Annotated in this window: 53 protein-coding genes (1 of these 53 only partly in view); 36 read left to right on the forward strand and 17 right to left on the reverse strand. The window is 46.0% G+C overall.

From position 1 onward, the window contains the following. From ACXAC1_RS10605 to ACXAC1_RS10620, 4 genes are all read left to right on the forward strand, one after another. Positions 1–538: the 3' portion of a mechanosensitive ion channel family protein gene (locus ACXAC1_RS10605; RefSeq protein WP_475061449.1), read on the forward strand. It extends 290 nt beyond the left edge of the window; 538 of the gene's 828 nt are visible here — the last part of the coding sequence; the start codon falls outside the window, past its left edge; it ends in the stop codon at positions 536–538. A 101-nt stretch (positions 539–639) separates the two neighbouring features. After that, positions 640–1,146 carry a transcription elongation factor GreB gene (gene greB / locus ACXAC1_RS10610; protein ID WP_475061450.1) on the forward strand — a complete coding sequence of 169 codons (507 nt, stop codon included), beginning with the start codon at positions 640–642 and terminating at the stop codon, positions 1,144–1,146. A gap of 1 nt (position 1,147) precedes the next feature. Further along, positions 1,148–2,008 (forward strand): DUF72 domain-containing protein, encoded by an 861-nt coding sequence (locus ACXAC1_RS10615; protein ID WP_475061451.1) that lies wholly within the window; start codon positions 1,148–1,150, stop codon positions 2,006–2,008. Positions 2,009–2,042: 34 nt separating this feature from the next. Continuing rightward, complete coding sequence (locus tag ACXAC1_RS10620; RefSeq protein WP_475061452.1) at positions 2,043–2,351, forward strand: YqfO family protein; 309 nt, start codon at positions 2,043–2,045, stop codon at positions 2,349–2,351. Here the strand turns inward: ACXAC1_RS10620 and ACXAC1_RS10625 are convergent. From ACXAC1_RS10625 to ACXAC1_RS10635, 3 genes are all read right to left on the reverse strand, one after another. Further along, positions 2,338–2,877, reverse strand: a complete 540-nt coding sequence (locus ACXAC1_RS10625; RefSeq protein WP_475061453.1) for an NUDIX hydrolase — start codon at positions 2,875–2,877, stop codon at positions 2,338–2,340. The two genes, ACXAC1_RS10620 and ACXAC1_RS10625, sit on opposite strands and share 14 nt — an antisense overlap. Positions 2,878–2,888: 11 nt before the next feature. Further along, entirely contained in the window at positions 2,889–4,145 is a 1,257-nt protein-coding gene (locus ACXAC1_RS10630; RefSeq protein ID WP_475061454.1) for an HlyC/CorC family transporter, read from the reverse strand. A gap of 71 nt (positions 4,146–4,216) precedes the next feature. Continuing rightward, positions 4,217–4,984: a cytochrome C assembly family protein gene (locus ACXAC1_RS10635; protein WP_133564981.1), complete on the reverse strand. Its 768-nt coding sequence runs from the start codon at positions 4,982–4,984 to the stop codon at positions 4,217–4,219. A 128-nt stretch (positions 4,985–5,112) separates the two neighbouring features. Between ACXAC1_RS10635 and ffh the strand changes: the two genes are divergently transcribed. The 10 genes from ffh to ACXAC1_RS10685 all read left to right on the forward strand — a co-directional run bounded on the left by ffh (position 5,113) and on the right by ACXAC1_RS10685 (position 14,320). After that, positions 5,113–6,492 (forward strand): signal recognition particle protein, encoded by a 1,380-nt coding sequence (ffh, locus tag ACXAC1_RS10640; protein ID WP_475061455.1) that lies wholly within the window; start codon positions 5,113–5,115, stop codon positions 6,490–6,492. Between the two features lie 152 nt (positions 6,493–6,644). Then, a complete protein-coding gene (rpsP, locus tag ACXAC1_RS10645; RefSeq protein WP_133564978.1) occupies positions 6,645–6,893 on the forward strand; it encodes a 30S ribosomal protein S16 in 249 nt (82 codons plus the stop codon). A 15-nt stretch (positions 6,894–6,908) separates the two neighbouring features. Next, complete coding sequence (gene rimM / locus ACXAC1_RS10650) at positions 6,909–7,454, forward strand: ribosome maturation factor RimM (RefSeq protein ID WP_475061456.1); 546 nt, start codon at positions 6,909–6,911, stop codon at positions 7,452–7,454. A 20-nt stretch (positions 7,455–7,474) separates the two neighbouring features. Next, on the forward strand, positions 7,475–8,227 hold the full coding sequence (gene trmD / locus ACXAC1_RS10655; protein WP_228191565.1) for a tRNA (guanosine(37)-N1)-methyltransferase TrmD: 753 nt from the start codon (positions 7,475–7,477) through the stop codon (positions 8,225–8,227). A 70-nt stretch (positions 8,228–8,297) separates the two neighbouring features. After that, complete coding sequence (gene rplS / locus ACXAC1_RS10660; protein WP_475061457.1) at positions 8,298–8,660, forward strand: 50S ribosomal protein L19; 363 nt, start codon at positions 8,298–8,300, stop codon at positions 8,658–8,660. Between the two features lie 104 nt (positions 8,661–8,764). Continuing rightward, on the forward strand, positions 8,765–9,472 hold the full coding sequence (locus ACXAC1_RS10665) for a thioredoxin fold domain-containing protein (protein ID WP_475061458.1): 708 nt from the start codon (positions 8,765–8,767) through the stop codon (positions 9,470–9,472). A 153-nt stretch (positions 9,473–9,625) separates the two neighbouring features. Beyond that, entirely contained in the window at positions 9,626–10,927 is a 1,302-nt protein-coding gene (locus ACXAC1_RS10670; RefSeq protein WP_475061459.1) for a homoserine dehydrogenase, read from the forward strand. A gap of 12 nt (positions 10,928–10,939) precedes the next feature. After that, positions 10,940–12,325 (forward strand): threonine synthase, encoded by a 1,386-nt coding sequence (gene thrC / locus ACXAC1_RS10675; protein WP_475061460.1) that lies wholly within the window; start codon positions 10,940–10,942, stop codon positions 12,323–12,325. Between the two features lie 98 nt (positions 12,326–12,423). Continuing rightward, positions 12,424–13,134: a 16S rRNA (uracil(1498)-N(3))-methyltransferase gene (locus tag ACXAC1_RS10680; RefSeq protein ID WP_475061461.1), complete on the forward strand. Its 711-nt coding sequence runs from the start codon at positions 12,424–12,426 to the stop codon at positions 13,132–13,134. A gap of 73 nt (positions 13,135–13,207) precedes the next feature. Beyond that, positions 13,208–14,320 (forward strand): GGDEF domain-containing protein, encoded by a 1,113-nt coding sequence (locus ACXAC1_RS10685; protein WP_475061462.1) that lies wholly within the window; start codon positions 13,208–13,210, stop codon positions 14,318–14,320. Positions 14,321–14,358: 38 nt separating this feature from the next. On the opposite strand, the gene ACXAC1_RS10690 is transcribed toward ACXAC1_RS10685, so the two are convergent. After that, a complete protein-coding gene (locus tag ACXAC1_RS10690) occupies positions 14,359–15,591 on the reverse strand; it encodes a sugar MFS transporter (RefSeq protein WP_475061463.1) in 1,233 nt (410 codons plus the stop codon). A 336-nt stretch (positions 15,592–15,927) separates the two neighbouring features. On the opposite strand from ACXAC1_RS10690, the gene recJ reads away from it, so the two are divergent. The 8 genes from recJ (at position 15,928) to ACXAC1_RS10730 (ending at position 25,859) form a co-directional block, all read left to right on the forward strand. Continuing rightward, entirely contained in the window at positions 15,928–17,658 is a 1,731-nt protein-coding gene (gene recJ / locus ACXAC1_RS10695; RefSeq protein WP_475061464.1) for a single-stranded-DNA-specific exonuclease RecJ, read from the forward strand. A gap of 112 nt (positions 17,659–17,770) precedes the next feature. After that, positions 17,771–18,613: a bifunctional methylenetetrahydrofolate dehydrogenase/methenyltetrahydrofolate cyclohydrolase FolD gene (gene folD, locus ACXAC1_RS10700; RefSeq protein ID WP_133564958.1), complete on the forward strand. Its 843-nt coding sequence runs from the start codon at positions 17,771–17,773 to the stop codon at positions 18,611–18,613. 99 nt (positions 18,614–18,712) lie between these two features. Continuing rightward, the gene (locus ACXAC1_RS10705; RefSeq protein WP_133564956.1) at positions 18,713–19,303 is read left to right on the forward strand and encodes a UPF0149 family protein; all 591 of its coding nucleotides are present in this window, start codon (positions 18,713–18,715) and stop codon (positions 19,301–19,303) included. 30 nt (positions 19,304–19,333) lie between these two features. Then, positions 19,334–20,641, forward strand: coding sequence for an aminopeptidase P N-terminal domain-containing protein (locus ACXAC1_RS10710; protein WP_475061465.1), 1,308 nt, complete (start codon positions 19,334–19,336; stop codon positions 20,639–20,641). Between the two features lie 24 nt (positions 20,642–20,665). Further along, positions 20,666–21,865 carry a UbiH/UbiF/VisC/COQ6 family ubiquinone biosynthesis hydroxylase gene (locus ACXAC1_RS10715; protein WP_475061466.1) on the forward strand — a complete coding sequence of 400 codons (1,200 nt, stop codon included), beginning with the start codon at positions 20,666–20,668 and terminating at the stop codon, positions 21,863–21,865. 137 nt (positions 21,866–22,002) lie between these two features. After that, positions 22,003–23,073, forward strand: coding sequence for an extracellular solute-binding protein (locus ACXAC1_RS10720; protein WP_475061467.1), 1,071 nt, complete (start codon positions 22,003–22,005; stop codon positions 23,071–23,073). A gap of 27 nt (positions 23,074–23,100) precedes the next feature. Beyond that, entirely contained in the window at positions 23,101–24,762 is a 1,662-nt protein-coding gene (locus ACXAC1_RS10725; protein ID WP_475061468.1) for an ABC transporter permease, read from the forward strand. A 17-nt stretch (positions 24,763–24,779) separates the two neighbouring features. After that, a complete protein-coding gene (locus ACXAC1_RS10730; RefSeq protein ID WP_475061469.1) occupies positions 24,780–25,859 on the forward strand; it encodes an ABC transporter ATP-binding protein in 1,080 nt (359 codons plus the stop codon). Between the two features lie 62 nt (positions 25,860–25,921). Here the strand turns inward: ACXAC1_RS10730 and ACXAC1_RS10735 are convergent, their stop codons facing one another. After that, positions 25,922–26,788 (reverse strand): HDOD domain-containing protein, encoded by an 867-nt coding sequence (locus tag ACXAC1_RS10735; RefSeq protein WP_475061470.1) that lies wholly within the window; start codon positions 26,786–26,788, stop codon positions 25,922–25,924. Between the two features lie 114 nt (positions 26,789–26,902). Here ACXAC1_RS10735 and ACXAC1_RS10740 point away from each other — a divergent pair, with 114 nt between their 5' ends. Continuing rightward, complete coding sequence (locus tag ACXAC1_RS10740) at positions 26,903–28,099, forward strand: class I SAM-dependent rRNA methyltransferase (RefSeq protein WP_475061471.1); 1,197 nt, start codon at positions 26,903–26,905, stop codon at positions 28,097–28,099. Between the two features lie 32 nt (positions 28,100–28,131). Here ACXAC1_RS10740 and ACXAC1_RS10745 read toward each other — a convergent pair whose 3' ends face one another. The 5 genes from ACXAC1_RS10745 to ACXAC1_RS10765 form a co-directional block, all read right to left on the reverse strand. Then, positions 28,132–28,725, reverse strand: coding sequence for a Crp/Fnr family transcriptional regulator (locus tag ACXAC1_RS10745; protein ID WP_475061472.1), 594 nt, complete (start codon positions 28,723–28,725; stop codon positions 28,132–28,134). Beyond that, complete coding sequence (locus ACXAC1_RS10750) at positions 28,718–29,623, reverse strand: DMT family transporter (protein ID WP_475061473.1); 906 nt, start codon at positions 29,621–29,623, stop codon at positions 28,718–28,720. The genes ACXAC1_RS10745 and ACXAC1_RS10750 overlap by 8 nt, the downstream gene beginning before the upstream one ends. A gap of 11 nt (positions 29,624–29,634) precedes the next feature. Beyond that, positions 29,635–30,453, reverse strand: a complete 819-nt coding sequence (locus tag ACXAC1_RS10755; protein ID WP_475061474.1) for an arylamine N-acetyltransferase family protein — start codon at positions 30,451–30,453, stop codon at positions 29,635–29,637. 13 nt (positions 30,454–30,466) lie between these two features. Next, positions 30,467–31,087 carry an NAD(P)H-dependent oxidoreductase gene (locus ACXAC1_RS10760; RefSeq protein WP_475061475.1) on the reverse strand — a complete coding sequence of 207 codons (621 nt, stop codon included), beginning with the start codon at positions 31,085–31,087 and terminating at the stop codon, positions 30,467–30,469. A 259-nt stretch (positions 31,088–31,346) separates the two neighbouring features. Next, the gene (locus tag ACXAC1_RS10765; RefSeq protein ID WP_475061476.1) at positions 31,347–32,012 is read right to left on the reverse strand and encodes a histidinol-phosphatase; all 666 of its coding nucleotides are present in this window, start codon (positions 32,010–32,012) and stop codon (positions 31,347–31,349) included. Between the two features lie 134 nt (positions 32,013–32,146). Here ACXAC1_RS10765 and ACXAC1_RS10770 point away from each other — a divergent pair, with 134 nt between their 5' ends. The 3 genes from ACXAC1_RS10770 to lgt are packed head-to-tail and all read left to right on the forward strand — an operon-like array spanning position 32,147 to position 35,787. Continuing rightward, positions 32,147–32,647: an RNA pyrophosphohydrolase gene (locus ACXAC1_RS10770; protein WP_133564939.1), complete on the forward strand. Its 501-nt coding sequence runs from the start codon at positions 32,147–32,149 to the stop codon at positions 32,645–32,647. A 31-nt stretch (positions 32,648–32,678) separates the two neighbouring features. After that, positions 32,679–34,967: a phosphoenolpyruvate--protein phosphotransferase gene (gene ptsP, locus ACXAC1_RS10775; RefSeq protein ID WP_475061477.1), complete on the forward strand. Its 2,289-nt coding sequence runs from the start codon at positions 32,679–32,681 to the stop codon at positions 34,965–34,967. A gap of 22 nt (positions 34,968–34,989) precedes the next feature. After that, the gene (lgt, locus tag ACXAC1_RS10780) at positions 34,990–35,787 is read left to right on the forward strand and encodes a prolipoprotein diacylglyceryl transferase (protein WP_133564935.1); all 798 of its coding nucleotides are present in this window, start codon (positions 34,990–34,992) and stop codon (positions 35,785–35,787) included. A 75-nt stretch (positions 35,788–35,862) separates the two neighbouring features. On the opposite strand, the gene ACXAC1_RS10785 is transcribed toward lgt, so the two are convergent. Beyond that, entirely contained in the window at positions 35,863–36,714 is an 852-nt protein-coding gene (locus ACXAC1_RS10785) for a thymidylate synthase (protein ID WP_475061478.1), read from the reverse strand. A 74-nt stretch (positions 36,715–36,788) separates the two neighbouring features. Here ACXAC1_RS10785 and folA point away from each other — a divergent pair, with 74 nt between their 5' ends. Together folA and ACXAC1_RS10795 are read left to right on the forward strand one after the other, a co-directional pair. Further along, on the forward strand, positions 36,789–37,289 hold the full coding sequence (folA, locus tag ACXAC1_RS10790) for a type 3 dihydrofolate reductase (RefSeq protein ID WP_475061479.1): 501 nt from the start codon (positions 36,789–36,791) through the stop codon (positions 37,287–37,289). Positions 37,290–37,292: 3 nt separating this feature from the next. Then, a complete protein-coding gene (locus ACXAC1_RS10795) occupies positions 37,293–37,712 on the forward strand; it encodes a secondary thiamine-phosphate synthase enzyme YjbQ (protein ID WP_475061480.1) in 420 nt (139 codons plus the stop codon). Between the two features lie 62 nt (positions 37,713–37,774). On the opposite strand, the gene ACXAC1_RS10800 is transcribed toward ACXAC1_RS10795, so the two are convergent. The 3 genes from ACXAC1_RS10800 to ilvD all read right to left on the reverse strand — a co-directional run bounded on the left by ACXAC1_RS10800 (position 37,775) and on the right by ilvD (position 41,801). Then, positions 37,775–38,998 (reverse strand): PAS domain-containing protein, encoded by a 1,224-nt coding sequence (locus ACXAC1_RS10800; RefSeq protein ID WP_475061481.1) that lies wholly within the window; start codon positions 38,996–38,998, stop codon positions 37,775–37,777. A gap of 40 nt (positions 38,999–39,038) precedes the next feature. Beyond that, complete coding sequence (locus tag ACXAC1_RS10805) at positions 39,039–39,881, reverse strand: 23S rRNA (adenine(2030)-N(6))-methyltransferase RlmJ (RefSeq protein WP_133564923.1); 843 nt, start codon at positions 39,879–39,881, stop codon at positions 39,039–39,041. A 75-nt stretch (positions 39,882–39,956) separates the two neighbouring features. After that, positions 39,957–41,801, reverse strand: coding sequence for a dihydroxy-acid dehydratase (gene ilvD / locus ACXAC1_RS10810; protein WP_475061482.1), 1,845 nt, complete (start codon positions 41,799–41,801; stop codon positions 39,957–39,959). Positions 41,802–41,957: 156 nt separating this feature from the next. Between ilvD and ACXAC1_RS10815 the strand changes: the two genes are divergently transcribed. Continuing rightward, positions 41,958–43,160, forward strand: coding sequence for an EAL and HDOD domain-containing protein (locus ACXAC1_RS10815; RefSeq protein WP_475061483.1), 1,203 nt, complete (start codon positions 41,958–41,960; stop codon positions 43,158–43,160). 734 nt (positions 43,161–43,894) lie between these two features. On the opposite strand, the gene fdxA is transcribed toward ACXAC1_RS10815, so the two are convergent. Both fdxA and mutS read right to left on the reverse strand, forming a co-directional pair. Continuing rightward, the gene (gene fdxA, locus ACXAC1_RS10820; RefSeq protein WP_133564916.1) at positions 43,895–44,218 is read right to left on the reverse strand and encodes a ferredoxin FdxA; all 324 of its coding nucleotides are present in this window, start codon (positions 44,216–44,218) and stop codon (positions 43,895–43,897) included. A gap of 116 nt (positions 44,219–44,334) precedes the next feature. Beyond that, on the reverse strand, positions 44,335–46,992 hold the full coding sequence (gene mutS, locus ACXAC1_RS10825; protein ID WP_475061484.1) for a DNA mismatch repair protein MutS: 2,658 nt from the start codon (positions 46,990–46,992) through the stop codon (positions 44,335–44,337). Between the two features lie 77 nt (positions 46,993–47,069). Between mutS and ACXAC1_RS10830 the strand changes: the two genes are divergently transcribed. From ACXAC1_RS10830 to ACXAC1_RS10840, 3 genes are all read left to right on the forward strand, one after another. Beyond that, the gene (locus ACXAC1_RS10830; protein ID WP_475061485.1) at positions 47,070–47,558 is read left to right on the forward strand and encodes a CinA family protein; all 489 of its coding nucleotides are present in this window, start codon (positions 47,070–47,072) and stop codon (positions 47,556–47,558) included. Positions 47,559–47,659: 101 nt separating this feature from the next. Beyond that, positions 47,660–48,721, forward strand: a complete 1,062-nt coding sequence (recA, locus tag ACXAC1_RS10835; protein ID WP_475061486.1) for a recombinase RecA — start codon at positions 47,660–47,662, stop codon at positions 48,719–48,721. 160 nt (positions 48,722–48,881) lie between these two features. Further along, positions 48,882–50,429: a hypothetical protein gene (locus tag ACXAC1_RS10840; RefSeq protein WP_475061487.1), complete on the forward strand. Its 1,548-nt coding sequence runs from the start codon at positions 48,882–48,884 to the stop codon at positions 50,427–50,429. A gap of 34 nt (positions 50,430–50,463) precedes the next feature. Here the strand turns inward: ACXAC1_RS10840 and ACXAC1_RS10845 are convergent, their stop codons facing one another. Then, the gene (locus ACXAC1_RS10845; RefSeq protein ID WP_475061488.1) at positions 50,464–50,919 is read right to left on the reverse strand and encodes a regulatory protein RecX; all 456 of its coding nucleotides are present in this window, start codon (positions 50,917–50,919) and stop codon (positions 50,464–50,466) included. A gap of 180 nt (positions 50,920–51,099) precedes the next feature. Here ACXAC1_RS10845 and ACXAC1_RS10850 point away from each other — a divergent pair, with 180 nt between their 5' ends. The 4 genes from ACXAC1_RS10850 to ACXAC1_RS10865 all read left to right on the forward strand — a co-directional run bounded on the left by ACXAC1_RS10850 (position 51,100) and on the right by ACXAC1_RS10865 (position 57,581). Beyond that, entirely contained in the window at positions 51,100–52,356 is a 1,257-nt protein-coding gene (locus ACXAC1_RS10850) for a D-amino acid dehydrogenase (RefSeq protein WP_475061489.1), read from the forward strand. Positions 52,357–52,365: 9 nt separating this feature from the next. Beyond that, complete coding sequence (alr, locus tag ACXAC1_RS10855) at positions 52,366–53,457, forward strand: alanine racemase (RefSeq protein ID WP_475061490.1); 1,092 nt, start codon at positions 52,366–52,368, stop codon at positions 53,455–53,457. 215 nt (positions 53,458–53,672) lie between these two features. Then, on the forward strand, positions 53,673–56,291 hold the full coding sequence (gene alaS / locus ACXAC1_RS10860) for an alanine--tRNA ligase (protein ID WP_475061491.1): 2,619 nt from the start codon (positions 53,673–53,675) through the stop codon (positions 56,289–56,291). 48 nt (positions 56,292–56,339) lie between these two features. Then, a complete protein-coding gene (locus tag ACXAC1_RS10865) occupies positions 56,340–57,581 on the forward strand; it encodes an aspartate kinase (protein WP_475061492.1) in 1,242 nt (413 codons plus the stop codon). The last annotated feature ends 90 nt before the right edge of the window (positions 57,582–57,671 follow it).

Genomic DNA, 57,671 nt, shown 5'->3' on the forward strand with positions numbered 1-57,671 from the left:
CGGTTTAGCGGTCGGTTTGGCTCTACAGGGGTCTTTATCAAATTTTGCATCGGGTGTTCTAATCATTTTGCTGCGTCCTTTCCGTTCTGGAGATTTTGTCGAAGCCGGTGGTCAAATGGGTACAGTAAACCGCATCGAGTTATTCCACACGCACATGAAAACGCCTGATAATCGAGTTATTATCGTGCCAAACTCGGATGTCATGAATAGCTCAATTGTGAACTACTCTCGTGAGTCGACACGCCGCTTGGATTTGGTTGTTGGTATTAGCTACGATTCTGATATTAAAAAGGCTAGAGACCTTCTGAATGAAATTCTTGCTGCGGATGAGAGAGTTTTAAAAGATCCTGAGCCTGTGATTTGGGTTTCAGAATTAGCGGATAGCTCTGTTAATTTTGCGGTACGACCATGGGTAAACGCTGGTGATTATTGGGCTTTACGCTCAGATCTATTGGAAAAGGTTAAGTACACATTTGATGCCAACGGTATTGGCATTCCTTTCCCGCAAATGGATGTCCACCTATCAAAAGAAGATTAATTCTTTTCTTCGTTTAAAATGGCGCTACGAGCTTTCGTAGCGCCATTTTCGTTTATAGAGCGTATAAAGATTTATTAGTTAGAAGATTGTAGAGAAAATTTATGAGTAGATACCGTCCGCCGGGCGCACCAAAAGGGGCCTACATCACAAAAGAAGGCGCAGACAAACTTTTGGCTGAACTCAAGTATCTTTGGAAAGAGAAGCGGCCTGAAGTGACGCAAAGTGTGAGTGATGCAGCGAAGCTTGGCGACCGCTCAGAGAACGCAGAATACATTTACGGCAAGAAGCAGCTGCGTGAGATTGACCGTCGTGTACGTTACCTTGAGAAGCGTTTAGATCAATGCACGGTTGTTGACCGGCTACCACTAGATCGCTCAATTGTGTTTTTTGGTGCTTGGGTCACTCTAGAAGATGAAGAGGGTAATCAAGAGCGCTTTCGTATTGTTGGTCCGGACGAAATCGATCATAACGAAGACTACATCAGTATGGACTCCCCAGTAGCTAAATCTTTGCTAAAGCGCCGAGAAGGAGACGAAGTGCTATTGCGCCGTGCAGGCGGTGAAAAGGCGTATTTTATTGAACTGATAGAGTACGTGGAGCCATTATAGCGTGATTCGTTTTGGTATGGCTCAATGGCAGCACCCTGCATGGGTGGATTATTTGTACCCGCGTTCAGAGGTGACGGGGGCCAGATTAGGGCATTACGCGAAATACTTTAACAGTGTTGAAGTAGGTAGCACGTTTTATACGGATGTGGCGCCTGAGCAGATTGAGCGCTGGGCATCTCAAGTTGATGATGATTTTCGCTTTGTGTTTAAAGTGCCGCGACATATCTCGCATCAGTTTGAAGAGGTGGGGGAAGCGGATTGTTATAAGGCTTGGGCGGAGTTTCAGGCGTTACTGAGGCCGATAGAGCATTTGTTAGGCCCCACTATGTTGCAGTTTCCTGCGGTAGTTGAGCCACGACATTTGCCGATTATCTCTAATCTTTGTCAAAGCTGGACACTGACTACACCTTTAAGTGTGGAGGTGCGTAGTTTGGCGTTTTTTGATAAGGCTGAAAACGAAAGCGCGTTATTGCGTCTGTTAGCAAACGCCCAGTGCGACAAAGTCGTAATGGATTCGCGACCTGTGTTTTCAACAGACGCTTATTGTGACAGCCTGATTGATGCTCAGCGTAAAAAGCCTAGAGTACCTTGTCACGCTATCGCGACGGCCATGCATCCTGTGGTGCGATTTATTGGTCACCCTGATTTAGAGCGTAATCATATTTGGCTTGATCAATGGGTGGCTAAGCTTTCCCAATGGTTAGAAGAGGGGTGTGAGCCCACGGTGTTTGTGCATTCTTCTGACAACATAGCGGCACCAACATTGGCTAGCTGGCTAGATGAAAAGCTACTGGCCTCGTTGGCAGGTTATTCGTCACAGGTCGCTTTGCCTGTTCAGAGTGAGCAAATGGGGCTACTTTAGGGGAGTGGGTTACAAGTGATAGAAAGGGGTCGTGATGTATTCATTGGTGTTTTACGTGCCAGAAACGCACTTAGAAATCGTTAAAGAGGCGGTGTTTGCCGCTGGTGCAGGCAAGGTAGGTGATTATGAAGCTTGTTGTTGGCAAGTAAAAGGGCGAGGGCAGTTTCGGCCATCTGATATGGCTAATCCTTTTATTGGTCAGTCTGGTCTGTTAGAAGCGGTAGATGAATATCGCGTGGAGATGGTATTGCTGAAGGAATTCAAAGATGCGGTGGTTAGCGCACTGAAACTAAGCCACCCCTACGAAGAAGTGGCTTATCATTTAATTGCTATTGAGAGTTAACGAGGATTTTATCTTCGTGGAAGCCATACTGGCCAGTTTTATGATCTTCTAGGAAATATTCAAGCGTTTTGGTGACACTGCTGAAAGCAAGTTCTTCCCAAGGGATATTATCCAGTTCGAACAGCTCCACCTCAGAGCTTTCAGATGTGGGGTGGAAGTCCGCTTGCGCAAGCTCCGCTAAGTAATACAGGTGAACCTGGTTAACATGCGGAATACTGATCATAGAGAAAGGTTGCTTGGCAATGGCTTGCGAGCCACTTTCTTCAAGGGTCTCACGCAAGGCGCCTTCTAATGCTGTTTCACCGTTCTCCATAAAGCCTGCAGGAAGAGTCCAGTAGCCTAGGCGCGGCTCAATACTGCGCTTACAGAGTAAGATTTTGCCCTCAAAAAGTGGGATCGTGCCAGTGATCATTCTGGGGTTGTCGTAATCAATGAATTCACAGCTAGGGCATACAGGGCGTTCGCGGTTATCTCCAGCGGGGATTTCCATGTTCACCTGATGACCACATTTCGGGCAAAATCTCATAATGTCACCTGTTAGCGTTTGTGTTCTAAGCGCGCGAATTTAACCACTTTATCTTCGATCTCTTGAATCTCAATCATGTAATTATCGACCCAAAGGCTGATCGGGTGCTCCGGAATAAACTCTAATGTCTCAATAATAAGGCCATTAAGTGTTTTAGGGCCATCAGTTGGTAGGTGCCAGCCTAGCGCTTTATTTATATCTCGAATGTGTGTGGAGCCTTCGATGCGGAAAGAACCATCATCTAGTAGTGTGATTTCTTCCTCTTCATCTTCTTGTGGCGGTGTGAATTCGCCCACAATTTCTTCTAAGATGTCTTCGAGGGCTGCTATACCTTGAACATCGCCATATTCATCCACAACGATCCCCATTTGTTGGTGATCCTTTTGGAAGTTCAACAACACTGTATTGATAGAAGTGCTTTCTGGAATGAAGTATGGTTCCAGTGTCGCTTTTAAAAGAGCAGCTTTGGATGGGTTCTCTTCACGTAGGAATTGCGCTGCATGACGAGCATGAAGAATACCAATGACCTTATTGATCTCGCCATTGTAAACTGGCATACGAGTGTGTCGAGAGTCGCAAATTTGTTGAATGATCTCTTCAATCGAATCTTCGATATCGATACCGATGACTTCGTTGCGTGGCACCATAATGTCTTCAACAGAGACCTTCTCTAAGTCCAGAATAGACAGTAGCATCTCTTGGTGAGCAGCAGGGATTAAACCGCTTGCTTCGTTCACCACTGTGCGCAGCTCTTCTGAGCCAAGTTTGTCGTTGTTGCCGTGACTGCTTTTTACGCCAAGAATACGGAGCAAACCGTTTGACATGGTGTTCACAATAACAACAAGCGGGTAAAGGACTTTAAGTAGTACCGTCAGAGCCCATGACGCTGGAAACGCAATCCTTTCTGGATGAATAGTTGCCATGGTTTTCGGAGTGACTTCAGCAAAGATTAGTACGATCAGTGTTAATGCTGCTGTAGCAATCGCAACACCTGCGTCGCCCCAGATTCGAACTGCGATGATTGTGGCAATGGCTGACGCTAAAATGTTAACAAAGTTGTTACCAATCAGAATGACGCCGATGAGACGGTCAGGACGTTCTAATAACTTGCTGGCTTTTTTTGCCGAGCGGTGTCCGCTTTTAACAAGATGCTTGAGTCGATATTTGTTAATCGACAGCATACTTGTTTCGGAGCTGGAAAAGAATGCAGATAAAATGATTAGAAAAAACAGTATTCCGCCTAGAATACTTAAGGGAACTTCGTTCAAAAAAATTATGCCTCAATTATAGAATCTGATCGGATTATTAGGTTTGCTGCAAGCCCTGTCAAATATCCTGATCATTTATTGATAATTTCGACCGCTATTTGTGTACCAAAGTAGCCAATCATAAGCAGAACAAAGCCGCTCAATGTCAGTTTGACTGCCAGCTGGCCACGCCATCCTAAATACAACCTGCCACCTAACAGACCTGCAAATACGAACCACGACGCAATGGTAAAAACGGTCTTGTGTACAAGATGTTGCGCAAACATGTCTTCAATGAAGTAAAAGCCTGTGGCGATCGTGATGCTTAATAAGACAAACGCCGCCCAAATAAATTCAAACATTAATCGCTCTAGTACCTGTAATGGGGGAACCCGTAACAGTTGCTTCAGACGATGATGCTTGAGTTGGTACTCTTGGATAGCAAGTAAAATGCCGACGCCACAGGCCGCGGTGAATAAGCTGTAAGCGACTGAGGCGATCAAAATATGCAGGGAGGTCCCAAGAGATGAACTATGGAGTTGTTGTAAGTTCCAAGGTTCAATAGCATTTAAAGCAATGATAATTGAGGCGAGAGGAAAAGCGATCGACAACAGCAAAGAGAGATCCTTATCTCGATTGCTAAACCACAACAGCAAGTTACCGATCAAAGCGATCAAAAGGCCAATGGTTAAGAAGTCGAAACCGTCTTTGCTGCCAAGTAACTGAATCAGGGCCATGGTATGCACAACAATTGTGATGGCGCCCAATGTTTGAGTAGTACGAACGCCAGGGCGCAAATAATAAGTGCCCCCAGCCGTTAGCGATAGAATACAAGCGAGCCAAAGTGAAAGATGTGTCATGTATAAGCCGATCCACTGGTTAAAACTATAGGGTGACGATCAAATCTTCGTTATAATAAAGTCAATTTCACATTGGATAAACTGAATAAAGTGGTTTTTTCCATCTAGAGCAATTTTTTGAGGGCAACATGTTTGACAATTTATCAGAACGCTTAACGTCATCCTTAGACCGAATCCGTGGTCGCGCCAAACTCACCGAAGACAATATTAAAGATGTATTGCGTGAAGTGCGCATGGCGTTGTTGGAAGCTGACGTCGCGTTGCCCGTGGTAAAAGACTTTATTAATGCGGTGAAAGAGCGTGCTGTTGGTACCGAAGTAACTCGCAGCTTAAGTCCTGGTCAGGTTTTCCTAAAGATCGTTAAGCAAGAGCTCGAAGCGGTCATGGGGCAGGCTAACGATGAATTAAATCTTCGCGCCACACCTCCAGCGATTATCTTACTTGCTGGTCTACAAGGTGCAGGTAAAACCACCTCTGCTGGTAAACTGGCAAAATTCTTAAAAGAGCGTCAGAAGAAATCAGTAGCGGTGGTCAGTGCGGACGTCTACCGTCCTGCTGCGATTAAACAGTTAGAAACACTTGCTAATGATATCGGTGTGGATTTCATTCCAAGTGATATTTCTCAGAAGCCGATTGATATTGCCAATAATGCTATCGATGTGGCGAGAAAGGCCCACAAAGATGTATTGATCGTCGATACGGCAGGTCGTTTGGCGATAGACGAAGACATGATGGCGGAGATTAAAGCCCTGCACGGTGCTATTAATCCGGTAGAAACGCTGTTTGTCGTGGATGCTATGACTGGTCAAGATGCTGCTAATACAGCTAAAGCATTCGGTGATGTCCTACCATTAACGGGTGTGATCTTAACCAAGACCGACGGTGATGCCCGTGGTGGTGCGGCGTTATCTGTGCGTCATATCACTGGTAAACCCATCAAGTTCTTGGGTGTTGGTGAAAAGACCGATGCTCTGGAGCCATTCCACCCTGATCGTTTAGCGTCTCGAATTCTTGGCATGGGCGACATGCTGTCTTTGATTGAGCAGGCTGAGCAGAAGATCGATAAGGATAAAGCTGAAAAATTAGCTGGCAAGCTGAAAAAAGGTAAAGGCTTCGATCTAGAAGACTTCCGCGAGCAGCTACAGCAGATGAAAAACATGGGCGGTATGACGTCTATGCTAGATAAGTTGCCTGGTATGGGGCAGCTAGGTGATATCCAAGATAAAGTGAACGATAAAATGTTCGTGCAAATGGAAGCGTTGATTAACTCTATGACGCCTGCAGAGCGCCGCAACCCTGATGTGATCAATGGCTCACGTAAAAAGCGTATTTCTGCCGGGGCAGGTCTGCAGATTCAAGACCTAAATCGTCTGCTCAAGCAGCACAAACAAATGCAGAAGATGATGAAAAAGTTCAGTTCCAAAGGTGGCATGAAGAAAATGATGCGTGGCCTAGGGGGCATGATGCCAGGTGGTTTACCTGGTGGTGGGAATTTCCCGAAATTCTAAAACACCGATATAGAATGAAAAAATGTTTAAAGGGCGATCAATTCGCCCTTTTGTTTTGGTGTCGAATCGACTAGAATATGCCGCCTTCTTGTAGTAGGTCTCATAAAGAGCCTAACAAGAGGTGTTTCGTTAAGCAATAAGGAACCAATCATATGGTAACTATTCGTCTTTCTCGTGGTGGCTCTAAGAAGCGCCCATTCTATCACTTGAACGTGGCTGACAGCCGCCGTGCTCGTGATGGTCGTTTTATCGAACGTGTAGGGTTCTTCAACCCAGTTGCACGTGGTCAAGAAGAACGTCTACGTGTTGACCTAGACCGTGTTAATCACTGGGTAGGCCAAGGCGCTCAGCTTTCTGACCGTGTTGCTCAGCTTGTTAAAGAAGCTGGCAAAAACGCTTAATACTGAGGTAATGCTATGTCTACTGTAAAACAGGCGAAAGCTCCTGAGCAGGCGCTTGTAGTTGGACGCATTACATCAGTTTATGGTGTTAAAGGGTGGGTGAAGTTATATTCGCACACCGATCCAATGGTTGGGATCTTTGATTACAAGCATTGGTGGCTGAAAACTCCTAGTGGGTGGAAAGTCGTTGAACTAAGCCAAGGTCGCACCCAAGGGCGCGGATTGGTAGCAGCAATTAAAGGGTATAATGATCGCGATCTTGTAAAAGAGATTTGCGGAATGGATATCTATATTGATGCAAAGGATCTTCCTAAGCTTGAGGACGGTGAATTTTACTGGTCTCAACTAGAAGGTCTAAAGGTGATTACCAACGAGGGTGTTCTTCTAGGTAAAGTCTCGCAACTGATGGAAACCGGTGCAAACGATGTATTGGTGGTACGAGGTTGTGAAGGCAGTTACGATCGTGAAGAGCGTTTGATTCCCTATGTGCCAGATCAGTTTGTTCTAAACATTGATTTAGATAAACAGGAAATGGTTGTGGATTGGGATCCAGACTTCTAATAGATCGAACGAGGCCTAGGGTGCGAATCGGTGTAGTAACGCTGTTTCCAGAGATGTTTCAAGCCATTACTCAGCATGGTGTAACGGGCAGAGCAGTAAAATCTGGCATAGTGGAAGTGGATTTTTTTAATCCGAGAAGCTTTGCGCACGACAAACACAAAACGGTCGATGACCGTCCTTATGGTGGTGGCCCTGGGATGCTGATGAAAGTTCAGCCCCTAAAAGATGCAATTGAGGACGCTAAACAATGGGTTCCCAATGCAAAAGTTATTTATCTATCCCCTCAGGGGCGCACGCTCACACAGGAAGGCGTGCAACAGCTTGCTAAAGAAGCAGAATTTATTCTGGTAGCAGGCCGTTATGAAGGCGTTGATGAGCGTTTGATTCAATCTCAGGTTGATGAAGAATGGTCAATTGGCGACTTTGTCCTAAGTGGTGGAGAGTTACCGGCTATGGTGCTGATGGACTCTGTCTTTCGCATGGTGCCGGGAGTGCTTGGTAAACAAGCCTCTGCAGACGAAGATTCGTTTGCCGATGGATTACTTGATTGCCCTCACTATACTCGCCCCGAGGTACTTGAAGGTGAACCTGTACCACCTGTACTACTTAGCGGCAACCATGAGGCGATACGGCGCTGGCGATTAAAGCAAAAGCTCGGAAGAACTTGGCAACGTCGGCCTGACCTCCTGCAAGACCTTGAGTTGGACAAGGAACAGCAAGAGTTGTTAAAAGAGTTTATTCGTGAAACTGAAGTTTCAACCTCGGCAGAGTAAGAATCACGAGCTTATCAGAACGTTAAACCTTCGCGCTGATAAGAAACCATATTCATTAGGAGTCACATCCATGAGCAATAAAACTAAACTGATTCAACAGCTTGAATCAGAGCAAATGACAAAAGAGATCCCAGCCTTCGGTCCTGGTGATACAGTTGTTGTTCAAGTAAAAGTTAAAGAAGGTACTCGTGAGCGTCTACAGGCTTACGAAGGTGTTGTAATTGCAAAACGCAACCGTGGCCTAAACTCTGCTTTCACTGTACGTAAAATCTCTAGTGGTGTAGGCGTTGAGCGTGCATTCCAAACTTACAGCCCACTAGTTGACAGCATTGAAGTGAAACGTCGCGGTGACGTACGTCAAGCGAAAATCTACTTCCTACGTGAGCGTTCAGGTAAATCTGCACGTATCAAAGAGAAACTGGCTAAGCGTTAATTTCTCCGTAGAATTAAAAAAAGGCGACTTAGGTCGCCTTTTTTTATGGAACTTCATCAGCTTATGATGGCCTAATAGGCGAACTACGATATTCAGAGGTCAGTATGGAACGGGTAATCAAACAAGCTGCAGTTGCCGCTTTAACACTGTTCAGTGTCATGCAAGCAAGTGCGGGTGAACAAGAAGTCAAAGTCGCTATAGCCAACGCCCTACCGCAGTATTCAATCGAATCTGTTGAGCAGCATGTGGGCAGTGGGTTGTATATTGTGACATTGAATAACGGCCCCATTCTTCATGTGACGCCAGATGGGCGGTATTTTGTCGCGGGTGACATGTACCAAGTTCAAGAAAAACAGCTGATTAATGAAACAGAACAGAAGAAGCTGGCGAAGATTGAACAGTTGCCTGAGTCTGAAATGGTTGTGTTCAAGGCGAAAGATGAAAAAGCTCATATTTCCGTGTTCACCGACGTCGATTGCGGTTATTGCCGTATGCTACATAAAGAGATTGAAGATCTTAATGGGCGTGGTATCACGGTACGATACTTAGCTTATCCACGTGCTGGGATCGGTTCAGAAGCTTACAACACCATGGTTAATATCTGGTGCTCTGATGACCCGAAAAAGTGGATGACTGAGGCAAAGCTTGGTCGTGAGGTGCCAGAAAATAAGTGTACTAATCCTATTGCCAGTCAGTATCGCCTTGGCAATGCTGTAGGGGTTCGAGGGACGCCAAGTATTATTTTAGATAATGGCAAATTCATCCCAGGTTACTTGCCAGCAGATGAATTGGCAAAAGAACTAAACCTATAGCGTTATAGCCAAAGAATCTACCAAACAATAGGGTAGTTCAGTCTTTTCTACGTTGGGTTTATCCGCTTCTGACGGTATAATCATTGATCTAAAATCGCTAGGTATCAGCGAATATCAATATTATTAAAAAACCGTCAGTTGTGGGGTATCGTTTTGAAACCGGTAAAAGTCGGAATTTGTGGTCTTGGAACAGTGGGTTCCGGTACATTTAACATTCTGCAGGACAATGCAGAAGAAATTACGCGACGTGTAGGTCGAAGTATTGTTGTAGAACAAATTGGCGCGCGTCGTGACAATCCTACCTGTGATACCACTGATATTGATATTACCCGCGATATTTTTGATGTGGCCAACAATCCAGAAGTCGACATCATCGTTGAGTTAATCGGTGGCACTAGCGTGGCTAGAGAGCTTGTGTTAACTGCCATCGAAAATGGTAAGCATGTTGTCACCGCCAACAAAGCATTGATTGCCGAGCACGGAAATGAAATTTTCGAAAAAGCTCAGGCGAAAGGTGTCATGGTAGCTTTTGAAGCCGCTGTTGCAGGTGGCATTCCTATCATCAAAACCCTTCGTGAAGGTTTGTCTTCAAATAAGATTGAATGGTTGGCAGGTATTATCAATGGCACTGGCAACTTCATCATGACTGAGATGACCGACAAAGGGCGTGCATTTGATGATGTACTAAAAGAAGCGCAAGCGCTTGGTTATGCTGAAGCTGACCCTACATTCGATGTCGAAGGTATTGATGCGGCACATAAACTAACGATTCTGGCATCGATTGCTTACGGTATCCCGCTTCAGTTTGAGAAAACTTACACTGAAGGCATTAGCCGTATTACAGCGGAAGACGTATCGTTTGCTCAGGAAATGGGCTATGCCATCAAACATCTTGGTATTGCTCGTCGCACCAAGGCAGGCGTTGAACTTCGTGTTCACCCAACATTGATTTCTAAGAAAGCTCTACTAGCCAATGTAAACGGCGTGATGAATGCGGTGATGGTGAAGGGTGACGCAGTAGGTCCTACTTTGACTTACGGTGCGGGTGCTGGTGCATTGCCAACTGGTTCTTCTGTTGTCGCTGATATTATCGATGTAGCACGTACCTTGACTGCTGATCCAACGAATCGTGTGCCACACTTGGCATTCCAAGCGGACCAATTGTCTGATGAAGCAATATTGCCGATGGAAGAAATCGAATGTGGCTTTTTCCTAAACATGACGATTCAAGATCGTGCTGGCGTACTCGCGAACATTACCCAAATCCTGTCAACAAACGGCATCAGCATTGAGTCTGTGATTCAGCGCGAGCGTGAAGGCAGTGATCTAGTACCGCTTGTTGTCATGACTCATGACGTGAAAGAACGCAATATGAATGCTGCCATTGCAGCAATCGAAGCTTTGCCAGATGTTGCAGGCTCTGTTCAGCGCATCCGTGTAGAAAATCTGGCGTAAGAGGATAAATTGATGAAATACATTTCAACTCGTGGCCAAGCTCCAGCATTAAGCTTTGGCGATGTTTTGCTTGCAGGTTTGGCGAGCGATGGCGGTCTATACGTTCCAGAGCAGCTACCAAAGTACTCTACTGAAGAGATCGCATCTTGGGCGTCTTTGAGCTACCAAGAGCTTGCATTTAAAGTAATGTGGCCATTCGTAGAAGGCGAAATTCCTGCTGAAGAATTCAAACGCATGATTGATGAAGCTTACGCAGGTTTCAATCACTCAGCGGTTGCGCCAATGGTGCAAACGGACAACAACGAATGGGTACTGGAATTATTCCGTGGGCCAACGTTGGCGTTTAAAGACTTCGCTTTGCAATTGCTAGGTCGTTTGATGGACTACGTACTAGGTCAACGTGGCGAGAAGCTAGTGATTCTAGGCGCGACGTCTGGTGACACCGGCTCTGCTGCTATCGAAGGTTGCCGTCACTCAGAGCACCTAGATATCTTCATTTTGCACCCTTACCAGCGCGTATCTGAAGTACAGCGTCGTCAGATGACGACAGTGATTGATGACAACGTTTTCAACATCGCTGTAAAAGGTAACTTCGACGACTGTCAGGGCATGGTGAAATCAAGCTTCGCTGATCAATCATTCCTAAAAGGTGCGAAACTGGGCGCAGTAAACTCAATCAACTGGGCGCGTATCATGGCTCAGATCGTTTACTACTTCTCTTCAGCGCTGGCAGTGGGTGGCCCTCATCGTAAAGTATCTTTTTCTGTACCAACAGGTAACTTTGGTGACATCTTTGCTGGTTACTTGGCGAAGCAAATGGGTCTACCAATTGATCAGCTTGTTGTGGCGACAAACCAAAACGATATCCTACACCGTACCATTGCGACAAACGATATGAGCCGTCAGGCCCTAAACGTAACGCTTTCTCCAAGTATGGATATCATGGTTTCAAGTAACTTTGAGCGTCTGTTGTTTGATGCCCATAGTCGTGACAGCGCTGAATTAGCCGATCTAATGGCGCGCTTTAACGCTGGTGATGTGACGCTGAATGATGAAGCTTGGAAGTATGTAAAAGAGAACTTCGACAGTTACAAAGTAGACGATGCTCGTACTTGTGAAGTGATTGCTGAAGTCTTCAGCTCGACTCAATACCTACTTGATCCACACACTGCGATTGGCCTAGAAGCGGCGCGTCAGTGCTGGAAAGATAAGTCTGTACCAATGATTACATTGGCGACAGCACACCCTGTAAAATTCCCTGAAGCAGTGGAAAAAGCGGGTTGTCAGTCTCCGAGTCTTCCAGAGCATATGAAAGATCTATTTGAGCGCGAAGAAGCGTACGAAGTGATCGATAACGACCTTGCTGCCGTGCAAGGTTTCGTTGCAGAGCGCATTTAAGCCTCCCTTGAGCAAGCAGATCGCTTCTGCTTGCTCGATCTCTTCCTCTTTTACTAACTTTTCCTTTACTACCTCGCTTACTAACAGAGTTTTAAGCCATGAATCTTATTTTGCTTGCTCCTGAACAGGCGCTCTCGGAACAACAATACAAACTGAGTGATCGTCAGATTGAACACATTGCCAAAGTGTTGAAAAAAGGCCATGGCGATAAGCTTCGAGTTGGGGTATTGAATGGTTTGATTGGGGATGCAGTGCTGGACAAGTCTGAATGGCTAGTGACTATCGAAACGCTGGAAAATGAGCCGCCAAAACCCTTGCCAATGGAGCTAGTATTGGCACTGCCTCGCCCTAATATGCTCAAGCGAACCTTGATGAATATTACCGCCATGGGGGTTAAAAAAATCCACTTGTTACACTCAGCAAAAGTAGAGAAAAGCTACTGGCAAAGCCCTGTTTTAAAAGAAAACTCTATTTATGATTACCTTGTTGAAGGTCTAGAACAGGCTAGAGATACGGTGTTGCCTGAGGTGCATCAGCACACACGTTTTCGCCCTTTTGTTGAAGACGTTTTACCCGATTTGCTGGTGGAGCGCATGGGGCTGGTTGCACACCCATATCAAGCAGAACCCTGCCCCGTCGATCTAGTGCAGCCTAGTGTTTTGGCGATTGGGCCAGAAGGTGGTTGGAATGAGTTCGAAATGCAAAAGTGGTCTGATGCTGGCATGCAATCTGTGCATCTTGGCGACCGGATTCTAAAAGTAGAGACGGCTGTACCAGTTTTACTGTCGCGAATTTATCCTGCAAAGTAACATTTAAGGCTATTCAACCTTTACGTTTTTAAGCTATCGTCTAGAGTAGATGGGTAGGTAGGTTTAGCTGGGTATGCAGAATAGTAAACGACAAGAACTTTATGACCGGGTAAAGCGATGGTTGTTGTTAACAGTGGATGCTGGTGATATCGCTAACTCTCTTAGTAATCGCTCTAGACGAATTTTCATCATAAACTTATTCTGCCTAGTTGGGGTATTATTTACGGCGCCTTTGGGAATTATGTCGCTTTTGCGAGGGCATTATGTCATGGGGATCAGCCTACTTTGTATCGCCATGCTCTATCTTTCTAACCACCTTTACCTACGTAAAACTCGCAATTACCTTTTTTCTGCCAATGTTATTTTATACCCCTTATATAGCCTTATTTTACTTTTGGTTTACAGCGGGGGGATCAACGGAACAGGCCACGTTTGGGTTTACTGTATCCCGCCTGTTTCCTTGTTTCTTCATGGCCTAAAACGAGGTTTGTTAGAGGTTCTAGTGTTTTTGATCGCGTTAGTGCTGATTCTGTACTTACCTAATGCGCCATTCGAAAGGTATGATTATCACCCAGACCTCAAATCACGTATTGTTTACTCATTTGTTTTGATCGCGTTTTTATCTGTCATCTATGAGTATATTTCTTCTCGATTTAATCACTCTCTGAGCGAACTATCAAAACAGTTAGAACTGGCTGCGACCACTGACCCTCTTACTAATCTTCTCAATAGAAGGGGGGTTATGCAGCATTTTAGTGAGCGAGACTGGCACTCTCCCGCCATGCTATTGCTGGATATTGATCACTTTAAAAGAATCAATGACCAGTACGGGCATGATCATGGGGATGCGTATTTGAGACTTTTTGCCAAGACAATAGAAACTCACTTGGCTGATTATCACTGCTTGATCTCACGCTGGGGAGGAGAAGAGTTTGTTGTTATCTTAGAGTCTGAAGTTGAAAAAATGCGTGTGGCAGAAGGCTTGAGAGAAGAAGTTTCGAAACTAACCATGCCGATTGCAAATGATGAAGTTTGTACGACGGTGAGCATTGGGGTGACAGTATTAAAAGTAGGTGAAACTATTAGTCGTGCTTTTAATCGATCTGATAATGCGCTATACGAAGCAAAGCTTGCTGGTCGCAACCAGGTAATGTTTGAAAAAGCAGGTGATGAGACAGCCACATAAGTTGAAAACTTAAGTTGGTTATCTCATCACTTGAAGTGCTATTTTCCTTTAACTTTAGAGCCTATAAGTCCGTAGTAAGCAATGTATAGGTAACATACAAGTGGTAATACAAATGACACCTGTAGACCAATACTATCCGCTAGGCCGCCTTGCATAACTGGTACAATGGCACCGCCAACGATAGCAAGACATAGTAAGCCTGAACCACGGCTAGTATTAACGCCTAGGCCTTTAAGTGCCAAGCTAAAGATGGTTGGGAACATGATTGAGTTACATAGACCAACCAGTAGAATTGAGTACATAGCGACAGAGCCTTCGCTCGCAATCGATAGGGCAATCAGAGCGGCAGATGCAACACTGTTGAATGCTAATAGCTTACCTGCAGCGATTTTTTGCATCAGGATGGCACCAGCAAAGCGGCCAACCATGGCGCCACCCCAGTAGTAAGCAATGTAGTGTGCTGCTTCAGATTCCGGCATGCCTGCGATGCTTTCAAGACCGAAGTAGTTAACTAAGAAGCTACCAATTGATACTTCAGCACCGACATACATAAAGATGGCTACAGCACCTAATACTAGGTGGCGGAACTCCATCAAGCTGCTTTGTTCAGTTCCAACTTGAGTTTCTTCTTCCAAGTTTGGAGTCGGCAGTGAAATGCGTGTAAAAATCAGCGCTAATGCGATCAGAGCAATCGCTAGGCCGAAGTAAGGCACGATAACGCTTTCTGCTTCTTGTGCTTTCGTTGCAAATTCTGCTGTCGCAGAGAAAATCAAAATACTACCGATGATGGGAGCAACGGTTGTACCAAGAGAGTTGAAAGCTTGTGTCATTGTTAGACGGCTAGATGCGGTTTCTTCTGGTCCCATAATCGTAACCAATGGGTTCGCTGCAACTTGAAGAATCGTAATGCCCGATGCAAGAACGAAAAGGGCAGTTAGGAATACCCAATATACTTGAACCTTGGCAGCACCAATGAAGAGTAAACAGCCGGCCGCAGCAATCATGAGTCCTATCCCTAGACCACGTTGGAAGCCCACTTTTTTAACGAGATTACCCGCAGGAACAGAGACTAGAAAGTATGCTCCAAAGAAACAAAACTGAATCAACATTGCTTGTGTGTAATTCAATGAAAAGACAGATTTCAAATGTGGGATGAGAATGTCATTTAGTGAGGTGATAAAGCCCCACATGAAAAATAACGATGTCAGTGCAACCAGTGCAAAACGCTGTCCTGAGGTATTTTGACCCAGGGATGAGGTTTGACCGCTCATAAAACCAACCTTTTTAATATTTAAGAAATGGGATAGTTAGGTGGGCGTGGATAATAACTGAGCTTGTTTTGCTTGAAAGGTAAAAATGCACGATAGTGACGCTAATTCCACTAATCGTGCAAACTTATCGAGCTTATGTAACGGATCCTTGCGGTGCGTTACAGTGCCTTATTTTCTCTAATTTAAAACCTAAACAATAGTTAAGTCTGTGGCTGAATGAAGAACGCGAGTGACGTCATCATTATTCGAGTTATGTGCTTTAGTCCTGCTAAGACATTTATGTTAACCTCTAAAAATCCCATCTATTTAATTTTCTTTTATAAATAAGAAGACTGCATGCGCATCCTAACTCGTTCACTTGATGGCTCATTGGAGAACCGCTTCCCTAGCCATTTTCCGAAAACATTGTCCCGTATTTATCAAGCCAGAGGTGTGTTAGGGCCTGAGGAACTGGAATATAAACTGGCGAGTTTGGCTCATCCTAAGCAGTTTTTTGATATCAATAATGCCGCGACTATTTTGGCGGACGCGATTGAACATGAAAAACGCATAGTCATTGTTGGTGACTTTGATGCAGATGGTGCCACCTCTACCACTCTGGGTATTCTTGCATTGACTGCAATGGGGGCGGTGGAGCCACAGTACATCGTTCCAAACCGGTTTGAATATGGCTATGGCTTAACGCCTGAAATCGTCACACTCGTGCAAGAACAAGAAGCGGATGTATTGGTCACGGTCGACAATGGTATTGCCAGTATCGATGGTGTGGCCGCGGCAAAAGCAGCTGGTATGCAAGTAATTGTGACAGACCATCACTTACCAGGGGATGTACTGCCCAATGCGGATGCCATTGTGAATCCCAACCATCCTGACTGCCAATTCCCGAGTAAATCGTTAGCAGGCGTTGGTGTGATTTTCTATGTGATGTCTGCTCTTAGGGCTCAGCTCACACAGCGTGGCTGGTTCGAAAGAGCGCATATTCCCCGTCCAAATATGTCTGAATACCTTGATATCGTAGCCCTTGGAACGGTGGCTGATGTCGTGCCACTGGATGCAAACAATCGTATTCTGGTTCAACAAGGATTGGCGCGCATTCAAGCTGGTAAAGCACGCCCAGGGATTCTTGCCTTATTAGAGCTAGGGGGGCGAGAGGCAAGCCGAGTAAAAGCAACCGATTTAGGTTTTGTCGTGGGGCCACGCTTGAATGCGGCAGGGCGTTTAGATGATATGTCGATTGGTATTGAGTGCCTACTGAGTGAGCAAGCGTTTTTAGCTCGCTCTTACGCAGAGCAATTAGATCAACTGAATCGAGAGCGCAAAGCCATTGAATCAGACATGAAACAGCAAGCCGAAAAATCCTTGGCCTCTATTGAGGAAGTATCGGATTTACCTTACGGCATGTGTTTTTACCAAGAAGACTGGCATCAAGGGGTCATTGGTATTCTTGCTTCACGCATGAAAGAAAAGTGTCACCGCCCAGTTATTGCCTTTGCTAAAGCGGATGACGATACTTTAAAAGGTTCAGCCAGATCGATACCTGGTGTGCACATTCGTGATGCCTTGGATTTATTGGCCAAGCGACACCCTGAATTGTTGTCGAAATTTGGCGGTCATGCGATGGCGGCGGGTATGTCGATCAAAGCGGAGCATTATGAAACCTTCACTAAGGCGTTTGATCAGATTATCGAAGAGTGGGTAACGCCAGAGCAGCTTGAGGCTACCGTCTATACCGATGGTGAGCTTGCCCCAGAAGATTTTAGCTTAGAGTTTGCAGAGCAACTTCGGGTGGCGGGGCCATGGGGGCAAGCTTTTCCTGAGCCGTGTTTTGATGGCACGTTTGAGGTATTACAGCAAAGAATTGTAGGCGAGAAGCATCTAAAACTGACATTACGTGAGCCTAACAGCGGCATGTTAATTGATGGTATTCATTTCTTTTGTGATTTGTCAGTCTGGCCTAATCAGGCGCAACGGGCACGTTTGGTTTACAAATTAGACATCAATGAGTTCAGAGGGCAGCGCAATTTACAATTGATGGTGGATCATATCTTACCAATGGGCGACGAATGACGAATATTTCCTGAGGTATTTACGTCGATAGGGGCGGCAGGACGAGGATTATAGGATATAATCTGCGTCCCCCATTTAAACCACAGACTTTTTATTTTGCAGGAGTTCATTCATGGCTGCACTGGTTCTTGACGGCAAACAATGCGCGAAAGAAACCGAAGAGCGTTTGGCAAAGCAAGTTGCTGAACTAAAAGAGCGTACCGGCGGTACCCCAATTCTAGCGACGATCCTAGTAGGCGCGGATCCAGCTTCAGCGACATACGTTAAAATGAAAGGCAATGCTTGCCGCCGCGTAGGAATGGACTCACTTGCGATTGAGCTTCCTGAGACAACTACCACAGAAGAGTTGCTAGCGAAGATCGAAGAGTTGAACGCCAATTCAGACGTTCACGGCATTCTATTGCAACATCCTGTACCTGCTCAGATTGATGAGCGTGCATGTTTTGATGCCATTGCTGCGCACAAAGACGTAGATGGCGTGACTTGTTTAGGTTTTGGTCGCATGGCGATGCAAGAGCCAGCTTATGGCGCTGCGACACCAGCAGGTATCATGCGTTTGCTTGAGGCGTACAACATTGATCTTGCTGGTAAGCATGTAGTGGTTGTTGGCCGTAGCCCTATTTTGGGTAAACCAATGGCAATGATGATGCTAAATGCCAACGCGACCGTCACAATCTGTCACTCCCGCACTCAAAACCTACCTGAGTTCGTAAAACAAGCCGATGTAATTGTTGGTGCTGTTGGTAAGCCAGAGCTTATCAAAGCAGAGTGGATTAAAGATGGCGCGGTTGTTGTCGATGCTGGCTACCACCCAGGTGGTGTTGGTGACATTGAACTTGCACCTCTTTATGATCGTGCTGCTGCGATCACACCAGTGCCAGGTGGTGTGGGTCCAATGACGATTAACACCCTGATCCTGCAAACACTTGAGTCTGGCCTGAAACAAATAGGCTAGACTTGTACCTAAGTAAGTATGACTTATATTAGGTCGATCCATTCAGAGCCGTACCCTAGGGTACGGCTTTATTATTTATTCGAAAAATAAGGTTTTACTATGTCCACAGACATGCTTTTAGATGCATTGGATTTCGATCTTATTGCCGATGTATTCGTAACCGAGTCGATTTCCGCGTCCCCCGCAGAGCTACATGGTCAACTTTGCGGTTACCTTGCATCAGGCGTTGGTTTGCCATTAGAAGATTGGCTGACGATGGTTGCAGAGTTCTGCGATATTGATGGTTGGAAAGAAGAGGCGAGTCGTGCAGCCATTGTTGAGCTGTACCAATCGACCATCGCCCTGTATCAAAATGGTGAATATGCGTTGGTGCCTTGCATGAGCGATGATGATGCGCCACTAAGCGAACGTGGTACTACTTTGTCGCAATGGGCTCATGGATTTCTAGCTGGCTACGGTTTGTCCGGTCACAAGCCAAATCTATCTGATGACGCGAAACAGGTGTTACAGGACTTTGCCAACATTTCTGCCATGCAAGCCGACATGCAAGACTTAGAAGAGAATAATGACAATGAGACAGACTTAACCGAATTGGTTGAGTACGTGCGTCTCTCTGCCATGATGTTGTATTCTGAGCACCATTCCGTTTCAAATGATAACGATGCTGGTCAAGCACCATTGTTCCACTAATCCTTTAGTGTGACGTAAAAGGAGTAAGCAATGAATTTATCGAAAGCCATTTATCGTGAACGCAGACAGCGTTTAATGAGTCAACTAGGCTCTGACAATACCGTAGCGGTCATCCGCTCAGGTGAACTGGTGACACGCAATAACGATTGCGATTATGAGTTTCGACCACATTCTAGCTTCTTTTACTTAACTGGCTATCAAGAGCCAAGTGCTGTGCTGTTTATTTTGCCTTCTGGTGAGAGCCACATGGCTGTGCTACCGAAAGATCCAGAACGCGAGCAATGGGATGGCTTTCGCCATGGCATTACAGGGGCGATGCAGACATTTGGACTGGATCAAGCAGCTGAACTGGATGAGCTGGATGATCTTGCTTTGGAATTGTTAGATGGCGCCGATCACATTGCACTATTGATCGACGACGAGCAATTACGTGATCAAGCATTGAATTGGCGCGACCAGCTGGCGGCTCGAGCGCGTCAGGGGGCTGTAGCACCAAAAGGCCTCATTGATATGAGTGATGCCGTGCACGAAATGCGCTTGATCAAAGATCTTGGTGAGATCGAAATTATGGAGCGTGCTGCGCAAATCAGTGTTGAAGCTCATACCCAAGCGATGAAATCAGTCCGACCAGGGATGATGGAATATCAACTGGAAGCAGAGCTGAATTATGTGTTCATGAAACAAGGTGCGCGAGTGCCGGCCTACAACAACATCGTTGCATCGGGTAAAAATGCCTGCGTTTTGCATTACATCAAAAATGACGAAAAGATCGAAGACGGTGATTTGATCTTGATTGATGCGGGTGGTGAATTAGGTTGCTATGCGTCGGATATTACGCGAACGTTTCCTGCCAACGGTAAATTCAGTGAACCGCAGGCGCAACTTTATCAAGTGGTATTGGATGCATACTACGCAGGTCTTGAGCAAATGGTGGTCGGAGCGCCTTATGACGCGTTCCACAATGCGGCGGTTAAAGTATTGACTGAAGGACTTGTGGCGCTTGGACTGCTAAATGGCTCTGTCGATGAACTGATTGAGAGCAAGGCGTATCGCGACTTTTACATGCACAATACTGGCCATTGGTTGGGGCTAGATGTTCATGACTGCGGTCGCTATAAGCTAAATGGTGAAGCGCGACCTCTTGAGGCTGGCATGGTGGTGACGTTAGAGCCTGGCTTGTATGTGAATCCAGATAATGAAAATGTGGATGCGAAATGGCGCGGCATCGGTATTCGTATTGAGGATGACATCCTCATCCAAGAAAACGGCCCATTCGTATTGACCCACGGACTGCCGAAAGAAATTCATGAGATTGAAGCCTTGATGGCTGCGAAGTAACTTATATTTGGGGATTGGATCTGAATGGCCAGAGAATACGATGTAATCATTGTGGGTGCCGGTATGGTCGGCGCATTGACCGCTGTCTTGACGGCTCAGAAAGGGTTAACGGTTGCGTTAATCGACAAACACTCTGGTCGCTATCCTTTGTCTACACCACCTGCTTATGATGCTCGTGTTAGCGCGATTTCAGCTTTATCACAAACGCTTTTAGAACAAGCAGGGGCTTGGCAGCGCATTGCTAAAGAGCGTTTGGCACCCTATCAGCGTATGGCGGTTTGGGATGGCCTTGGGGATGGTTATGTGGATTTCGACGTACGTTATCAACAGACTGCCTCATTAGGCCAGCTTGTGGAAAACGCTGCCCTGTGTGATGCCCTCATGAAGAGTGTTCATGATACCCGCGGCATTGATCTGTACTTTGACGATGCCGTTGCTTCACATCAGGAGCAAGAAAGTGGCGTTGAAGTGGTATTGGCATCAGATCGATCGCTTCGTGGGGCTGTGTTGATTGCTGCTGATGGAGCGAACTCAAGTCTACGTCAGCAAAACAATGTGGATACCGTTGAATGGGATTATGGCCATCATGCAATCGTTACTACTGTAGAGATCGATGCCGCCCATGAGAACACTGCTTGGCAAGCATTTGGTGAGGAAGGGATTTTGGCATTTTTGCCGATGCCGAGTGTGGCTGACAAGCATTATGTTTCCATTGTCTGGTCGGTTTCTCCTGCCGATGCTGAGCAATTGATGGCGCTTGAAGAAGACGCTTTTTGTCGTCGTCTTACTTACGCTATCAATCGACGTTTTACCGCGTTGTCACTAACCGTACCGCGTATGGCTATTCCTTTGCGTCAGCGCCATGCAAAACACTATGTTCAACAAGGTTTTGTCTTGATTGGTGATGCAGCCCATACAATTCACCCGTTAGCGGGGCAGGGGGCGAACCTTGGCTTTGCCGATGTCAGTGCATTGGTGCCAATTTTAGTAAAAGCCCATCAGCGTGGCGAAATGCTAGGTAGTCTAAAAATTCTGCGTCGTTACCAAAGGGCGCGTATGCTGGATAACATCGCCATGTCCGCGTCCATGGAGGCGTTTAAGCGGGTTTTCACGACACAACAGCCTGCCGTAGTTCAGCTGCGCAACTTAGGTTTAAAGTTGTGCCATAAATCTCCTTCGATTAAGCGAAAGCTTGTGGCTCATGCCGCGGGCTTGAACCAATAATCGAAGGCACTTTGTAAATGGAAAAGCATCAACTCAACTCAAACTATGTAAACAAAAACAGTTTTCATTTATAGTATCTTTCTAAGATAAGCTGTTATTAGCTATAAGATTAAGCTTGGTTTTTTAAGGTTGTCACGATGAATGCATTAGCGGATTTCTCGCGCGCGTCAACGCGCTCATTGCTCAAAAAGAGTGTTACCCTCATGGCTTTGGCTGGCGCAACGATCGCTTCCTCTGTGTCCTATGCTGCAGGCGAAGTGAATGTTTACTCTGCGCGTAAAGAAGCGTTGATCGCTCCCGCCCTTGATGCCTTCTCAAAAGCACACGATGTAACGGTAAACTTGGTTACGGGTGATGCGGATGCATTGTTGCGACGTCTTCAAGTAGAAGGTGACGCAAGCCCTGCCGATGTATTCATCACGGTAGATGCAGGCCGTTTATACCGAGCGAAAGATGCTGGCGTACTGCAGTCTTTTGAAACGGACGTATTAAACGACGTCGTGCCAGATAATCTTCATGATCGCGACGGCTACTGGTATGGTTTGTCTCAACGTGCACGTGTCATTTTTTACAACCCGATAAAAGTGGATGCTGCAGAGCTTTCTACTTATGAAGCGCTCGCAGACGCTAAATGGAAAGGCCGTATTTGTACTCGTTCTTCCTCAAACATCTATAACCAGTCTTTGGTCGCATCCATGATCGAGGCGGATGGCGCTGAGGAGACACAAGCTTGGCTTAACGGCTTTGTTGGCAACTTAGCTCGCCCACCATTTGGTGGTGATACTGATTTGCTTAAAGCGGTTGCAGCCGGTGTTTGTGATATTACACTTGCGAACACATACTACTTTGGTCGTCTAGGGCAAAGTGAAAATGCCAAAGATCGCGAAGTCTACAATAAAGTGGCTTTGTTTTGGCCAAACCAAGCAGAAGGTGAGCGTGGTGCTCACGTCAATGTCAGTGGTATTGGTTTAACCGTTTCGGCGACTAACATTGATAATGCTAAGCTTTTAGTTGAATACTTAACTAATCATGAAAGCCAAGTCTGGTACGCTGATGTTAATAACGAGTACCCAGTGGTAGAAGGCGTTGCGCCACCAAAAAGCTTGCAACCATTTGGTGAGTTCAAAGCGGATTCCATGTCATTAAGTGTATTGGGTGATAATAACCGCCAAGCCGTTGAAATGATGGACGCTGCTGGTTGGAAATAATTACAAAATAAAAGGGTACATCTGTCCATGTCGACTCTGACCCATACCCACCCTACCTCGCGCCAGCGAAGTAGGGTATCTCTGTTAAAAGTCTCTGCCATTCTCATTGCACTCGTGTTGGCGGTGCCTGTTTTGATCATCGCTATCAATATCTTTTTAGGTGGTAGTGATGTTTGGCAGCATCTCTACAATACGCTGCTGTTTGACTATGTCTCTAACTCATTTTTGCTGATGCTGGGCGTGACCTTTGGCACATTAGTGATGGGGGTTCCGGCAGCATGGTTGACCAGTGTTTGTGAGTTCCGTGGTCGAAGCTTGTTCTCTTGGGCGTTACTATTGCCACTGGCCATGCCAGCCTACATTATTGCCTATACCTATACGGGCTTATTTGACTTTGCGGGACCGGTGCAAACGTTTATTCGCGACACCACAGGGCTTGGCTACGGAGAGTATTGGTTCTTTGAAATGCGCTCGCTTGGCGGTGCGATCACTATGCTGTCGTTAGTGTTGTACCCTTACGTGTATTTAATGAGTCGCGCTGCTTTTCTAGAGCAGTCTGCTAACACCTTAGAAGTCTGTCGTACATTGGGTTATTCAGCGCCTCAAGCCTTTATTCGCTTAGCACTGCCGATGGCTCGTCCAGCGATTGTAGCTGGGGTGACACTAGCGATGATGGAGACATTAGCGGATTACGGTACGGTGCAGTACTTTGGTGTGACCACTTTCACCACGGGCATTATGCGTACCTTCTATGGATTTGGTGATCTCGCCGCTGCGTCGCAGCTAGCTGGTATTTTGCTGCTATTTGTCGCTGTTCTGATTTTTACAGAACGCTATTCTCGAAGAAAAATCTCTTATCATGCCTCTGGATTGAGGAAAGCAAGCCAGCGTAAGGTCGAGTTGCGTGGACGTTATGGTCTAGCAGCCTGGTTAGCGTGTGCTATCCCTGTAATTGCTGGGTTTGTTATACCCGCTGGTGTGCTGTTGTTCTGGGCTCTATTCGAAGCAGAAACCGTTGGCTGGGACTTCATTCAATTATCTTGGAACTCTTTTTATCTGGCCGCCTTAGCGGCTCTAATTACTGTATCCTTAGCGTTGGTCCTTGCCTATGCAGGACGTTTGCACCCCACTAAGGGCGTACAAACCGCCATTGTGACATCGGGGATGGGGTACGCCTTGCCGGGCACCATCATTGCAATTGGCGTTATTGTGCCCCTAGCGTGGATTGATCATCGTATTATTGATTGGGTGAAATACGCCTTTGATCAAAAAATTGGCTTGTTCTTTTCTGGGACGATCATTGCTTTATTATTAGCCTACACTGTCCGTTTTATGGCTGTATCGCTCGGTTCGGTACAAAGCGGTTTAGGTAAGGTTAAACCAAGCATGGACATGGCGGGGCGTTCATTGGGATGCTCACCTGCAGAAGTACTGCGTCGTATACATGTTCCACTGCTGAAAAGCTCGGTACTCACAGCACTATTGATAGTGTTTGTTGATGTACTAAAAGAACTACCAGCAACACTGATTTTGCGCCCGTTTAACTTTAATACCTTGGCCGTACGGGCATTTGAATTAGCGTCTGATGAGAGATTAGTCGATGCGGCGCCGGCATCATTAATGATTGTTGCAGTGGGGTTAATCCCCGTGATTCTGCTCAGTCGTTCTATTTCATCCAGTGCTCACTAAGTTTATTGGGGATTCACATGACCGCCATGCCACCGAATAAAATGTTAAAAGAACTGAAGTTGAACCATATTGTGGTGGGCTATCAAGGAACGCCTGTGGTTCAAGACGCCAACTTCAGAATCGTAGAAGGCGAGATTGGTTGCCTGTTGGGCCCAAGTGGCTGTGGTAAGTCAACGTTACTTAGGGCGATCGCTGGATTTGAGCCGCTCATGGCTGGCGATATATCGTTGGACAATGACGTGATTTCTTCGGCTGAAACAACCGTGAGTCCTGAGAAACGAAGCATCGGTATGGTGTTTCAAGATATTGCTCTGTTTCCTCATTTATCCATCGGCGAGAACATTGCTTTTGGCTTAAAGCATTGGACAAAACAAGAAGCCAATGCCCGCATTGATTATTTGCTTGAGCTAGTTGGTTTGGCTGGTTATAGGGACCGCTACCCAGATTCATTGTCAGGTGGGCAGCAGCAACGGGTTGCGCTGGCTCGTGCTATCGCGCCTAAGCCTAAGTTATTACTGATGGATGAACCTTTTTCTGGCTTAGATGCAAAATTAAGGGAAGAGCTGGTACCGGATATTCGAGCGATTTTGCTGCATGAAAAAGTCAGCGCGATTCTGGTCACCCATGATCAGGCAGAAGCCTTTGCGATGGCAGATCGTGTGGCGATTATGGAAGCGGGCAAGATTCTACAGGTAGGGACGCCTTACGAGATCTATCACGAACCGGTTTCGCGTTTTGTCGCTATGTTCATTGGTCAAGGTGACTTCTTGCCAGCAGTGGTTTGTGGTGTGAATTGTGTGCACTCTGACCTTGGTGAAATTCACGGTGATATGGACCATGGCTTCCAGTCGGGTGAAAAAGTAGATTTGCTTGTTCGGCCTGATGACATTCTTCACGACGATGATAGCGAGTTCAAAGGCTTAATCGTAAGCAAGTGGTTCCGTGGTTCTTATTTCTTATATCGTGTAAAACTGCCTTCTGGAAAAGTGACTTACTGTTTTGCTTCATCCCATCACAACCATTCCATCGGTCAAGAAATCGGCCTAACGGTAAACTTGGATCACCTGGTGATGTTTCCTATTGAAGCTAAGGCTTAGTGCAGAATGCTAAAAACAAAGAAGAGCGCCGTGGCGCTCTTCTTTGTTTTATTGGGTGGGCATCACATGTTACCAATGCCTTGCTCGCGGCAGGTATCGACAATGCCTTCAAAGTCGTACTCAGTGAGTTCAAGATGCTCTAATGCGTAATGCTTAATTTGCGCCCACTCATAATCTTCGCTGGCTTTACCAAGGAATTCGTAGGTAGCGCTTATGTGCTCTGCCATCTTCAAAATGGACATAAAAGTCAGGTATTTGCTGTCCCCTGCAATGCGCTCGTTGAATAGTTTTAATGGTCGGTGATGATGAGCAATAACGTAACAACAAGCTTTAGGTAATGCCCATGATTTTGCTAAGTAATAACCTACAACCGAATGGTTGGTCCGAAAGGCTTTATTTTCGACATCGGTTAGCTCAAAAGTGTTTGATTGGTAGCCTTGTTCTAATACATCTTTATAGCCTTCAAATCGGCTCATCATGAGTGGAATACCTGCGTTATGGAATAGTCCAAGTGCGTAGCATTCATCTTGATATTTGAAGCCAATTTGATTTGCGATGCTGGAACATACCGCAGCGACATCCATCGCGTTGTCCCAAAAATTGTGCATCGTTTCAATTGCCCCATCTGTAAGCTCGCTTTTCACTGCTAGGCCGTTGACGATATTTGCAATGGCATTTGTACCGAGCATCATAACAGCTTGTTGTATAGAAGAGATTTTTCTTGGAAGGCCATAGTAGGCAGAGTTGACGAATTTCAATACTGCGGCAGAGAGCCCTACATCTTGTGCAATTATTTGGGCAATCCGCCTCATATCGGGTTCCGGCATTGCCTGTTCCATATGTAAATCGACCATTACTTGTGGTTGAGGTGGGATTGATATTCCCTGAAGAACTCGCTTGAGTTGTTCGTCGTTTAAGCCGGTGGACATCTTAACCTCTGTCGGTCTCATGACAATCGTTGTGATTATAAATTTACATTGTCAAAGTAGAAATCAAATACTGAACACTTATAATAACGTTTTTCTATAACCTTGGTGAGTACTTTGAGTGTAATTCGGTTAAAAGGTCAGGCAGATAGAAGGCTACGTGCCGGCCATCAGTGGATTTATAGCAATGAAGTGAATACAGATGCGACGCCTTTAAAGCAATTTAATGCGGGAGATCAAGTCATTGTCGAAACGGCTCATGGAAAGCCATTAGGCGTTGCCATGATCAATCCTAATACGCTGATCTGTGGTCGCTTGATTAGCCGAAGCACTGAGACAGTTTTAAATAAATCCACTATTGTTCACCGCTTAAAGATCGCATTGTCTTTACGTGACAGTGTTTACCCTGAGCCATATTATCGTTTGGTGTTTGGTGATTCTGACGGGCTATCTGGATTAGTAGTAGACCGTTTTGCCGATATCCTAGTCGTGCAGATTTCTACTGCGGGCATTGAGCGCGTTAAGAATGAAGTGATCGAAGCGTTACAAGAAGTTGTTAAGCCAAGTGCGATCCTGATGAAAAATGATGGCAAGATGCGTAACGTAGAAGGACTCGACACCTATGTGGAAGAAGTCTTCGGTCATGTGCCTGAAGTGGTTTATCTAAAAGAAAACGATGTCTTGTTCCAAGCACCCGTCTGGGACGGTCAGAAAACCGGCTGGTTCTACGATCACCGCGAAAACCGCAAAACCATGCAGACTTTCTGTTCTGGTAAGAAAGTACTCGACGTATTTTCTTATGTAGGCGGTTGGGGCGTACAAGCCGCAGCGGCCGGTGCGACGGAGGTCACTTTCATTGATGCCTCTGAAGCCGCACTTGACCATGTCGATGCAAACTTGGCGTTGAATCAATACGAAGGTGAGTCCAATCTTATGCAGGGCGATGCATTTGAAGCGATGAACGCTCTGATTGAAGAGAAGCAGCGCTTTGATGTCGTTGTTATGGACCCACCTGCGTTTATTGCTCGTCGTAAAGACATTAAAGCAGGGGAAGGTGCGTATCACCGTGCTAACCAGCTAGCCATGCGTCTTGTTGCAAAAGGCGGGATCTTGGTATCAGGTTCTTGCTCAATGCACCTTGAGACGGGCCGTTTACACGATATCGTACGCAGCAATAGCCGTCAGCTAGAGCGTTTTTCACAGCTGATTTACCGCGGTACGCAAGCGCCAGATCATCCTGTTCACCCAGCGATCCCTGAGACTGAGTACCTAAAAGCACTGTTCTACCGAGTGCACAATAATATGGGTCTGTAAGCTCCTAAAAACGCAGCCACGGCTGCGTTTTTTTATTCTCCGTCGTTCTTTAATTGCGCGCGAATACGGCTTAAAGCAATGGGTGTAATACCAATATAAGAGGCAATCTGCTGCTTTGGGAGTGTTTCCATTAACTCGGAGAAATCACGGCAAAAGTCCAAATAACGTTGTGTAGCTGAATGCTTAACCATCGCATGTTCTTTTTGTTCTTTGCTAATGAAAATGCTTTCCAAAAAGCGTACGTAAGCTTGAGTAAAAGCCAAATCCTGACTCATTTGCTGATAAAATGATTGCCATTGAAAAGATAAAGCCACACTGGTTGTTAAGGCCTCGATGCTAAATAAAGCTGGCCGAGCTAGGGTCAGTGCTTGGGTTGAGCCAACCAGTCTGGGCGCCTTAGATAACGTTTGCGTGTATTCTTTACCACTTTCAGACAGGCTGTAGTAACGTACTAAGCCGCTACCAAGAAAGAACATCCTATCACTGAGCTCACCTTGTTTGAGTAAACACTCGCCTTTATTCAGAACATGCACCTTCGGTGTGATCTGGCACTTCTCCCAATCTATACCTGTTTGATATTGATCAAAGAAGTGCCTTAGCTGTTGCATTAAAAACTGTTTATCCATTAGACGATTCCATTTGAAGGTTTTGACGACTATCAATCATAAAGAGAGCGACTAAGACCATACCGGAACCGATAAGAAAGCCATAGGACAGAATCTCGGTGGGATGTTGAAGGGTTTGATATAAAGCCACCCATATTGGCACGGTATAGCTAAAGGCCAGTAAGCGGGAAGCCCCACCAAACCTAATAATCACTTGCTGTAAAACAAACGTGAGCAAGGTGGTAAACAAGGTTAAATAAACTATGATCCACCAAAACTCGGGCGCGTGCCAAGCAACATTGGAGAGCTCTCCCCACATAAGTGTGATTGGAATAAGCCAAACGCAGCCAAAAAACATGATCCGAAAGGCACCAATAAAGGCGACAATATCTCTTCCCCAGCGCTGAACGCAAACGACGTGCAAAGCCAGCAATGTACAAGCAATAAAATAAATGCCATCGCCTAGATGCCAATTCAGCGTCCCTTCTCGCGTAAAGACTAGGACACAAGTGGCGCCTGTCGAGCCCACAACATAGCCCAACCAATGCCGCCTGGAGGTTCGTTTACCAAAAGCCGACATGAGAATGGCCCCAAGCAGTGGTACCAAGGTATACATCACAGAGGTATTCAACGACGTTGTGGTCTTCAGTGCGCTAAATAGTCCAATAAAAAAGCCCACTAACGCACCGCTGATCAACAGATACTTTGCGCTTAAAGAGGCTGATCTAAGTACGTTACTAAGAGTATGTTCCGGTTGTTTGGGGAGCCAATAATAAATGGGCGTCATCAGCATCAAGGCCATGAGGAAGCGTAACCCTGTGGCCGCGAGTGGTGAAGCATAGGGCGTTACGTAAGCGGAGACTATGAATGATGAAGCCATCAGCCATGCCCAAACTATCGCAGCAAAAATCGATTGCAAACTGCACCTCCTTACACTACCGAATGTTCGATTTTAGGCACAATGTGATGCTCAAATAGAAACTCACAGACCTCTTGTTCGACTTGTAACTGAAACAGGTTTGTCAGAATCTCAAACAGTGCTTTGGATGACTCAATAAGTTCGATATTCGTACTTGAAGTGGAGCTGTATTTTAGGCGTTGATTGGCAATGGATATGGCGCTGGCAGATGTTTTCTTGCTGACGACTAAATTATTTTTGAACACAGCGTTTGGGTGTTTATGGGAGTAGAAGTGTCCCAACTCACAATCCGCATCGCTGTATTGGGCTAAATCGAAGCGATATAGCAAAAAAGGTCCATCTTCATTGCATTGCCAAAGCTCGTATTCATTATGATCGTTTTTCTGAATTTGATAGTGTTCAAACCCTGCTTGCTGCGGCAGAGGGTTATCCAAGCTTATTGGAATTATCGGACATGCTGCGCCGAATCCTACATCAGCTAAATAACGTTGGTTGTTTAGTTCCACTAAGGTAATACGGTGGGTTCTAGGCACTGGCCGTTCATTATTATTGATGACTCGAGCTAGCAACAATCGGACATTGAATCCCCAATGAGACAAGGCTTCATAGGCAAGTTTATTCTGCTCAAAGCAATAACCACCCATACCACGAAGCACCACTTTATTAAAAACGGCTGATAAATCGAGGGGTATATCTTGGCATAGAAGAACGGCTAAATTATTAAATGTGAAGCGCTCTATGTGTCGCATCGTAAAAGCGTTTAAGAAGGACAAATTTGGTTCTTTTGGCGTGCTAAGCTCCAGAGCTTCTAGGTATTGATTGAAGATCATCTCAACATAACTCCTATGCAACAAAATGAGCAAATTCTTGGATGGGGAGACGAACTTTAGGTGGAGTTGCCTTCTCTTCTCGATAACCTATGGCGCAGATAACACATGCATTTAGGTGTTTTTCGGTTAAACCTAAGATGCGGTTGAACGCGTCTGGCTCGAATCCAGTCATGGGGCAAGCGTCTATTTTTTGCATTGCCGCTTCGCTCAAAAGAGCGCCTAAAGCAATATAAGCCTGTTGTTGTGCCCAAGATTGTCGTTGCGGAATAGTCTTACCCGCAATAGCTGATTTGATATGTTCGGAGTAGCCCTCAATACTGCCTGCTACAGTATTAGTTTGTTGATAGAAGTGTTGGAAATAACGGTCAACAATTTGATCATCGATTTGCGTTTCATTCGCTATGATTAATAAGTGAGAACTTTGTTTTATCTGAGGTTGCTGGTAGGCGTGCTCCGCCAATTTGTCTCGGATAGCCTTGTCTTCTACTACCCATATTTTGTAAGGCTGTAATCCATAAGATGAGGCGGAAAGACGAGCCGCTTCAATTAGGTCAAGGAGTTGATCTTGAGGTACTTTGCGATCGGAAAAGTGTTTTGGGGAATAGCGCCATTGTAAAGCTGGAAGAGTACTCATTATAAAATCCTGTGATGCATGTGTTGAATCATCACTGTAATGTGTCCTTAAGGATGCGTAATTAACCTAGGTTTATTAATTCACTTTTATCAAATAAGAACGGAGCAAGATATGAACGAATATTCAGTGTTTGGTGTTGTTGAATATTGAATAAGAAGCTGCGAAGTATTTATGTAGATGATCTGGATAAGAGCAGGAGTAGAATTTCTTGAAGCATTAGAAGCCGAGGCGATTGTGCGCCTCAGCTTTTGTTTTTACCTTACATAGAATTACCGCGTAGAGAGATATGCGGCCAGCCGCGCTCTTTAGCGATGTCGGTCAGGGTTGGGTCAGCATCCACGGCAATAGGGTGGTCGACTAACTCAAGCAGTGGCAAATCATTACGTGAGTCACTATAGAAATAGCTGCCTTCCATAGAGTGCCCCGTTTCCTTCAGCCAATCGTTTAGGCGTGTCACTTTGCCTTCTTGGAAGCTTGGGATGCCCACTACATTTCCTGTGTACTCATCGTTAATGACTTCTGGCACAGGAGCAATAATGTGGTCCATGCCCAGTGCTTCAGCAATAGGGCCTGTAACAAATTGGTTGGTTGCCGTGATCAAGAGCAGAAAGTGGCCTTGATCTTTATGATGCTTCAATAGCTTGGTGGCTTCTTCTTGCATCATTGGGCGCACTTTTGTGTCCATGAATTCTGCATGAAGTGTATCGCGCTCCGTTTTGCTAAAACGTGTCAGAGGTTTAAGGCTAAACGCAAGGTATTCAAAAATATCCAGAATGCCCGCTTGGTATTGTTCAAAGAAACGATCGTTTGCTTCTTTGTATTCCTTTACGTCTACAAGGCCTTTCTCAACAAGAAATTGTCCCCAGTTGTAGTCGCTGTCGCCGCTTAGTAGCGTGCCATCTAAGTCAAAAATTGCCAGTGTCACAGCATCACCTATTGATTAAATTGTGTTGCACAGTATAGCGATGGCATTGACAAATAACATCCCGATTAATTGTGTGGAACACCGAATTATGGAACAATGATGAGCATTAGATTTTAGTTATAAGGTGAGAGCTCGTGATTGATGCAGACGGATACAGACCGAATGTTGGCATCATCCTCATGAACGAGCGTGGCCAGCTTCTTTGGGCGAGGCGTGTTGGACAAAACGCGTGGCAATTCCCCCAAGGCGGCATAAAAGCGGATGAGACCCCTGAAGAGGCGTTGTACCGAGAACTTAAGGAAGAAGTGGGCTTAGAACCCCATCAAGTTGAGATAGTCGGTAGAACACGAGGGTGGTTACGTTACCGCTTACCGAAGCGAATGCTTCGCCATAATAGCAAACCCCTGTGTATTGGACAGAAACAGAAATGGTTTTTGCTATCCATTCGCTGCGCTGACGCGTGCGTGTGTGTCGATGGTACAGATTGCCCTGAGTTTGATGGGTGGCGCTGGGTAAGTTATTGGTATCCGTTGGGCCAGGTCGTTGCGTTCAAAAAGGATGTTTATCGTCGTGCACTTAAGGAGTTAGTCCCTAATGCACATCGATGGCTAAAGCGTAGGAACAAGCCCGCATAAGCTTAGTCCTGCTCAAGAAAGTAGAGGATTTATGTTAAGTTTATTGAGACGAATCACTCAAGAGGTTACGGCAGCACAGTCATTGCAGGCTGCGCTGGACATCATCGTACGACGTGTAAGACGTGCGATGCGCTCTGAAGTATGCTCAATCTACTTAGTGGATCCCAACACACAAGATTATATCTTAATGGCGACCCGCGGCTTAAACGCTGATGCTGCGGGCAAGCTCAGCTTAAAATCGGATGAAGGCCTAGTCAGTTTGGTTGGGCGCCGTGCTGAGCCTGTGAACCTAGAGGATGCGCATATTCACCCAGCGTTCCACTATTTAAGTGGTACCGGCGAAGAGCGTTACAAATCCTTCCTAGGTGTGCCGATTATTCACCACCGCCAGGTACTTGGCGTGCTGGTGGTTCAGCACGAAGAGCGCCGTCGCTTTGATGAAGGTGAAGAAGCCTTTCTAATCACTTTGTCAGCACAGTTGGCGGGTGTAATCGCTCATGCTGAGGCGACAGGGGCGATGATGTCTCTAACGCCTAATACACCGCCACCTGGTTCAGATTTTCGATACAAAGGCATTGCAGGAAGTTCTGGTGTCGCCATTGGCAAAGCTGTGGTTATTTTCCCGCCTGCGGATTTGGATGTCATTCCAGATCGTATTCCACAAAGCACAGAGTCTGAGATTGAAGACTTTTACCAAGCTTTAGAAGCGGTTCGAAGTGATATTAAAAAAGTCAGCAGTCGTTTAAGCCAGCACATCAGCAATGACGAAAAAGCCTTGTTTGATGTGTACTTAAAAATCCTCGACGATAACTCGTTGGCTGCTGAAATTGTTAGTAAAATCGAAGAAGGCAACTGGGCGCCTGGTGCACTTCGTCAGGTGATTAAGCTGCATATTTCTTTCTTCGAGCAAATGGAAGATCCCTATTTGCGTGAGCGAGCGTCGGACATACGCGACCTGGGTCGACGCATCTTGTCGCATTTGCAAGAGAAAACACCAAGCATTACCGAAGACTTAACCGAGCCAGTGATTTTGGTGAGTGAAGAGTTGACGGCATCGATGCTAGGCGAATTCCCCCTCGAAAAAGTCAAAGGTCTGGTTTCTGTAATGGGCTCCAGCAGTTCTCACGTGGCAATTTTGGCACGTGCAATGGGCATTCCCACGGTGATGGGGGCGGTCGATTTACCGTATAGCAAACTTGACAAGATCGATATGATTGTCGATGGCTATTCTGGCCAGATCTTTACTTACCCTTCAGAAGCCATCATCGACAGCTATCAGCAGATTGTGGATGAAGAGCGCCAACTAGAAAGTGAGTACGAACAGCTTAAAGACCTGCCCTGTGAGACCTTAGATGGTCAGCGTATCGGCTTGTATGTGAACACAGGCTTGCTGGCGGACATTAATCGCTCTCTCGATCGTGGTGCCGAAGGGGTCGGGCTATATCGTACCGAAGTACCGTTTATGATCCGTGATCGTTTCCCAACCGAAGCGGAGCAAGAGCAGATCTATCGTCAGCAATTAGAAGGTTTTGCCCCAGCGCCAGTAACGATTCGTACGTTAGATGTTGGCGGGGATAAGGCGCTGCCTTACTTCCCCATTAACGAAGAAAACCCATTCCTAGGATGGCGTGGTATTCGTGTCACACTGGACCATCTTGAAATTTTCATGGCGCAGATTCGTGCCATGATTAAAGCCAGTGCAGGCTTACATAACCTTAAAATCATGTTGCCAATGATTTCCAACGTGGCTGAAGTAGAAGAAGCGTTGGCTTTGATACGTCGCGCCTACGCTGAAGTCAAAGAGGAAGGTTATGATGTGGTTATGCCATTGGTTGGCGTCATGATCGAAGTGCCAAGTGCTGTGTATCAAGCCAAAGAGCTTGCTGGCATGGTCGACTTCATGTCGGTGGGCAGCAACGACTTGACTCAATATTTGCTAGCGGTGGATCGAAATAATTCGCGAGTGGCAAACTTATACCATACCTTCCACCCAGCGGTGTTGCGTGCCTTAGCTGACATTGTCGAGCGCACTAAAGGAGAAGGCGTGAAGCTCAGCGTATGTGGTGAGATGGCCGGTGATCCACTTGGTGCCATTTTGATCATGGCGATGGGTTATGACACGTTATCGATGAGCTCAACCAGCCTACCGAAAGTCAAAGCAGTACTACGTAAACTGACCATGGAGCAGGCGCAAGACATGCTGCGTCAGGTGTTACCGTTAGTGCATTCTGATGCGGTGCGCCAGACGATGATGAAACTTGCGCGAGAAGCCGGTGTCGAACGCTTGATTCGTCCGTCGAAGACGGCCGCTCTACAATAACCTAACCAACGATTAGACTTTTATGATTGCCTATCCAAATATCGATCCGGTAGCGGTATCGCTCGGCCCTATTGCCATTCATTGGTATGGCCTTATGTACTTAATTGGCTTTGTTTCGGCCTATTACCTCGGCGTTTATCGCGCTAAGCGTTCGAATGGTCTTTGGACGCCAGAGCAAGTTAGTGACATGATTTTCTTTGGGGCGGTGGGAGTCATCCTTGGTGGTCGCATCGGCTATATTCTGTTTTATCAGTTCCCTTCCTTTGTTGATAACCCATTGGTGCTGTTCCGTATATGGGAAGGTGGGATGTCATTCCACGGTGGGTTATTAGGTGTTATTGCCGCCATGTGGTGGTTTTCTCGTAAAACCCAAAAGCACATCATCGATATATTGGATTTTGGCGCACCCTTTGTTCCGATTGGCCTAGGGCTTGGACGTCTTGGCAACTTTATTGGCGCTGAACTCTGGGGTAAACCGACTGATGTGTCTTGGGCGATGATCTTCCCGACAGATCCGCTTCAGCTGGCTCGTCACCCGTCTCAGCTCTATCAATTTGCGCTAGAAGGTGTTGCTCTGTTTACGATACTTTGGTTTTTCTCGCAGAAATCCAAGCCACGTTACTGCGTATCAGGTATGTTCTTATTGTTCTACGGCATCTTCCGAATTCTGGTGGAGTTCGTGCGAGAGCCGGACCCGCAACTGGGCTACATAGCCTTTGGTTGGTTAACACAGGGGCAGATTTTATCCACGCCGATGGTTTTATTGGGTATCGCGCTTTTGATGTTTGGTTTCAAAATGCAACGTTACCCGCAAAAGTAAAAGACTTTGCCAGTCTCGAAAACAACAACGCCGTATCATTGATACGGCGTTGTTGCTTCTAGCTGAGCGTAACGGTTAGACCGTAAAAGGGTAAGCGATGGGATCATGGAACTCATAGCCTTCTAGCTCGAAGTCATCCAATGTTACCCATGTTTCTAAGTCTTCCAGTGATGTGATAGCTGGATTGATTTTGAACGTCGGCACCGCCAGTGGCTCGCGTTTTAGCTGTACATCTCGCATTAACTCAAGTTGATCTTCGTAGATATGAGCGTTGACGATTTTATGATAGGCCTTGCCTGGTTTCTTACCTGTGATTTGCGCCATGATGGCGAGCAAGAAATACACTTGTACCATATTGAAGTTAAGCCCTAGAGGCACGTCACAGCTACGCTGAGTGCTGTTCAGATACAAGGTGTCGCCTAATAGGGAGAAGTGATGACTGTACATACATGGGCGCAAGCAAGCCATATGCAGTGCACCAGGGTGGTAGAAAGTGAAGATCTCGCCACGGTTATCTACACCCTTTGATAGATCGTCCACGATTTGGCGTAATTGATCGACCGTGCCGCCATCAGGCTTTGGAAAGTTACGACCAATCGCGCCATAGCAAAGCCCCATATCGTCTTCGCCTTTACGATAAGGGTTATTTAGCCACGTCTGATTTTTATTGGCGTTGGCATCCCAAGTTTTGGTGCCCAGTGCTCGGAAGTCGGCTGCGTTATCATAGCCGCGTAAATAGCCCATCATTTCGGCAATTGCAGATTTCCAGTAGCTTTTTCGAGTCGTGACTAATGGGAATTCACCAGCACCGACATCATAGGTTAGGTCAGCGTTAATCACGGTTAGGCAGCGTTTGCCTGTGCGTTCGTTTGCTACCCATTCGCCTTCATCAATAATGCGACGACAAAGATCCAGATATTGTTTCATGCAATTGAGTCCATGGTCGGTATAATATTGGCGCAGAGTATATCAAATTGCCCTCAGTGTGTATTGGAGTGAGAATGCTATCCCTAATCGTTGCTATGTCGTCTAACCGTGTAATCGGTATTAACAATTCCCTACCTTGGCATCTGCCGAATGACCTTAAATACTTCAAGCAAGCGACCATGGGTAAGCCAATTGTGATGGGGCGCAATACGTTTGAATCAATCGGTAAGCCGCTTCCTGGTCGCCGTAATATCGTCATCAGCCGTAATCCAGATTACCAGCCAGAAGGTGTGGATGTTGTCAGCTCTTTGGAGGCAGCGATTCAACTTGGTGAAGATATTTGTCTTGTGGATGGTCAAGAAGAAGTGATGATCATCGGTGGCGCGCAAATCTATTCATTAGCCCTTGAACGCGCAGACCGCCTTTACATCACCCACGTGGATGCAGAGATCGAAGGCGATGCGTTCTTCCCTGAAGTAAACTGGGAAAACTACGAAAAGATTGGCGAAGAAGCGTTTGCAGCAGAGGGTCCAAACCCTTACGACTACCGTTTTAGTGTTTACCAAAAAGGCTAAGCCATGTGGTTGCAAAAAGAGATCAAATTGTCGCCGCGTAAGCGTGGCTTTCATCTGGTCACGGACGAGATCTTGCGTCAGCTACCGGAGCTTCGAAAGCTCGAGATAGGCTTGCTGAATGTCTTTATCAAGCATTCTTCTGCGTCATTGACCATCAATGAAAACGCCGATCCTACGGTACGTGTTGATTTTGAAAGCTACTTTAATCATGCGGTGCCGGAGAACGAACCTTACTATCAGCATGTTTATGAAGGTAGCGACGACATGCCCGCGCACCTTAAGAGCAGCATTCTTGGTTCAAGTTTGAATATTCCCGTGACGAATGGGGATTTGAACTTAGGGATTTGGCAGGGGATTTACCTTTGTGAGCACCGAAATCATGGTGGCGCACGCAGCATAGTGTTAACGCTGCAAGGTGAATGATCATTGTAATCAAACTAAAAAAGGAGCCGCGGCTCCTTTTTCAGTTTTGCTTGAGATATTGGCTATTCTGCTATGGAAATAGCGACGCCTGATGTTCGGCCTTTTTCCACCGCTGAGTTTGCGCTTTGTGCCAGTTCTTCGATGGTTTCGCCGTCTTCAGGGAAGGTGGCTAAGCCAACGCAAAGGTTAAGGTGGCTGGCATCCGAAAACTCTAATACTTTTAGCTCTTCTTGACTTGGTTTTAAGAAGCTATTAATTAATTTCTGAGCATCTTTTAAACTAGTATTTGGCAATAATAACAACAGCTTATCTTGAGCGACACGAGCTAAAATATCCGCCTCACGTATCTTCTTATAGATAAAGCGAGCAGACGTATGGATCGCTGTGTTGCGCTGTTCTAAAGGCATGTCCGCAAGTAAGCCACGTGCATCCAAGTCAATTTTAGCCATGGTGAGCGGGGTATACTGACGACGAGCAAGACCAAGTTGTTTGGTGAAGTGTGTTAACGCTGCACCGCGGTTTAAAAGACCGGTTAGCTCATCAAAGGTTGCTTGAGAGCGTAGGTGCTCCTCTAGCGCTTTCTGAGGACTAATGTCTTCAATAAAACCGATGACTTTAGCCACATTGCCGCTAGCATCTTGGCTGTAAGTGCGGCCTCTTTCACGTACCCAAATATACTCATCGTTACCACGTCGAATACGATATTCAGCTTCGTAGTAGCGCTGCTTATGTTTGATGTGCTCTTGTATCGTACGCATCATTTTGGGTAGATCGTCTTTGTGAACACGGCCGTGCCAGCCTTCAGCACTGTGTGGTGTTTCTTCCAGTGAACAGCCCAACAAGGAGGCAATGGACTGAGAGCAGGAAATGGTATCGCCCTCGATTTCCCACATCCAAATACCTGCCGAGGACTCCGTCAGTGCGAACTTAAGCAAGGTGTTTTCTGCGACACTAAAGTCCAAGTGCTCCGTATGCGAGATGTAGCCCAGTATATGCTGGTCATCGAGCTCAATAATCGAGATCTCGGCACTTAATGTACGGTCACCTACTTCAAGGCGTGCACTGATGCGCTCTACTTCCCCCCGTTGAACTTTGGTGACAATCTCGGAAAGCTGCGATGACGAATCGTTGACAAGGCTTGACCAAGTATTTTGTCGAGCCGCTCCAACGTTTAGGTAAAGATGCTCTAGGCTGGCATTGGCTGCTACGATATCGCCGCTGCTGACTTCAGCAACAAACGCTGGTGTCGGCATATGGTGAAAGGCAGTAGGAAAGGGAATCGACATCTTGGGCTCCTTATCAAATCAGCATGCTCGCCTATGAGCGTTACTCTGGTGTAATCCAGCGTAGTTGAAAGTGGGCGTCTTGGTCTTCCGCCAACACGTCACTTAAATACGGTAGAAACGTTTCCGCTTCCTTTTCCAGTGTCCAAGGTGGGTTGACAATGATCATGCCACTGCCAGCCATGCCGCGCTTGGTTTCTGTACCGCGAATATTTAATTCCAGTAACAATGTGTTTCTAATTTTGGTTGCCTCGACGGCATTAAGCAACTGATCTGCTTGGCGTCGATTTAACACAGGATACCATATTGCGTAAGTGCCTTGTGAAAAACGCTTATGGCCTTCCTCTAGTGCTTTTACTACCTTCTGGTAATCTGTTTTGACTTCATATGGTGGGTCCATCAATACAAAACCACGCTTCTGTGGCGGTGGCAGCATGGATTTAACCGCTTGGAAACCATCCTCTTTTACCACATTTGCGACTCTTTTTTTGGGGAAAAGTGAAGCAAGTAGTGGGTAGTCGTTTGGATGCAGTTCGCACAAGTGCAGTTTATCTTTCTGGCGCAGATAGTGATTCACCACCATTGGGCTGCCAGGGTAAACGTTAAGCTTAGCTTCTGGATTCAAGTCTTTGACAAGGTCGACAAATTGCTCAAGAGGCTCAGGCAAGTCGCTGCGCTCCATTAAGCGACTGATCCCTGTGTCATATTCTTGATTCAATTGAGCTTGATCTGATGCTAGCTCGTATAAACCAATGCCCGCATGGGTATCAAGGTAGAAAAACGGTGCGTCTTTCTTGGTTAAGTGTCGGCAAACTTGGCTCACAACCAAGTGCTTCAATATATCGGCATGGTTGCCGGCATGGTAAATGTGTCGATAACTTAGCATCGTGTTGTGTCCAGTATCATTAAAAAAGCCGTTCCTCAGGTTAAGGAACGGCTTTGAGGTTAGTATCAGTATAAATTAATCAAGCTGATCTAGATCGCGTACCGCACCTTTGTCCGCACTGGTTGCAAAGTGTGCGTAAACTTTTAGAGCTGGCGATACTTTACGAGGACGTACTTCGGCTGGTTTCCACGCCGCAGCGCCTTTTGCTTCCATCGCTGCACGACGAGCGGCTAGCTCTTCGTCAGAAAGCAATACGTTGATTGAACGGTTAGGGATATCGATCAAGATACGATCGCCATTTTCTACTAGACCGATAGCGCCACCCGCAGCGGCTTCTGGAGAAACGTGACCGATGGATAGGCCAGAGGTACCACCTGAGAAACGACCGTCAGTCAGTAGGGCACAGGCTTTGCCTAGACCTTTAGACTTGATGTAAGACGTTGGGTATAGCATTTCTTGCATACCAGGGCCGCCTTTAGGGCCTTCGTAACGAACGATTACGATGTCACCAGCTTCCACTTTGTCAGCTAAGATATTGCTTACCGCTTCGTCTTGAGACTCTGTTACGTGAGCACGACCTTCGAATACAAGGATCGACTCATCTACACCAGCACTCTTAACCACACAGCCATCTAGCGCGATGTTACCGTAAAGAACAGCCAAACCACCTTCTAAAGAGAAGGCGTTTTCAAGAGAGCGGATACAGCCGTTCGCACGGTCGCCATCAAGTGTTGGCCAGCGGCAATCCTGACTAAATGCTACCTGTGTTGGGATACCGCCAGGGCCTGCTTTGTAGAATTCCACCACTTCTGGCGTGGGTGAGTCCATGATGTCCCATTTCTTAAGGCCATCAAGCATGGTGTCAGAGTGAACTGTATGTACTTGGTTATGTAGAGCACCCGCACGGTTCAATTCACCGAGTAAACCAAAGATACCGCCAGCGCGGTGTACGTCTTCGATGTGATACTTTTGGGTGTTTGGCGCGACTTTACATAGCTGTGGTACTTTGCGAGAAAGACGGTCGATGTCTTTCATTGTGAAGTCTACGCCCGCTTCACGAGCCATCGCTAGCAAGTGCAGGATAGTGTTTGTTGAACCGCCCATGGCGATGTCTAGGGTCATTGCGTTTTCGAACGCTTCGAATGTCGCGATAGAGCGTGGTAGCCACTTCTCTTCGTCTTTTTCGTAGTAGTTCTTAGTGATTTCAACGATGCGACGGCCAGCTTCTAGGAACAGACGCTCACGGTCAGCGTGGGTTGCAACCACAGTACCGTTACCTGGAAGACTTAGACCAAGTGCTTCTGTTAGACAGTTCATAGAGTTCGCGGTGAACATACCAGAACATGAACCACATGTTGGACATGCAGAACGTTCGATTTCGGCAACGACTTCATCTGAAACGCTGTCATCTGCCGCGATAACCATGGCATCAACAAGGTCCAGCTTGTGTTCAGAAAGCTTGGTTTTACCCGCTTCCATTGGTCCGCCAGAAACAAAGATTACTGGAATGTTTAGGCGCAAAGCGGCCATCAGCATCCCAGGTGTGATCTTGTCACAGTTAGAAATACATACCAGTGCATCCGCACAGTGCGCATTGACCATGTACTCCACAGAGTCAGCGATAAGGTCGCGTGATGGTAGGCTGTAAAGCATGCCGTCATGACCCATGGCAATGCCATCATCCACAGCAATTGTGTTAAATTCTTTTGCTACACCGCCCGCTGCTTCGATCTCACGGCAGACCAATTGTCCAAGGTCTTTTAGGTGTACATGCCCTGGTACAAACTGCGTGAATGAGTTGGCAACTGCAATAATTGGTTTATGAAAGTCCTCGTCCTTCATGCCTGTTGCACGCCATAGGGCGCGAGCACCGGCCATATTACGGCCGCCGGTGGAAGTTTTGGAGCGGTATGTTGGCATTTGTATCCCCACAATTTATTTTGCTTTCTTTATCCGGCCATGTTACCAAGTTTATTGCTTTCGCCCAAAGCGAAATTTAGCAATTAACTGTGTAAACGGCGCGTCTTGCAATATGTGTTGCGGATACAGAGAATGGTTTAAAGGTACTTAGAATATATGATGTATCACAATGTCGCACTGGCACGACAACCAATCGTCGACAATTCGCTGTCAACTATTGGTTACGAGTTACTCTATCGCCGCGATGTTCGATCCAATGACGCGGATGTATACGATCAAGTGGGGGCAACCGCACAAGTGATTACCGCCTGCCTGCTAGATCTTGGACTGCATAATATTGTTGGTACTGGTAAAGCCTTTGTGAACTTTCCTCGTGGATACTTGGTTAATCCAAGTGGTGTGCCGCTGCCTAAAGATCATACTGTTATTGAAGTGCTTGAAGACGCTGGTTTTGATGCAATATTGCTGGCGTCATTACGACGTTGGCACAATGCAGGATTTAAGATCGCTTTAGATGATTTTGTCTTTGAGCCAAAACTGGCGCCGTTTGTTGAAATTGCCGAATACATTAAGGTCGATATGCTGGCATTGGGTAAAGAAGCATTTCATCAGCAAGTGGAAGCGTTACGCCCCTACAACGTCAAGATTATCGCTGAAAAGATTGAAACATGGGAAGATTATCATTTTGCCAAATTGCTAGAAGTAGATTATTTCCAAGGTTACTTTTTTGAAAAACCACAAGCGTTATCAAAGAAAGCCGCCAGTGTTAATCAGCTGACCTTGCTGCAATTAATGGCCTCCTTAATGAGGGCCGATGATATGTCTATTGCGGAGCTGGAAAACATCGTTGGACAAGATATTGGCTTAGTCCATAAGCTACTCAAGTATTTAAACTCACCGTTGATGGGACTTGTCGCTTCAGTTGATTCTTTGCGCTTAGCGATTATGTTGATTGGTACAGAGCAACTAAAGTCCATTACTAATTTACTCTTAATGTCAGAGATGACTGCAGACAGAGAAGTACTTCAAGGTCAGGTTTTACTGCGTGCGAAGCATGCAGAGTTATTTGCCCAAGCGCAAAAATACGCTAACGAAGAGCGCTATTTCCTAGCGGGAATGTTGTCGATGATTGATGTTTGTGTAGGCATTGATTTAGAAGATATTTTGTCTGAGTTACCACTTCCACTTGAATTTACTAGTGCCATTCTAGAACGATCTGGTCGTGTTGGTTATACACTTGATCTGATTGAAGCCTATGAAAAAAATCGCCCTATTAAATCTGAAGAGGATGTAAAAATTCTAGCACAGACATATGCTGAATCGATGAAGTGGGTGGAAAGTTTTCGAGCAACTTTATAGTGCTTTTTGATCGATTTTTTTCGCTTTATTTCATTAAGCTAAATATAAAGATTAATCCTGACTAAATGGTTTGTAGGGAATTCCTGATATCGGTGTAAGGCTTTTCAGTAATTTATAAAGATTTATGGAAGGTTTAACGTAGAAAAAATCTAGTTAATTGATTTTTAAAGACAAATTTATAGTTTCATTGGTTTATATAAAGTTGCAAGAAATTTGGATTAAGGTACATTTAATTCATCCAGAGGGAGCTCAAGGATTGAGGCAGCACAGAGAAGTGCAGCAAAGCAAGGAGCTTTGCGGGATAATTGGAGTAGAGTGAGAGGATTACTCGAAGATGGATTTTGACAGGACAGACTAACTCGATGGAACTGAGTTATAGGCCAAGGTGGCAAGCTACGGACTGACGGCGATGGATTCGCACACTCATGGACTGAGATGCACAGAGAAGTGCAGCAAAGCAAGACGCTTTGTGGGGTAACTGGATTGAAGTGCGGATTACTTCGAAGACGGATTTTACAGGACAAGCAGCTTGACGGATTCAAGCATAGGCCAAGATGGCAAGTTACGGATTAACGGCGACGGATTTGCATATTCAAGGACCGATCGCTTTAACGGAATAGAGCAAAGCAACAGGCAGCCTAGGCTGCCTTTTTCTTTTCCTGTGATTTATTTGGCTACTTTATTCTAGGCGTAAAAAAAGCAGCCGAAGCTGCTTCTTTTAAAACGTCTAAAGCTTAGCGCTCTAGATGCTCAAGCTTGTCTTCAACGCCGTCCCATTCTGCTGCATCTGGAAGTGCGTCTTTTTGCTCTGTGATATTTGGCCAAATTAGAGATAGTTCTTGGTTTAGCTCAACGAACACTTCTTGGCCATCTGGCAGTTCGTCTTCAGAGAAGATCGCGCCCGCAGGACATTCAGGTTCACACAGTGCACAGTCGATACACTCGTCTGGGTTAATCGCTAGAAAGTTTGGACCTTCGTAAAAACAATCAACTGGGCAAACTTCTACACAGTCAGTGTATTTACAACGAATACAGTTGTCAGTAACGATGAAAGCCATTCGACTTCTCTCCTAGAATCAGTTCAAAATTTTGCCAGTATTTTAGTGGTATAGGCTGTGAAGCGGCAAGGAACAATTGGCCGTACCGCTAAATTTTCTGATATTAGCTTATGCAGCTACAGATCACTTTTCAATTTTTGTAGTAGATTAAGTGCTTCCAGTGGTGTGGTGTTGTCTATATCAACCGCTGCAATAGCCTCTTTTAGCTGGCTTGCTTCATCCACTGCAAACATATCCGCCTGCCTCGGTGAAGAGTTCACCGGAGCCGTCGCTTTTGGCGCAGGCTCTTTAACTTGCGGAATAGTGAATTCTTGTGACTCGGCTTCGGGCTGTACCGCAATCGCTGGCTGTTCAGTACGCTCGCCTTCTAGTTCACCCAATTTTTGGCGCGCTTCTAAAATAACGCTTCTCGGCACCCCTGCCAGTTGAGCCACTTGCAATCCGTAAGACTGACTAGCGGGACCGTCATGTACTTGGTGCATAAAGACGATGTCATCTTCGTATTCAGTCGCCGTCAAATGTACGTTGGCAGCATTAGGAAGACGCTCGGCTAAAGTTGTCAGCTCAAAGTAGTGGGTGGCGAATAAAACATAGCTGCCTAGCTCGTTAGCAAGGTATTCAACCGCTGACCAAGCTAATGACAAACCATCAAAGGTGCTGGTGCCTCGGCCCACTTCGTCCATTAGCACCAAGCTGTCTTTGGTGGCATTGTTTAGGATATTGGCAGTTTCAGTCATTTCCACCATGAAAGTCGAGCGACCGCCCGCTAAGTCATCCGAAGATCCCATACGGGTAAAGATACGATCAACAACAGACAGAGAAGCGGCTTCTGCTGGTACAAAGCTACCGGTATGAGCCAATAGGGCAATGATCGCAATTTGGCGCATATAGGTGGATTTACCACCCATATTTGGGCCAGTGATCATCAGCAAGCTACGGCCTTCGTGAAGGTCTAGGTCATTGGGGATAAACGGATCTGAAATAACGGACTCTACGACTGGGTGACGACCCGCTTGGATCGACATGCCGCCACGATTGTGCACTTCTGGGCAGCAAAAGCTTAAACGATTAGCACGCTCAGCAAAACAGCCTAGTACGTCCAATTGGGCAACGGCTTGGCTGGCAGTTTGTAGTGGTCCAAGAACATCGTTTAATTTATCGAGTAGCTGCTCGTACAATTGCTTTTCACGTGCTAGTGCTTTGGATTTGGCGCTCAGGGCTTTGTCTTCAAATTCCTTCAGTTCTGGTGTGATAAAGCGTTCAGCGTTTTTCAAGGTTTGACGGCGAACGTATTCGGTTGGCGCCATATCTGAATGCAAACGGCTGATTTCAATGTAGTAGCCGTGAACTCGGTTGTAACCCACTTTTAAAGAGGCGATGCCAGTGCGCTCTTTTTCACGCCGCTCCACTTCTGCCAAATAATCTGTGGCGTTAGTGGAAAGAGAAATCAACTCATCTAACTCTTCATCGTATCCTTGCGCCATCATGCCGCCATCACGAATCACGGCAGGTGGGTTTTCGACTAAAGCGCGCGTTAGTTCGTCTGTCAGCTCTGGTTGTTCAATCAGGCGGTCGTGTAACTGTGATAAACGGCAGTTGTCAGGGATTTCGCTTAAAATACGGCGTAGCTCAGGCATGGTTTCTAGTGCCATGCGCAGACGTACTAAGTCTCTTGGGCGTGCTGAGCGCAGTGCCACACGAGATAAGATACGCTCCATATCGCCTACCGCTTTAATGGTGCTTTGTAGAGCTTCAAAGGTGAAGTTATTTAATAGAGCATGTACCGCCTGCTGACGATCGTGAATTTCATCAAGATTGCGGATCGGTGTATGTAACCAGCGTTTTAAAAGACGTGATCCCATTGGCGTGGCACAGCTGTCGATGACGCTCATTAATGTATTACTAGTGCTGCCGTTGAGGTTTTGGTCAATCTCTAGGTTACGCCGAGTGGCGCCATCAATCAGTACGGAATCATCACGTTGCTCTACGCTGATCGCTTGAATATGGGGTAGCGATGAGCGTTGAGTGTCTTTAGCGTATTGTAGTAAGGCACCAGCTGAGGCGATGGCTGCGGTCAAGGCTTCACAACCAAAGCCAGATAAGTCTTTGGTATTAAACTGTTGAATTAGCTGGCGGTAGCTGGATTCAAAATCAAAGTGCCAAGGACCTAATTCACTGACGCCGCGCTCAAGGGTAATCAAATCCCGAGCAGGGAAGTCTTCAGAAAGCAAAATCTCTTTGGGTGATAAACGCTGTAATTCGCTGGCTAGGGCTTCATGACCATCTACTTCAAATACACAGAAGCGGCCGCTGGCCATATCAAGGTAAGAGAAGCCAAAAACATCTAAACCTTTGCGCTTTACGTGTGCGACGGACAATAAAAGGTTTTCCCGTTTTTCTTCAAGAAACGCTTCATCACTGATGGTGCCGGGCGTCACGATGCGTGCCACTTGACGCTCTACCGGCCCTTTGCTGGTGGCTGGATCACCCACTTGCTCTGCGATAACAACCGACTCCCCCATACGTACCAAACGGGCGATGTAGTTCTCTGCCGCATGAAATGGAATGCCCGCCATTGGGATCGGTTTACCGCCAGAGTGTCCACGTGCGGTCAAGGTGATATCTAGTAGTTCAGCAGCGCGTTTTGCGTCGTCATAGAACAACTCGTAAAAGTCTCCCATACGATAAAACAGCATTTGATTAGGGTGCTGTGATTTTAGGCCAAAGTATTGGCGCATCATTGGCGTATGATTGTCTTTATCGGATTGGCTCATGTGTGACGACTCACGTTGTATGGATGAAACAGGGTCGATATTCTAAGGCATAATCTATTGATATTTAAGGGAACGATATGCTTGATGATAAAATCCTTAATGACTTAGTGGCTGATGTCGCCGAGTGCTTAATGGAAAAGGGTAAAATGCTAGTAACGGCGGAGTCTTGTACAGGCGGCTTAATCGGTGCTTATTGCACGGAAATGGCGGGCAGTTCCGCTTGGTTTTACGGCGGGATTATCAGCTATGCCAATGAAGCTAAAATGTCTGGTTTGGGCGTATCAGCTTCGACACTAGAGCAAGAAGGCGCAGTGAGTGAGGCGACAATCAGGGAAATGTGTGCAGGAGCCTTGCAGTTTGGGGGGGATGTCGCGATTGCGGTAAGTGGTGTTGCTGGGCCCAGTGGTGGTACAGCCGAAAAGCCAGTAGGGTGTGTTTGGATTGGCTGGCAACTGGCAGGACAGGATGCCAAGGTGGAGCGTTGTCAGTTCTCTGGGGCGCGTTCTGACATTCGCCAAGCAACCGTGGCACATGCTTTGACGCAATTGTTAACGCTGATGAAATAAAAAATCTGTGTTTTTATACAGTATTTTTCTTGAGCACAATTTTAAAAAGCGTTACATTAGGCGCAGTTTAAATCTACGGATACACCACTTAGGATTGAAATATGGCTAGCACGGCAGACAACAAGAAAAAAGCGTTAGACGCAGCGCTTTCACAAATCGAGCGTCAGTTTGGTAAAGGCGCCATCATGAAAATGGGTGAAGGTGCAAAATTAGACATCGAAACGGTTTCTACGGGCTCTCTAGGTCTAGATATCGCTTTGGGTGCTGGTGGTCTGCCATACGGTCGTATTTGTGAGATCTATGGTCCAGAATCTTCCGGTAAAACGACTCTGACGCTCAGTGTGATCGCAGAAGCTCAGAAGCAAGGTAAAACTTGTGCTTTCATCGACGCTGAACACGCTCTAGACCCATCTTATGCAGAAAAGCTAGGTGTAAACATTGGTGATCTACTGGTGTCTCAGCCAGATACTGGTGAACAGGCTCTAGAAATCTGTGACATGCTGGTTCGCTCAAACAGTGTTGACGTGGTTATCGTTGACTCGGTTGCAGCCTTGGTTCCAAAGTCTGAAATCGAAGGTGAAATGGGTGATTCATCAGTTGGTGTGCAAGCGCGTTTGCTTTCTCAAGCGATGCGTAAACTGACTGGTTCTATCAAGCATGCGAACTGTCTCGTTGTCTTCATTAACCAAATTCGTATGAAAATCGGTGTGATGTTTGGTTCGCCAGAAACCACAACTGGTGGTAATGCTCTGAAATTCTATAGCTCGGTGCGTCTAGATATCCGTCGTATTGGTTCTGTGAAGCAGGGCGACGAAGTAATTGGTAACGAAACCCGCGTAAAAGTGGTGAAGAACAAGATTGCGCCACCATTCAAACAAGCGGAATTCCAAATCATGTATGGTGCGGGCATCTACCGCATGGGCGAAATCATCGACTTGGGTGTGAAGCAGGGCTTCATTGATAAGTCGGGTGCTTGGTACGCTTATGGTGGTAACAAAATTGGCCAAGGTAAAGCCAATGCCGCGCAATACTTAGCCGATAATCCTGCCATTGCTCAGGAGGTCGAAGGCATGATTCGTGACACACTACTGACTAAGACGAAGAAAGCGGATGAGGCGTCTTCTGCAGAAACTGACGATGCAAATGAAGAACTAGACTTCTAATATCAGTAGCTAGTCGGGTTTTCTATTTAGATTAAAAACAAACAGTCCAACAGGGCTGTTTTTTTTGTTTGCAGTGTTAAAAAAAGTAAGGCCTATGGAGTCTGTTACGGGAAGGATCTATGCTTACTTAATTAGTATCGTTGATACCTAGGTGTACAGGATGACAGTTTTTCTAACATTGGTGATTGCAACAGGTGTATCGGCAGTCATGTTGCTGGCGAGCATATGGTGGTATTGGAGAACTAAGCGTAATTTGTCTTCTGTATCGGAGGATGAAGAAGATGTTGAGGTGCTTGACTCGGACAAAGAGAGTCTTGTGGAAGCGGCTGCCCCGGACGCTGTTCAAGGTTCATCGCAAAAAGAAAGCTGGCTAGCATTGCTCGCCCAGCAAAATGCTCTATGTGAGGAGCTCATTGAGGGGCGGAAAGGCAGCGGAGACGACGCTCTCACCTTGCAATGTTGGCAAACTTTTCTTGAAATTGAACGAGACTTGGTTGAGCGTGACAGTGCCAATGTTGCCGATTATCTTAATAAGTTTGAGTTTGTCTTGGTGCGCTTGAAAGAGGCCCAAGAAATTGATGCCTTATTAAAACGCCTATCTGTAAGTAATCAAATTCTGAAGCAGTTAAACAAAGTAATTCAGAAAACTGGTGATGCGGCATTTGAACAAATGAATAAGACTGCGCAGCTGAATTTACAGTTAGATCAGCTGCAGAGTTCCTTACAACGAGAAGTGGCTTTAGATCAGGAGTTGGCGGAGATTCGCACGGAACTGGCCAGTCTTTATGAACTGGGGGAGCAGCTAAAGCAATCTGCACAAGAGGCAGACTCTTCGGATGAGGGGTATATGGATATGCTATCTGAGTTCTTAGGTAGCGCTTCCTCTGATAATTTTCTTGCGCCAATCAAAACAGAGCTTGATGAGAAGGTTGATGAGTTACAACACCTTGCGGACTACCGCAGCCAGGTGATTGAGGAGCTTAAAGAGCAGCTGAAGTCTTTGCGCAATACTACTGATGGCCAGCATGACCACTTAGCTGTATATGATATTGCGTTTGCTCGACTAGAGAAAAGTCTATTGGAGAGTAACAAAGTCATTAAGGCTCTAGAGCATAAACTAGAGAGTTTGCAGGCTATTAAATACAACTTGAATGTGGACATGCGTAAGCGTGAAGAAGAGTTAAAAGTTAAAGATGCAAAGCTTAAAGCGTCTGGACAAGAATCTAAACTTCGGGCTCAATCAGCGATAGCCCGTGAACAAAGCTCGGTTGAGGCCATTGCAAGCTTTATGGATACCGCACCTTTGACGGCAGAATATGCTGATTTCGAAGAGGAGCAGAATGAGAAGCTTACGACGTTACAAGAACTGGTAAACGAGTCAGAACTTTATGTGAATGTATTGGAGCGTGACTTGGATAAGGAGCGGCTGGAGCATGAGCAGCTTCTAGCTCGTCTCGACAGTGAACATTCTCAACCGCTAGCTTTATCGCCACACGAAGAGGATGAACTGAGTAATCTTCGTGAAGTCAATTCAGAGTTAGAGAGCGAGAAAATTAGCCTACTAGAAGAACTTTCAAATGCAACTGAGGATTCTGAGGCAGTGGAAGAGCTGCAGCGAAAAATCAAAGAGTTGGATATGAAGATCGAAACGGTTCAGGTGAATTATGTCAATATGGAGGAGCGTTATCTTAATTCGTTAATGTCTTAATTCTCTTATCTATGGCTGCTGAGAGCAGGTGTTATCAGTACTGCTCGGTGCAATCCTCTTCGATCGCGTAACGAACTTCATCATAGCCAAAGCCGCGGTAAAGCAGGTAGCGCATCTGCTTCGACTTCTTTTGATAATCTTGTTCTACTGCATCCCCAAATTTTCTTTGTTTTAGGTTCAATGCCAGCTCAAACCAATCCACATCAAGTGAGCTGAGCGCCTGTTTAGCCTGATCTTCACTAATACCCTTTTGTCTGAGCTCATTCAGAATACGCTGTTTACCCAATGGCTTGGCTGATTTGCTTCGGCAAAAGGCTTCAGCAAAACGTTGATCGCTCAAATAGTTAAGTGATGTAAGCTCCTCAATAACCTGGGTAATACTGTCTTCTTCAAAGCCTTTGCGCAACAGCTTCTGTCTCATTTCATGTGTGGAGTGCTCTCTGGAGCCGAGTAACCAGAGGGCATGATTTTTGATATCACCCAAGGACATGTTTTAACCGCCGTAAAATAGAAATGATTATACCTAAAAGAATTGAATTAAAAATTAATAGTATATTCTTTATAGGTGCTATTATGTGGTTTAAGATGCTGTAAAAATATATAAATACAGTGAGAAAAACTTAAAATGTTTTGTAAAAATAGTGGATAGTTCTTTTTAAGGGGGTCTGCTATGAAAGTTTGTATATTAGGTGCTGGAGTTGTTGGTTTAACATCTGCTTACTATCTGGCCAAAAAGGGAGTTCAGGTAACGGTTTTGGATCGCCAACCAGACGTTGCGTTGGAAACCAGTTTTGCCAATGCAGGACAAGTGTCGCCTGGCTATTCGGCGCCATGGGCTGCACCAGGTATTCCATTAAAAGCCGTTAAATGGCTCTTTCAAAAGTATGCTCCACTTAAAATTAGCCCAGAGCTAGAGGCTAAAAAAGTGGTGTGGATGTCTAAGATGTTAGGTAACTGTACGACTTCGGCTTACAACACCAATAAATCTCGAATGATGGCGTTGGCTGAATACAGCCGTGATTGCTTTATCGATTTGCGTAAAGAGATTGGTGTTTCCTATGATGATGGTCAAGGTGGAACGCTTCAGCTGTTTCGCTCTGATGAGCAAGTGGAAGGGGCTGCAAAAGATATCAAAGTATTGAAATCTCTTGGGGTAGCACATGAAGTGTTAGATCCGAAAGCCATCTTGTCAGTTGAGCCTGGTCTAGCGCCCGTTATTGAAAAGTTTAAAGGTGGCCTGCGTCTTACAGGTGACGAAACGGGTGATTGCTTGATGTTCAGTCAGTCTTTAAAGAAAGAGTGCGAATCATTAGGGGTTGAATTCAAGTTTAACACCTCTATTGAGCGTATTCTTGTCGAGCAAGGCCAAGTGCGATCCGTAGTTACCAATGAAGGTGACGTGCCTTGTGAGCAGCTTCTGGTATGTTTGGGAAGCTATTCAAAAGAAATGCTTAAGGCAATCGGCTTGGATGTGCCAATCTACCCTGTCAAAGGCTATTCTTTAACTGTGCCGATCACTGATCAAGCATATGCGCCGACCTCTACTATTATGGACGAAACATACAAGGTCGCTGTGACGCGTTTAGGTGATCGTATTCGTGCGGCGGGTACGGCTGAGTTAACAGGTTACAATCTAGATTTGCCAAAATCTCGCACAGACACCATCACTCACGTTGTTGGTGATGTGTTCCCACAAGGCGCTAACCTGAGCGAAGCTGAGTATTGGACAGGGTTACGACCCATGACACCTGATGGCACACCAATTATTGGTGAGACACCCATCAAAGGTCTCTATCTTAATACAGGTCATGGAACATTGGGTTGGACCATGAGTTGCGGCTCAGCAGCAATCATTGCTGATATTATGGTGGGCAGCCAAACGGCGATTGATTCGTCGGAGCTTGCCGTGAAACGTTACGCAAAATAAGGGGCTCCGATGTCTAGGCCACTTACAGCGACCGTCGATTTAGAGGCGATCCTGTCAAATTACCGATACGCAAAGAAACTACACCCTAAATGTAATGCTTTTGCAGTTGTCAAAAGCGATGCGTACGGCCATGGTGCTGTACGCGTCGCGCAATATTTAGAAGAAGATGCGGACGCATTCGCGGTTGCGACCATTGAGGAAGCGTTAGAGCTTCGAGCGGCGCAGATTAAAAAGCCTATTATGCTATTGGAAGGCGTATTCGAACCTTTAGAATGGGAACTTTGTGCCGATCAAGGCTTTTGGGCTGCCATTGAAAATACCATGCAGTTAGAGAGTCTTTTGGCGTTGGGTAAGCCTATCGAGAAGGTGTTCGTAAAACTCGATTCGGGTATGCACCGACTGGGTGTAACGCAAGAAACAGCGCTTGAATTCGTAGAGGCATTGAGAGACTCAGGTTTGGTTGGAGAAGTGTTATTGATGACACACTTTGCCTGCGCGGATGATTTGTCAGATATGACGACGATGAAACAGTTGGCGTATTTTGAGCAAACGCGTCAGCTCATTGGGGATATTCAGGCCAGTGTGGCTAATTCTGCTGCGATTATGAAATGGAGTGTGCCTGAGGGTGGCTGGATTCGCCCAGGGATTATGCTGTATGGCATTTCGCCATTTGCTGAAGTGAGTGGTATAGAGCTTGGTTTATTGCCTGCTATGACATTGAGTTCGAAGGTCATTTCCGTAAGACAAATAAAAGCCGGTGATCAAGTGGGTTACGGTTTGTCTTATCAGGCACCAGAGGATCATCAGTTAGTAACGATTGCAGCAGGTTATGGAGATGGCTATCCCCGATCTGCGGATCATGGAACCCCTTTGCTTATTAAAGGTAACGCCGCTGAATTAGCTGGCCGAGTTTCCATGGATATGATTACTGCGAAACTCTCTGGTAACGACACTACGAATCTTGCTATCGGCGATGAGGTGGTTCTATGGGGTGACGGCGTGCCAGTTGAGCATGTCGCCCATTGCTCGAAAACCATCGGTTACGAGTTGGTCACGCGTATGACATCACGTCCAAGTCGTATTTATCTGGCTAAAAATTAGTGTTGATTGTTGTTTTCTAATTAGGATTGATAGTGTGAAAACTCTATCAATCCGTCTTTTTTGATCAAAAAATGGCAAAAATCATTTTTTAAGTTTTGATCAACTACTCTATTTCCGTGTACTATTTTCTACCTTTCTAAAGTACATAATGGCGCCTTATTGGAGCCAGTCGTACTGTTTAATTTGCCAGATATAGAAATAGAGTCTCATCCAATATGAAGAGTTCTGAGTTACGTCAATCATTTTTGTCTTTCTTTGAAAGCAAACAGCACCAAATCGTCGAGTCCAGCTCGCTGATTCCTGGAAACGATCCTACCTTATTGTTTACCAATGCGGGTATGGTGCAATTTAAAGATGTTTTTCTTGGTGCTGATCAGCGCCCTTACACCCGAGCGACTACATCACAGCGTTGTGTACGAGCGGGTGGTAAACACAATGACTTGGAAAATGTAGGATATACGGCGCGCCATCATACCTTCTTCGAAATGTTGGGTAACTTTAGTTTCGGTGACTACTTCAAAGAAGACGCTATCTCTTACGCTTGGGAATTTCTAACAGGTGTTTTGGGCCTTCCGAAAGAAAAGCTTTTGGTAACGGTTTATGCCGAAGACGATGAGGCATACAACATCTGGAAAGATAAGATTGGTGTTCCTGCTGAAAAGATCATTCGTATCGGCGATAACAAAGGCGCACGTTACGCATCAGATAATTTCTGGGCGATGGGTGATACTGGCCCTTGTGGTCCATGTACAGAAGTGTTCTACGATCACGGCGAGCATATTTGGGGTGGGCCTCCAGGTTCTCCAGAAGAAGATGGCGACCGTTTTATTGAAATCTGGAACGTCGTATTCATGCAGTACAACCGCTCAGCGGATGGTACGATGGCGAATCTGCCTAAGCCTTCTGTTGATACGGGCATGGGTCTTGAGCGTATCGCAGCCATCCTGCAAGGCGTGCACTCTAACTACGAAATTGACTTGTTCCAAAACCTAATCAAAGCGTCTGCAGAGGCTGTAGGCGCAGAAGATCTTTCTTCTCAGTCACTACGCGTTATTGCTGACCACATCCGTTCATGTTCGTTCATGATCGTTGATGGCGTTGTGCCGTCAAACGAAGGTCGTGGTTATGTCCTGCGTCGTATTATTCGTCGTGCAGTACGCCACGGTAACAAGCTAGGTCAGAAGCAGCCGTTCTTCCACAAGCTGGTTGCAGCGTTGGATGCTGAGATGGGGGGAGCTTATCCTGAGCTACGTAAACTTGCTGATCGTGTCGCATCGATCCTTCTTAAAGAAGAAGAGCAGTTTGCGAAAACGCTAGACCAAGGTATGCGTATCCTTGAAGAAGCTATTTCTAACCTAGGAGATAGTAAAATCATCCCAGGTGAGACCATCTTCAAGCTTTACGATACGTACGGTTTCCCTGCTGACTTAACAAATGACGTTGCACGTGAAGCGGGCCTTGAGATTGACGAAGAAGGTTTTGAAGCGGCAATGGAAGCTCAGCGTGCACGTGCGCGTTCGGCGAGTAACTTCAGTATGGATATGTCTGGCTCTGTTAGTGTTGACGGTCAAACAGAATTTACAGGCTACTCTGACTTAGAAGGCAAAAGCGCTGTTGAGCAAATTCTTGTGGAAGGTGAGTTTGTTGATTCCCTAGAGCAAGGTCAAAAAGGCTTGGTGATCTTGGCTGAAACTCCGTTTTACGGTGAGTCTGGTGGTCAGGTGGGTGACCAAGGTTGGTTCCGTAGCCCTGCAGCAGTGAAAGTAACGAACACTACTAAACAAGGTAAAGTGCACCTGCATCATGTGGAAGTGCGTGAAGGCGCCTTAAAAGTTGGCGATGTGGTTACGACAGAGGTTGATAAATCCCTACGTAATGCAACGGCATTGAACCACTCGGCGACTCACTTATTGCATGAAGCGCTTCGCCGTGTGCTGGGTGACCATGTTGTGCAAAAAGGCTCTTTGGTTAATCCTGAGCGTTTGCGCTTTGACTTCTCTCATTTTGAAGGTTTAACCGCGGCAGAACTTGAGCAAGTAGAAGACATGGTTAACGAGCAGATTCGTTTGAACCATGAAACCATCACTGAAATCATGGACATTGAGGCAGCCAAAGAAAAGGGTGCTCAAGCATTGTTTGGCGAAAAATACGAAAGCCAAGTTCGTGTTTTAACGATGGGTGCAGATTACTCAATTGAACTGTGTGGTGGTACACACGTTAAGCGCACAGGTGATATTGGTCTGTTTAAGGTTGTTCAGGAAAGCGGTATTGCGGCGGGTGTGCGTCGTATTGAGGCGTTGACAGGTAAAGCTGCGATTGATGCAACGCGTCAAACAGAATCGTCCCTGTCTCAGATTGCAGGCTTATTTAAAGCAAGCAAAGAAGCGGCACTAGATAAAGTGGTTGCTCTTAACGATCAAGCACGTGCATTGCAAAAAGAAATTGATCAACTTAAGTCTAAGTTGGCTGCGCAAGCCGGCGCTGACCTAGCTTCTCAAGCTGTCGCTATCAATGGTGGCAAGTTATTGGTTGCTCAGGTTGAGATCGAAGATCCAAAAGGCCTTCGTGATTTGCTGGATGAATTGAAGAGCAAGCTTGAGTCGGCTGTCATTTTGTTGGCTGCGGTAAACGATGGCAAAGTGAGTTTGATTGCCGGTGTGACGAAAGAGTTAACGTCAAAAGTCAAAGCTGGAGACTTAATCAAAATGGCAGCACCATATGTGGATGGTCGCGGCGGTGGTCGTCCTGATATGGCACAAGCTGGCGGAAGCAAACCAGAAGGGGTTGCGGAAGTGCTGGCAGTCGTTCCAGATTGGGTTAACGAACGACTATAAATGATTTATGCGCCCCATCGGGGCGCTTTTTAGTTTGGGATATAGAATATGGCATTGTTGGTTCAAAAATATGGCGGTACTTCCGTAGGCTCGGTTGAGCGTATTGAGGCGGTAGCAGACCGTGTCTTGAAGCATAAACAGCAGGGTGACGATATTGTTGTCGTTGTGTCGGCCATGAGTGGTGAAACCAACCGCTTAATCGAATTGGCTAAAAGTATTCAGGGGACCCCTGATGCTCGTGAGATGGACGTGTTGTTGTCCACAGGCGAGCAGGTGACGATTGCGTTATTGAGCATGGCCCTGATGAAGCGTGGTTTGCAAGCCAAATCGTATACGGGTAGCCAAGTTCGTATCACGACTGACAGTGCTCACGGTAAAGCACGTATCCAAGATATTGATACCGAATCTATGCGAGCAGATTTGGACGCTGGCAAAGTATTGGTTGTGGCAGGTTTCCAGGGGGCGGATGAACACGGCAATATTACGACGCTTGGTCGTGGTGGCTCAGATACGACAGGGGTGGCGTTGGCCGCTGCGTTAAAAGCTGATGAGTGCCAAATTTATACCGATGTAGATGGTGTTTACACGACCGACCCTCGTGTGGTCGATAGTGCGCGTCGCCTTGAAAAAATTACATTTGAAGAAATGCTTGAGATGGCAAGTCTCGGCTCAAAGGTGCTGCAAATTCGTTCAGTTGAGTTTGCAGGTAAGTATCAAGTTCCATTACGCGTACTTTCAAGTTTTGTAGAAGGTGAGGGGACGTTAATAACTACTGATGGAGAGATTTCTATGGAGCAACCAGCCGTTTCTGGTATTGCGTTTAATCGTGATGAAGCAAAATTAACATTAAAAGGCGTTCCTGACATACCGGGTGTTGCTTCAAAGATTTTGGGCCCTGTAAGTGATGCGAATGTCGAAGTCGACATGATTGTGCAAAATGTTTCGATGGATGGGACGACGGATTTCACTTTCACTGTGCATCGCAATGACTACGACAAAGCACTAAAGGTGCTTGAAGTGGTAGCGAAAGACTTAAATGCGAAAGAAGTTTTATCGAACGATAACATCGCTAAGGTGTCTATAGTGGGTGTGGGAATGCGATCTCATGCCGGTGTTGCAACAAATATGTTTAAAGCACTTGCAGCAGAATCCATCAATATTCAACTTATCTCCACATCTGAGATCAAAGTTTCTGTCATAATTGATGAGAAATACATGGAATTGGCTGTGCGTTCATTACATTCGGCATTTAAACTTAACAATCCGAATGCAGGTGTTAGCGAGGCTTAACACTTTTACACAAGATCGTATTGCTTGGATATAGATTCGAAGTATGAGAGCGGCTACAATTCACTTTGTAAGGGAATTCCTACAAACGAA

This window comes from Marinomonas sp. AWM4_232 (assembly GCF_056158325.1).

Excerpts from the sequence above, each read along its gene's own strand:
- greB (WP_475061450.1), top strand. The coding sequence starts at position 640 with ATGAGTAGATACCGTCCGCCGGGCGCACCAAAAGGGGCCTACATCACA.
- ACXAC1_RS10620 (WP_475061452.1), top strand. The coding sequence starts at position 2,043 with ATGTATTCATTGGTGTTTTACGTGCCAGAAACGCACTTAGAAATCGTT.
- ACXAC1_RS10625 (WP_475061453.1), bottom strand. The coding sequence starts at position 2,877 with ATGAGATTTTGCCCGAAATGTGGTCATCAGGTGAACATGGAAATCCCC.
- ACXAC1_RS10635 (WP_133564981.1), bottom strand. The coding sequence starts at position 4,984 with ATGACACATCTTTCACTTTGGCTCGCTTGTATTCTATCGCTAACGGCT.
- ffh (WP_475061455.1), top strand. The coding sequence starts at position 5,113 with ATGTTTGACAATTTATCAGAACGCTTAACGTCATCCTTAGACCGAATC.
- rpsP (WP_133564978.1), top strand. The coding sequence starts at position 6,645 with ATGGTAACTATTCGTCTTTCTCGTGGTGGCTCTAAGAAGCGCCCATTC.
- rimM (WP_475061456.1), top strand. The coding sequence starts at position 6,909 with ATGTCTACTGTAAAACAGGCGAAAGCTCCTGAGCAGGCGCTTGTAGTT.
- rplS (WP_475061457.1), top strand. The coding sequence starts at position 8,298 with ATGAGCAATAAAACTAAACTGATTCAACAGCTTGAATCAGAGCAAATG.
- ACXAC1_RS10665 (WP_475061458.1), top strand. The coding sequence starts at position 8,765 with ATGGAACGGGTAATCAAACAAGCTGCAGTTGCCGCTTTAACACTGTTC.
- thrC (WP_475061460.1), top strand. The coding sequence starts at position 10,940 with ATGAAATACATTTCAACTCGTGGCCAAGCTCCAGCATTAAGCTTTGGC.
- ACXAC1_RS10680 (WP_475061461.1), top strand. The coding sequence starts at position 12,424 with ATGAATCTTATTTTGCTTGCTCCTGAACAGGCGCTCTCGGAACAACAA.
- ACXAC1_RS10685 (WP_475061462.1), top strand. The coding sequence starts at position 13,208 with ATGCAGAATAGTAAACGACAAGAACTTTATGACCGGGTAAAGCGATGG.
- ACXAC1_RS10690 (WP_475061463.1), bottom strand. The coding sequence starts at position 15,591 with ATGAGCGGTCAAACCTCATCCCTGGGTCAAAATACCTCAGGACAGCGT.
- recJ (WP_475061464.1), top strand. The coding sequence starts at position 15,928 with ATGCGCATCCTAACTCGTTCACTTGATGGCTCATTGGAGAACCGCTTC.
- folD (WP_133564958.1), top strand. The coding sequence starts at position 17,771 with ATGGCTGCACTGGTTCTTGACGGCAAACAATGCGCGAAAGAAACCGAA.
- ACXAC1_RS10705 (WP_133564956.1), top strand. The coding sequence starts at position 18,713 with ATGTCCACAGACATGCTTTTAGATGCATTGGATTTCGATCTTATTGCC.
- ACXAC1_RS10710 (WP_475061465.1), top strand. The coding sequence starts at position 19,334 with ATGAATTTATCGAAAGCCATTTATCGTGAACGCAGACAGCGTTTAATG.
- ACXAC1_RS10715 (WP_475061466.1), top strand. The coding sequence starts at position 20,666 with ATGGCCAGAGAATACGATGTAATCATTGTGGGTGCCGGTATGGTCGGC.
- ACXAC1_RS10720 (WP_475061467.1), top strand. The coding sequence starts at position 22,003 with ATGAATGCATTAGCGGATTTCTCGCGCGCGTCAACGCGCTCATTGCTC.
- ACXAC1_RS10725 (WP_475061468.1), top strand. The coding sequence starts at position 23,101 with ATGTCGACTCTGACCCATACCCACCCTACCTCGCGCCAGCGAAGTAGG.
- ACXAC1_RS10730 (WP_475061469.1), top strand. The coding sequence starts at position 24,780 with ATGACCGCCATGCCACCGAATAAAATGTTAAAAGAACTGAAGTTGAAC.
- ACXAC1_RS10735 (WP_475061470.1), bottom strand. The coding sequence starts at position 26,788 with ATGTCCACCGGCTTAAACGACGAACAACTCAAGCGAGTTCTTCAGGGA.
- ACXAC1_RS10745 (WP_475061472.1), bottom strand. The coding sequence starts at position 28,725 with ATGGATAAACAGTTTTTAATGCAACAGCTAAGGCACTTCTTTGATCAA.
- ACXAC1_RS10755 (WP_475061474.1), bottom strand. The coding sequence starts at position 30,453 with ATGATCTTCAATCAATACCTAGAAGCTCTGGAGCTTAGCACGCCAAAA.
- ACXAC1_RS10760 (WP_475061475.1), bottom strand. The coding sequence starts at position 31,087 with ATGAGTACTCTTCCAGCTTTACAATGGCGCTATTCCCCAAAACACTTT.
- ptsP (WP_475061477.1), top strand. The coding sequence starts at position 32,679 with ATGTTAAGTTTATTGAGACGAATCACTCAAGAGGTTACGGCAGCACAG.
- lgt (WP_133564935.1), top strand. The coding sequence starts at position 34,990 with ATGATTGCCTATCCAAATATCGATCCGGTAGCGGTATCGCTCGGCCCT.
- ACXAC1_RS10785 (WP_475061478.1), bottom strand. The coding sequence starts at position 36,714 with ATGAAACAATATCTGGATCTTTGTCGTCGCATTATTGATGAAGGCGAA.
- folA (WP_475061479.1), top strand. The coding sequence starts at position 36,789 with ATGCTATCCCTAATCGTTGCTATGTCGTCTAACCGTGTAATCGGTATT.
- ACXAC1_RS10795 (WP_475061480.1), top strand. The coding sequence starts at position 37,293 with ATGTGGTTGCAAAAAGAGATCAAATTGTCGCCGCGTAAGCGTGGCTTT.
- ACXAC1_RS10800 (WP_475061481.1), bottom strand. The coding sequence starts at position 38,998 with ATGTCGATTCCCTTTCCTACTGCCTTTCACCATATGCCGACACCAGCG.
- ACXAC1_RS10805 (WP_133564923.1), bottom strand. The coding sequence starts at position 39,881 with ATGCTAAGTTATCGACACATTTACCATGCCGGCAACCATGCCGATATA.
- ilvD (WP_475061482.1), bottom strand. The coding sequence starts at position 41,801 with ATGCCAACATACCGCTCCAAAACTTCCACCGGCGGCCGTAATATGGCC.
- ACXAC1_RS10815 (WP_475061483.1), top strand. The coding sequence starts at position 41,958 with ATGATGTATCACAATGTCGCACTGGCACGACAACCAATCGTCGACAAT.
- fdxA (WP_133564916.1), bottom strand. The coding sequence starts at position 44,218 with ATGGCTTTCATCGTTACTGACAACTGTATTCGTTGTAAATACACTGAC.
- mutS (WP_475061484.1), bottom strand. The coding sequence starts at position 46,992 with ATGAGCCAATCCGATAAAGACAATCATACGCCAATGATGCGCCAATAC.
- ACXAC1_RS10830 (WP_475061485.1), top strand. The coding sequence starts at position 47,070 with ATGCTTGATGATAAAATCCTTAATGACTTAGTGGCTGATGTCGCCGAG.
- recA (WP_475061486.1), top strand. The coding sequence starts at position 47,660 with ATGGCTAGCACGGCAGACAACAAGAAAAAAGCGTTAGACGCAGCGCTT.
- ACXAC1_RS10840 (WP_475061487.1), top strand. The coding sequence starts at position 48,882 with ATGACAGTTTTTCTAACATTGGTGATTGCAACAGGTGTATCGGCAGTC.
- ACXAC1_RS10845 (WP_475061488.1), bottom strand. The coding sequence starts at position 50,919 with ATGTCCTTGGGTGATATCAAAAATCATGCCCTCTGGTTACTCGGCTCC.
- ACXAC1_RS10850 (WP_475061489.1), top strand. The coding sequence starts at position 51,100 with ATGAAAGTTTGTATATTAGGTGCTGGAGTTGTTGGTTTAACATCTGCT.
- alr (WP_475061490.1), top strand. The coding sequence starts at position 52,366 with ATGTCTAGGCCACTTACAGCGACCGTCGATTTAGAGGCGATCCTGTCA.
- alaS (WP_475061491.1), top strand. The coding sequence starts at position 53,673 with ATGAAGAGTTCTGAGTTACGTCAATCATTTTTGTCTTTCTTTGAAAGC.
- ACXAC1_RS10865 (WP_475061492.1), top strand. The coding sequence starts at position 56,340 with ATGGCATTGTTGGTTCAAAAATATGGCGGTACTTCCGTAGGCTCGGTT.